Here is a 55,026-nt window from a genome sequence, read left to right as displayed (position 1 = left end):
CATCCCGATGCGCTACGAGCAGACGCTGCTCGACTCGCCGTTCCCCGGCGGCACCGGGGCGAAGATCTGGACCTTCGTCACTTATTCGCTGCTGCACGCCAATCTCAGCCACATCGTGTTCAACGTGCTGTGGTTGCTGCCGTTTGGTAGCGCGCTGGCGCGGCGGTTCGGCAGCCTGCGGTTCTTCGTTTTCATGGCGGTGACGGCGGCGGCCGGCGCGTTCGCGCATCTGCTCACCCATTCCCATGACGTCGCCCCGATGATCGGCGCGTCGGCCTCGGTGTCCGGCGCGATGGCGGCGGCGATCCGTTTCGCCTTCGTCCGCGGCAGCTTCCTGTCGCTGCGCCGCGGCGATGCCGATGCGGCGGCGAAGGTACCGGCGCAGCCGCTGCTGAGGGCGCTGCGCGATCCGCGGGTGCTGGCGTTCCTCGGGATCTGGTTCGGCATCAACATCATCTTCGGGATCGGCTCGATCGCGATCGGCAACGAGGGCGCCAGTGTCGCCTGGCAGGCGCATATCGGTGGCTTCTTCGCCGGGCTGCTGCTGTTCTCGTTGTTCGATCCGGTGCCGCGCGTCCCTGAGGCGCGCGCCTGACGCGCCGCAGCAGTTGTTCGCAGTTGCGAACTGTTAGCATCTACCGCTGAATCGCCGCATTGTTGCGGTGTCATCGCACCTGGTGCTGATTTGCGCAGGGCTGGGAATGGGAGTCGGCGCCGCGCTGTGCCCGCCGATTCTGTCGAGCGTCCATTCCACGCATCGCCGTGACTGATCCGCTGCAAGTGTCACAACAACAGCCGCCGGGCTCGGCAGGCGGCGTTATGGGAGGCGACCATGACCGTGCGTGCGATTCTGGAATCCAAGGGCCGTTACATCCACACCGTCGAAGCCGCGGCGCGGCTCGCGTCCGCGGTGAAGACACTTGCCGAACGCCGGATCGGCGCGGTGCTGGTGATGCACGGCACGCGGCTCGAAGGCATCCTGTCGGAACGCGACGTTGTTCGTGTGCTCGCCGACCGCGGACCGGCTGCGCTGGATGAGCCGATCGGCGCGGTGATGACGCGCGACGTGTTCACCTGCCGTCAGGACGACACCGTCGGTGAGATCATGGAGCGGATGACCGCGGGCAAATTTCGGCATCTGCCGGTGATGGAGCATGACCGCGTGGTCGGCCTGATCTCGATCGGCGACATCGTCAAATCGCGGCTGTCCGAATACGAGCACGAGCAGCAGGCGCTGCACGACTACATCAAGTCGGCCTGAGGTTGGCGGCCGAACCGACGATCAGGCGCCGGCGCCGCCCAGAAACAGCGCCCAGGCCTTGTCGAAATAGGCGTTCTGGGCGCGGGTCGACGCGTAGGTCGTCCCGCCCAGCATCGCCTCGATCATCGGTCCCATTGCGATGCTGTTGAGAAGCTGGCCCGCGAGAAAACGTGCGTCGCCACGGGTGAGGGCGCCGGCCTTCTGCGCCTCGCTGATCAGCGACAGCAGCCGGTCCATGATCGGATCGTCGGCACGGTTGGCAACGGCCTGACCGACCACGATCGCTTCGCTGAAGGCGATGCGCTTGAATGCGATCAGTGTGGGATCGACGTTGGTGGCGAGCAGCCAGCGCGCCGCCGCGCGAAGTTGCGTCAGCGCATCCCCGGTCTGGCTCGCCATCGTGGTCTGGAAGTGCGCGAGCGTCTGCGCCCGCGCGTGCTCGACGACGCCTTCGAACAACGCCAGCTTCGATGGGAACCGTCGATACACCGTGTCCTTGCCGACGCCGCATGCCGCTACGACCTGCTCGACCGAGGTCGCAGCGAAGCCCTGCTGCGCGAACAGGCGCGACGCCGTTTCGATGATGTGAAGCGACTTCGCCTCGACATCGCTTTTGCGCGGACGTCCGCCTTTGGAAGCGGTGGTCAGGGTCGGCATGCAGGTCCTTGATCGTCGCTTTGGCGACGCAGCTGTTTCGAGCAATTCCAATCCCAGATTTGCAATCGCTTGGCAATCTGTCTGGACAGGACGGTCCCGTCCCGTTTATTTCCCGCCCGCCTCGAGACGAGGTATCTGGGGGAAATCGGATGGGAAGCGAGAACAAGATTGTCGTCGGCGTCGCGATTGCGTTGTCGCTGAGTGGCGGCTCCGAAGCGCTGGCGCAGAGCGCGAGCGAAGCATCAGTGGCGCTGCCGCCGGTCACCGTGCAGTCCGCCGAGCGGCGAGCAGTGCGCCGTGCGCAGCCGGCCCCCGCAGCTCAACGCGCCGTGCCGGCGCGGACCCCGGCCCGCGAACAGGCGACGCCGGCCGCGCGTCCGGTCACACCCAGCAACACCTCGGATCGGTACGTCGCCCGTACGTCCGCAACGGCGACCAAGACCGATACCCCCGTGCTGGAAACGCCGCAGTCGATCTCGACTGTCACGCGGCGCCAGATGGACGATCAGAACGTTCAGACCGTTGCCAATGCGCTGCGCTACAGCGCCGGCGTGCTGTCGGATGCCGACACCAATTCGCGCTTTGACAGCGTCTTCATCCGCGGCTTCGGCGCGTTCGGCACCGCGACCAACTACGTCAGCTTCCTCGACGGCTTGAAGCTGCCGCGCGGCCAGGCCTTCGCCAACACCGCGATCGATCCGTTCCTGCTCGACCGCGTCGAAGTGCTGAAGGGACCCTCGGCGGTGCTGTATGGGCAGACCAGCCCGGGTGGCCTGGTCAACCAGATCAGCCGGATGCCGAGCGCAGTGCCTTACAATGAAGTCCGCGTCGAGGGTGGCAGCTATGGCCGCTTCCAGTCCGGCGTCACCAGCCAGGGCGCGCTCGATAAGGACGGCCATTGGCTCTACAGCCTGAGTGCGATCGGCCGCACCTCCGGCACGCGCTACGACAATGTCGACGAGCAGCGCTTCGCCGTCGCGCCGGCTTTGACCTGGGCGCCCGATGCGGACACGCGCTTCACCGTTCAGAGTTACTACCAGAAAGACCCGAAGGGCGGCTATTTCAACTCGCTGTATCCGACATCGCTGGCGCCGCTGCAGTACCGGCCGTACCTGAACTCCAAGCTCAATGTCGGAGATCCCGGCTTCGACTCGTTCGAGCGTGAGCAGTACGGCATCGGCTATCAGTTCGACAAACGGCTCAACGAGGTCGTCAGCGTCAAATCGAGCCTGCGCTATTCCCACGTCGACGTCGACTTCAAGTCGCTGCAGATGAACGCGCCGCTCACCGCCACCGGCACGATCCCGCGCTGGGCATTGCGCTCGATCGAAGATGTCGGCGGGCTGTCGACCGACAATCGCGTTCAGTTCGATTTCGGCACCGGCGCGCTGCAGCACAAGGTCATCACCGGCGTCGATTATCAGAACACGCTCAGCAACTGGACCTACCAGCTCGGTGCAGCGACCGCCATCAATGTCGTTAGTCCGGTGTATAATCAGCTGGTCGGCTCGCTCGCCTCGCTGATCGACAACGGCCAGAAGCTGTCGCAGACTGGCCTCTATGCGCAGGATCAGATCAGCCTGGGCGGATGGCGCGCGACGCTCGGCGTCCGCCACGATTGGGCCGAGCAGAGCACCGACAGCCGGCTCGCCGGATCGCGCTCCAATCAGTCGGACGACAAGACCACCTATCGGGCCGGCCTGCTGTATCTGTTCGACAGCGGCGTTGCGCCCTATGTCAGCTATTCGACGTCGTTCGAGCCCGTCACCGGCGTCGGTGTCGACGGCCAGCCGTTCATCCCGACCACGGCCGAGCAGTACGAGGGCGGCATCAAGTATCAGCCGACCTTCCTGCCGATGCTGTTCACCGCGTCGGTGTTCGACATCCGTCAGCAGAATGTGCTGAGCCCGTCATCGGTGCCGGGCTTCAACGTGCAGCAGGGCGAGGTCCGGTCCAAGGGCGTCGAATTGGAAGCCCGCGGCAACGTTACCGGCGGCCTCGAGCTGATCGGCGCGTTGACGTTCCTCGACACAAGGGTGGCGCGATCATCGAATGCCCTGATCGTCGGCAACCGGCCGCAGGCCGTTCCGGACTTCTTTGGCTCGATGTGGGCGAATTACACGTTCCAGTCCGGTCCGGTCACCGGTCTGACATTCGGTGGCGGCATCCGCCATGTCGGCGCCAGCTACGGCGACGATGCCAACACGCTGCGCGCGCCGGCCTACACGGTGGTCGATGCGGCCCTGAAATACGATCTCGCGAATGTGGCGCCGAGCCTGAAGGGCACGACGCTGACGCTCAACGTCAACAACCTGTTCGACAAGGAATACTATTCGAGCTGTTCGTCGGGGTTCTACTGTCAGTTCGGCAACCGCCGCACCGTGCTGGCCGGGATCAGGTACCGGTGGTGATGATCGACCTGAAAAGGGCACGCCGCCGATGACGCGGCGTGCCGTTCGACTGTGGGTGTGGGTGCATCGCTGGAGCAGCCTTGTCTGCACGGTGTTCGCACTGCTGCTTTGCCTCACCGGGCTGCCGCTGATCTTCAAGGAGGAGCTTGGTCCCGACCTGCAGCTCGCAGCGACGACTGCGCCGCCGGGCAGTGCATCGGTGGACTCGATGGTCGCGCGCGCCCTCGCGGCGCGGCCGGGCGAGGTGGTGCCATATCTGTTCTACGATCGGGAGCATCCGATTCTGAAGGTGCCGACGGCAGCCTCGATGACTGCCGATCCGGCTTCATTTCACTATCAGGTGTTCGACACCCGCACCGGGCAGCAGATCGAGATCCCGCAGCCGAACGAGGGATTCCTGTATGTGATGACGCGGCTGCATCTCGACCTATTCGGCGGCGTGCCGGGCACGCTGTTTCTTGGATTCATGGGGCTGCTGCTGGTCGTTGCGATCGTATCCGGCGTGGTGCTGTACGGTCCGTTCACGCGGCGCCTTGCGTTCGGCGTGGTGCGGACCGACGGCAGCCGCTGGCGTACCTGGCTCGACCTGCACAACCTGCTCGGCATCGTGACGCTGGCTTGGTTCGGTGTGGTCAGCTTCACCGGCGTCATCAACACGCTGGCAGCGCCGATCGAACTCGCTTGGCAGGCCAATCAGCTCGTCGAAATGGCGGCGCAGGCGAAGCCTGCCGAGATCGAGGGACAACGTGCGTCGACCGATGCCGTGCTGCGCGATGTCCGTGCCGCGGTGCCGGGGATGAACGTGATGACGGTGGCGTTTCCGGGGACGCCGTTCGCCACCCCGTCGCACGTCGCGATCTTTCTCACCGGCAATACGCCGATTACCAGCCGCATCCTCAAGCCGGCGCTCGCCGACGCGTCGACCGGGCAGGTGGTCTCGGTGCGCGACATGCCGTGGTACGCGACCGCGCTGTTCATGTCGCAGCCGCTGCATTTCGGTGACTATGGCGGGCTGCCGCTGAAAATCATCTGGGCGCTGCTCGACATCGCGACCATCGTCGTTCTGATCAGCGGCCTCTATCTGTGGTGGACGAAGCGCCCGCACCGCCGCGGTGCTGTGGAAGCCGAAGGCCTTGCATCATGAGCGCGCTGCGACGGCAATGGCTGTGGCCGATCGTGTTGGCGCTCTCGACCCTGTTCGGATTGTTGGCGGCGCTGATCGGTGAGGGCGGGATTTGGCGCGGCCTATGTTGGGTCGCGCTGGCCCTGCCGCTGGGCGCGATCGTGCTGCATCTGGCGCGCGTTCGTCGCGGGCCGCCCTCGGCGGAGACGTCCCGCGATCTCGACTGATGGTCGGACCCGCGCTTGCTCAGGTTTCGACCGGCACCGTCGCCTTGGGCTGCGGTGCGACCTCTTCGATCGCCTCGCGGATCGAATCGATGGCACGCTCGGCGGCGCGGGCGCCGTGGGCGATGATCTCGTCGGCGCGGTGGAAGTCGAACCAGCCGATCCGGCCCACCCGCGGCGAAATCAGCAGGTCGGGGGGATCGCCGGCGAGCCGCGCCCGGGTGATGCGGTCCTGCATGATGTTGAAGGCGTCGGTCATCACCTTGGAGATGCCGGGGCGCTCCGGGCTGCCGAACAGCTCCTGTTTGACGAAGCGCTCAGGGGAGAAGAATCGCGTGAAGCCGCGTCTCTGTGCCGGAGGTTCCTCGGTTTCGGGTTCCACAACCGCGGCGGCGGCGCTGCCGTGGGAGAAGATCGTGGTGCCATGGCCAAACACGTCGCTGGAGACGTTGGCGGCGATCACGATTTCGGCTCCGAGCGCCCGCGCGGCCGACACCGGCACCGGATTGACCAGCGCGCCGTCGACCAGCCAGCGATCGCCGATCAGCACCGGCGAGAAGATGCCGGGCAGGGCGTAGGAGGCGCGGACGGCGTCGACGATGCGTCCATGGGTCAGCCAGATCTCGTGACCGGTTGCCACCTCGGTGGCGACGCTGGCGAACTTCTGGGTGAGATCCTGGATCAGGATCGGCCCAAGCGTGGCGTCGAGCTGCGCGGCGAGCTTGCTGCCGCCGATCAGGCCGGAGCCATTGAGCCGAATATCCAGATAGCCGAAGATGTTGCGGGGCTGCAGTCGTCGCGCCCACTCTTCGAGGGTGTCGAGATGACCGGACACATAGGCGCCGCCCACCACCGCACCGATCGAGGTGCCGACCACGACATCGGGCGTGATGCCGTGCGACAGCAGCGTGCGCAGGATGCCGATATGGGCAAAGCCACGCGCCGCGCCGCCGCCCAGCGCCAGCCCGATGATCGGCCGGCGAATGGTGTCGAGGCCGACCTTGTCCGCTGCCGGCGGGTTTGCGTGCCCGCGTCCGATCAGATTCTCCAGCACGGTGGTCTCCTCAACTCGTCAGCCACAGCAGATGTGCCGGCCCGGTCTCGACTCGCGTTTTCGGATCGTGCCACATCGCTTCAAATGCATGATTAATGCCTTGGGCGGCCGGGACTAGGGGAAAATCGTGACGCAATCACGAACAACACGCCCATACCGTTGGGTTTTCGGCCGTTTTCGCCCGGTGTGGCACCGGCTTGAATTTGCCGCGTTTTCAGTGAAAACCATCGCGATGATTTTCAGGGGTAACATCGTCGGGAGCCGGCCGCGGGGGGCGGCTCGGTGGGCGCTGGTTGCGGTATGTGCGCTTGCGCTCACCCAGCCCGCTGCTGCGCAATTGTTCAGCGATCGGCCGCCGCCGGTGCCGCCGGCTTCGGTGCCGGAGCCGCCGGCCGGCGGAGCGATCAGTCTGGCGCCGCAGTCCGGTCCCGCAGCTGCCCCGAATCTGCCCGGCGCACTGACCCAGCCGCCCGTTGCCGCGGTGACGCCGCCGACGATGTCGCCATTGCCGCCGGCCGCTGCGCCGGCTCCGCCGCAGGGGATGCTGGCACTGGCCGCGCGCTACGGCAAAGACCAGCCGGTGATCAATAGCGGCCTGGTGTGGCGGGTGTACTCCGACAAGCCGGACGAAGGCGGCGCGATCAAACTGATCCGTGAGGACCACGGCGCGACGCCGAACATTCCGCTGCCGCCCGGCAACTACGTGGTGCATGTGGCGCTGGGTCTGGTCAGCGCAGTGCGGCCGGTGACCGTGAAGTCCGACGCCGAGCGCGAGAATTTCGTGTTGCCCGCCGGCGGCCTGCGGATCGAAGGCAAGGTCGGCAGTTCGCGTATTCCCTCCAACCAGATCTCGTTCACGATCTACAAGGGCAGTCAGTTCGACAACGCGCAGCGCGCGCCGCTGCTGCCGAGCGTTGCGGCCGGTGACGTCGCGCTGGTGCCGGAAGGCACCTATTACATCGTCTCAAATTACGGCGACGCCAACTCGGTGGTGCGCTCCGACATCCGCGTCCAGGCCGGAAAGCTTACCGATGTCACCATCACGCATCGCGCTGCGGTGATCACCTTGAAGCTGGTCAGCGAGAAGGGCGGCGAAGCGCTCGCCAATACCTCCTGGTCGGTCCTGACCCCGGGCGGCGACGTCATCAAGGAGTCGATCGGCGCCTTCCCCCGCGTTGTGCTGTCCGAAGGCGAGTACCGCGCCATCGCCAAGAACGAAGGCAAAGTGTTCGAGCGCGGCTTTAACGTCGTCAACGGCGTCGACGGCGAAGTCGAAGTTCTGGCGCGCTGATATCCCGCGCCGGATGCACGCGTAAAGTGATGGAGTTCGTCATTCGCGGCGGCCGTGTGCGGACTGTCACAATGGTGAACGCGAAATAACCATCGGGCGACTTAAAACCTTCATATTCAAGCCTTTGCGCCCTGTCGGCGGCTGCGTTTACATCGTCTTAATCGGGAATAGTTCGACTGCACCGCAGTTCTCATCCGCGGGGCGCTTCTCGTGTCGGCTGCCGTCACACAAGTTTCCGAAAATTCGACCAGTCAGCTTGCTGCCGACTTAACCGTCCTGCAGCGCAAGTGGTACGCGGCGATTCAGCCGGGACAGTCGCTGCCGAGCTACGAAGAGGTGATGTTGGGGAGCCTGGGGCGGCTTGCCGATCATCTGGTGCTGCTGGAGATCGACGGCGAAACGCCGGAGGTGTCGCGCACCGGCCGGTATGCGCAGCAATGGCTCGGCGACGAGCGCTGGGACATTCCGCTCGACGCGCTGTCGCCGGACTGCGGCACCGCGCTGGCGCAGGCTGCCTCGGGCGCACTGCAGAACAAGCGTCCGCATCTCGGCACCGCGCATTGCGTCCGCGACGGGATTGTCCAGCGTTACACGCTGCTGGCGCTGCCGACCGCCTCGCGCTGGGGCGGTACGCTGGTCGGCGTCTACGTCAATGAAGAGGCGCAGCGCTACAATCTGCTCGACGCGATCTTCTCCTCGACCGACGACGGCATTGTCGCGCTGACTGCGATCCGCGGCCCCGATCGCCGGCCGTTTGATTTCCAGATTGTCCACGTCAACCACGGCGCCTCGCAGCTGCTGCGGCACTCGGTGTCCGAGCTGCGCTGGAGCCGGCTGTCGGTCGGGCATCATTTGCTGTGCCGCGCCGAGGTCGCCAATCGCCTGATCGAGTTGGTCGACTCCGACGCCAGCATCACCTTCGCCGTCGACAGCGGCGACCGCAATCTCAGCCTCAGCGCCACCGCGTTCGGCGACGTCGTTTCCGTCACCATCTCCGACGTTACCTCGCTGAAGAAGCGCGAGGAGTCGTTCCGACTGCTGTTCGACGGCAATCCAATGCCGATGTGGGTGTTCGACGCCCAGACCTTCGAATTCCTCAGCGTCAACGACGCCGCGGTGGCGCATTACGGCTATCCGCGCGAGCGGTTCGTGCGGATGTCGCTGCGCGAGATCTGGCCGCGCGAAGAGTGGATCGCGCACGGCCAGACGCTGCTGGAGATGCGCGACAGCTATCAGTCCGAAGGCAATTGGCGTCACGTCAAAGCCGACGGCTCCGAGATCCACGTGCTGACCTTCGGCCGCCGGGTGGTGTTCGACGGCCGCGACGGCTTCCTGGTCGCGGTGGTCGACATCACCGAGCGCCGCAAGGCCGAGGCCAAGATCGCCCACATGGCGCACCACGACGGGCTGACCAATCTGCCGAACCGCGCGCTGTATCAGCAGCGGCTGGAGCAGGCGCTGGCGCAGGCCCGCGGCAGCGGCACCATGGTGGCGGTGATGTGCGTCGACCTCGACTTGTTCAAGAACGTCAACGACTCGTTCGGCCACCCGATGGGCGACCGGCTGCTGCAATGCGTCGCCGAACGGCTGCGGCAGCAGATCGGCGACGGCGATCTGGTGGCGCGGCTCGGCGGCGACGAATTCGCAATCGTGCTGACCTCGCTGGCGACTCCGAACGAGGCCAGCAGCTTCGCGGCGCGGCTGATCGAGATCCTGAGCGCGCCCTACGACATGGACGGGCTCGAAGTGGTGATCGGCGCCTCGATCGGCATCGCACTGGCGCCGTCCGACGGTGACGAATGCGAGGCGCTGTCGCGCAACGCCGACATGGCGCTGTACCGCGCCAAGGCTGCGGGTGGCGGCTGCCACCATTTCTTCGAGAAGGAGATGGACCGCCAGGCGCAGATCCGCCGCGACATGGAGCTCGACCTGCGGCAGGCGTTCGCGCGCGGCGAATTCGAGCTGCACTATCAGCCGCTGATCGATCTTGCCGAAGACCGCATCGGCGGCTTCGAAACGCTGCTACGCTGGCGCCATCCCGAGCGCGGGATGATCTCGCCGTCCGATTTCATTCCGGTTGCCGAAGACATCGGCCTGATCGTCGGCCTCGGCGAATGGGTGTTGCGGCAGGCGTGCCTCGAGGCTTCGTCCTGGCCGTCCGACGTCAAGGTCGCGGTCAATCTGTCGCCGGTGCAATTCCGCAGCCGCAACCTGGTGCAGGTGGTGATCTCGGCGCTGGCGCAGTCGAGCCTGGTGCCGCACCGGCTCGAACTCGAAATCACCGAGTCACTGTTTCTTGCCGACAGCGAAGCCAATCTCGCCACGCTGCATCAGCTCCGCAGCCTTGGGGTGCGGATCTCGATGGACGACTTCGGCACCGGTTACTCCTCGCTGAGCTATCTGCGCAGCTTCCCGTTCGACAAGATCAAGATCGACCGCTCGTTCGTGAAGGATTTGACGCAGCGACCGGACTGCCTCGCGATCGTGCGGGCGATCGCCGGGCTCGGCCGCAGTCTCGACATCACCACGCTGGCCGAAGGCGTCGAGAGCGTCGAGCAGCTCGATGTGCTCCGCGCCGAAGGTTGCCACGAGGTGCAGGGATTCCTGTTCAGCCCGGCGCGACCGGCCTCGGAGATTTGCGGGCTGTTGATGCGGTTCGGGCGCCAGGCCTCACAGGCCGCGTGACCAGGCGCGACCAAGGTCCGGGGCGCTGAGTTCCCGACTCGCGTGTTAGGCTGTTTGCAGGACAACTAACTGCCTCGGTCCTGGAGCACGCGCGATGTGCATTGCCTGCAATCCCGGTTTTCAATTCGCCGTCCGCTCGCTGTCGCTGCCGTCGCGACGCAAGGTCCTGAAGGGCGCTGTCGCGCTCAGCGCGGGCGTGCCGTTCGTGGCCGAGGGGGTGGTATCGAGGTCGGCAAAAGCCGACGGTGGTATCAATGCGCGGCTGGCGAGCGGGCTCGGTGGTGATCAGACGGCCGGCGCAGCGCAGCCGGTGACGATCTTCACCGCCAAGAAGTTCATCACGATGGAGCGCGGCGCGCCGGAAGCGACTGCGGTTGCCGTCGCCGGCAAGCGGATCGTCGCGGCCGGCTCGCTCGATCAGGTCAAGGCGGCGCTGGGTAGTCGGCCGTTCACCGTGGACGAGACCTTTGCGGGCAAGATCGTGATGCCGGGGCTGATCGATCAGCATCTGCATCCGGTGCTCGGCGCGCTGACGCTGGCGGTCGACGTGATCGCGCCGGAGGATTGGGTGCTTCCCGGCGGCACCCACAAAGCGGCCGGCAGCGCCGAGGCTTACCAGGCGCGGCTGAAGGCGGCCGACGCCAAGCTCGATAAGCCGGACGCGTGGCTGCTGACCTGGGGCTATCACGCGCTGTGGCACGGCAAGCTCGACCGCGCCGCGCTCGACGCGATCAATCCGACCCGGCCGATCGCGGTGTGGCATCGCTCCTGCCACGAATTCTATCTGAACACGCCGGCGCTGGCGGCGCTCGGCATCACCGAGGCGATGACGCAGAACCAGGGCAGGGCGAGCACCCAGGCCAACTGGCGCGACGGCCATTTCTGGGAAGACGGCCTGAATCTGATGATCACGCCGATGCTCAAGGTGCTGGCGACGCCGGAGCGGTTGGCCTTCGGGCTGAAGCAGATGGTGAGCTATCTGCATGCCAACGGCGTCACCGCCTATATGGAGCCGGGCGCGCTGTACACGCCGGACATGTGGAAGCTGTACGAGCAAATCCTCGGGGCGCCCGAGACGCCGATGTATTCGACCTTCATCGCCGACGGCCGCGGCATCGTCGACCGGGTCGGGCTCGACGGTGCGCTCGATGCGGTGGAGGAGCAGATCGCGGTGGCGCCGGAGGCACCGGGCCGCAAGCTGATGTTCTTCCCCGGCCAGATCAAGCTGTTCGCCGACGGCGCCATCATCTCGCAGCTGATGCAGATGAAGGACGGCTATCTCGACGGCCACCAGGGCGAATGGATCATTCCGCCGGACGAGCTGGAGCGCCGCGCCCGGCTGTTCTGGAATGCCGGCTATCAGATCCACACCCACGTCAACGGCGATCTGGGGCTTGAGAAGCTGCTCGACATTCTGGAGAGGCTCAACGCCGAGCATCCGCGTGCCGATCATCGCAGCGTGATCGTGCATTTCGCCAACTCGACCGAGGACCAGATCGCGCGGATCAAGCGGCTCGGTGCGCTCGTCAGCGCCAATCCGTACTACACGACCGGCTTTGCCGATAAATACAGCGCGGTTGGGTTGGGGCCGGAGCGGGCGGACGCGATGGTGCGGGCCAAGTCGGTGCTCGATCAGGGCGTGCCGCTGTCCTACCACTCTGACCTGCCGATGGCGCCGAGCGCGCCGCTGTATTTGGCGTGGTGCGGCGTTAACCGGCTGACGCCGTCCGGACGTGTCGCCGGTCCCGAGCAACGCGTGTCGGTCGATGCAGCGCTACGCGCGGTCACGATCGAGGCGGCGTATTCCTGGCGCCACGAGGACCGGCTCGGCAGCATCGCGCCGGGCAAGATCGCCAATTTCACCGTGCTCGAGCAGGACCCCTACGCCGTGCCGCCGGAGCAGCTCAAGGACGTGCCGATCTGGGGCACGGTGTTCGAAGGCCGGGTATTTCCAGTCGGCCGCGCTTAGCGCGCAGGCGGCTGCGGCGCGCTCAGCGGACCGCAGCCGGGGCATGCTTAGAACCGCGTCACGATCGCGTTCAGCTCCGGTCGCGGCCGGTCTTCGATCTCCTTCGGCCGGGTGCCGATATGGATGAAGCCGGCGAGCTTCTCGTCGCCGCGCAGGCCGAGGCCGCTCAGCACTTCGGGATCGAACGCGATCCAGCCGGTCAGCCAGTTGGCGCCGTAGCCGAGCGCGGTCGCGGCCGAGACGATGTTCATGCAGCTCGCGCCGGCCGACAATTCCTGCTCCCACACCGGCACCTTGGGGTGCGGCTTCGGTGACGACACCACCGCGATCACCAGCGGCGCTTCGGACAGCCGCGCCTTCTCGGCGGCGATCTGCTCGGCGGTCGCTTCGGGATGCTTGCGGGCGAACACCGCGCCGATCACCTCGCCGGCGCGGGCGCGCGCGTCGCCTTCGAACACGATGAACCGCCACGGCGCGATTTTGCCGTGGTCCGGCACCCGCGCGCCGATCGTCAGGATGGTTTCCAACTCGTCCGGCGTCGGGCCGGGCCCGGTCATCTCGCGCGGCTTCACCGAGCGGCGGGTCTTGAAGAATTCGATAGGGTCGGAAATGGCTGTTCTCCATCAGGTCCTGCGCCGCCCGCAGACGTGATCCGCAAGGCGCGCGCGTCGGCCGGCAATCTACCGCATGTCGGCGCGAGGTTCGATCAGAACCGTACCAAATGCATCAGCCGCGGAATCGACCTTCGGCATAGGAAAAGCTTGCCGGCATCGGCAATTATCGCCGTCTTTCCGGCCCGCGCGTTTCACGATCGCATTGATCGGCAAGGCTTCTTTGTGGCGCGAAGTTTGCAATCCCACCACTCGGACGGATTTGGAGTGGGGGCACATCATGAATATCACCGACCGCCAAGGCCTCGGGCTGACGCCGTATATGCACGTGACCAAGGCGGATTCGGAGAAGTCCACCGACAAGAACGGCCTCGCTTTCGAAGGCGACGTGTACAGCTTCGCGGACTTGATGAAAGCGCATCCCGAAGCGGTGCGCAAAGTGACGTCCCCCGAAGTCGACGAGATCGCGCGGGTCTGGCTGCAGCAGCAGGATGTCGCACCGACCGGCGCCTCCGACAACGAACCCAATGACGTCTATGCCACCGTCAAGGTCGGCAACGAGGTAGTGGCGACGCTCTACAACAGCGGCCTCGTGAAAATGAGTAATTCCACCGCGGCATCCGTGGATGGCATCGACGAGCCGTCGCTGACCGGGCCGGCGCTGGCGCAGTGGCGGGCGGAGACCTACGCCAAGCTGCTCGGCGGCAAGGTCGAGATCGCCGACACCGCCAAGTCGCAAAGCGAATGGACGCCGCGCGCCGGCAGCGAACGCCAGTACAGCCGCGCCGAACTCGACGCCGCGATCGCCGCCATGCAGAAGGGCACCACCCAATCCCCCGGCGTCGACCGCAGCGCGTAAGCGCGCGTACGCAAATCTTCGCAAGGTCAGCGACCGCGTAGTTGGGCGCGGGTTAGCATACTTGCTGGCCATGACCGGGTTGTCCTGACCATCTATGTCATTGTCGCACGGTCCACTAAAACGAGAATGCCCGGGACCAGCCCGGGCATCACGTGGAAGGATCGGTGTCGAGGTTTTTGAGCTGAACTCTGCAACAGAGTAGAGCTTAGCTTCTTCCATCAGCCCGCCGGCGAGTATCTGGCTTTTTAGGCACGACACTCGCCGTTGGCTGACGGTGGTTATGCCGCTCCCCGCATCCGCTTCACGTCCGGCGGGGTCGCCTCGTCCACCAGCGCGGCGATGGCTTCGTCGGTGGGCATCACCTTCTGGCCTTCGCTGCCGAGGCGGCGGACGGAAACCGAGTGGCTCTCGGCTTCCTTCTTGCCGACCACCAACAGGGCAGGGACCTTGGCGAGCGAATGCTCGCGCACCTTGAAGTTGATCTTCTCGTTGCGCAGATCGATGTCGGCACGCAGGCCGGCCTTGCGCAGCGCTGCCAGCACCTTCTTGGCGTAGTCGTCGCCTTCAGACGTAATCGTGGTGACGACGACCTGCACCGGCGCCAGCCACAGCGGGAAGTTGCCGGCGTAGTGCTCGATCAGGATGCCGGTGAAGCGCTCCATCGAGCCGCAGATCGCGCGATGCACCATCACCGGCGCCTTCTTGGCGCCGTCGGCGTCGATATAGAACGCGCCGAACCGCTCCGGCAGGTTGAAGTCGACCTGCGTGGTGCCGCACTGCCAGTCGCGGCCGATCGCGTCGCGCAGCACATATTCGAACTTCGGTCCGTAGAACGCGCCTTCGCCTGGGTTGATCTCGGTCTTGATGCGATTGCCGCCCTTGGCCTTGATCTCGGACAGCACCGTGGCCATCACGCGCTCGGCGTGATCCCACATCTCGTCGGTGCCGACGCGCTTCTCCGGCCGGGTCGACAGCTTCACCGTCAATTCGCCTTCGAAGCCGAAGTCGGAGTAGGTCGACAGGATCAGGTCGTTGATCTTGATGCATTCCTCGGCGAGCTGCGCCTCGGTGCAGAACACGTGGGCGTCGTCCTGGGTGAAGCCGCGCACCCGCATCAGGCCGTGCATGGCGCCCGACGGCTCGTAGCGATGCACCACGCCGAACTCGGCGAGCCGCAGCGGCAGATCGCGGTAGCTCTTCAAACCATGCTTGAAGATCTGCACATGGCCGGGGCAGTTCATCGGCTTCAGCGCAAACCAGCGCTTGTCCTCGGCGTCGTCGCCGGCCGACTGCGCCGCGAACATGTTCTCGCGGTACCACTCCCAGTGGCCCGAGGTCTCCCACAGCACCTTGTCGAGGATCTGCGGCGCGTTGACCTCGTCATAGTCGCCGGCGAGGCGGCGGCGCATATAGCCGACCAGCGACTGGAACAGGCTCCAGCCCTTGGCGTGCCAGAACACCACGCCCGGACCTTCTTCCTGGAAGTGGAACAGGTCGAGTTCACGGCCGAGCTTGCGGTGGTCGCGCTTCTCGGCTTCCTCGATCTGATGCAGGTAGGCGTCGAGGTCTTCCTGCTTGGCCCAGGCGGTGCCGTAGATGCGGGTCAGCATCGGGTTGTTGCTGTCGCCGCGCCAATACGCGCCGGCCACCTTCATCAGCTTGAAGGCGGTGCCGATCTTGCCGGTCGAGGTCATGTGCGGGCCGCGGCACAGATCGAACCACTCGCCCTGCTTGTAGATCTTGATCGTCTGGTCTTCCGGAATGGCGTCGACCAGCTCGACCTTGAACGCCTCGCCGTTGTCGGCGAACACCTTCTTGGCTTCGTCGCGGGTCCAGACTTCCTTGGTGAACGGTTTGTCGCGCGCGATGATCTCGCGCATCTTCTTCTCGATCGCAGCGAAGTCTTCCGGGGTGAACGGCTCGTTGCGGAAGAAGTCGTAGTAGAAGCCGTTCTCGATGGTCGGGCCGATGGTCACCTGGGTGCCCGGCCACAGGCTCTGCACCGCTTCGGCGAGCACGTGGGCGCAGTCGTGCCGGATCAACTCCAGCGCGCGCGCATCGTCACGGGCGACGAAGTCGATCTGGGCATTGTCTTCGATCGGATCGGCGAGATCGGTCAGCGTGCCGTTCAGCGCCATCACGACGGTGCGCTTGGCGAGCGAGGGCGAAATGCCCTTGGCGATGTCGAGCCCGGTGGTGCCGCGGGGATATTCGCGGGTCTTGCCGTCGGGGAAGGTGATGGTGATCTGGTCCATGGGGGCTACCGGCTTGAGGTTGGAGAGCGTGTATTGGAAGCCGGAGGTGGACGCGGAAGGCTTGTCGCCCGAAGTCTTTTCGGTCATCGGAAGGCTCCTCTGGCTCACTCCTGCGTACGAGCGCAGGTAAGCGGAAAGGGGCTGTATAGCAGCCGATTTTGGCGATGCAATATGCGTCCAATGCAAAGAGGATTTCTTATCCGCGGTCATTGAACAGGATATTTGTGTTCTCTATTTGTTCTGATATATTGAGCTGTCGCCTCTAATGTCTTTGCGAGTTCGAAATGCTGAGTACGATTGCGCGCCTCATTCTCACTGCAACAGCGATCGCTCCAGTGAGTTTTACGTACGCTTGGGTTGCTTACATGCAGGGCGAGAGACTTATTGCATTGATGGCTCTCGCCGTTGGTGCGGTGGCGGTGCTTGCTTGTCTATTCGTGCTTGGCTACTCGAGGAAGCAGCTTGAGGCATTGCCTTTCGAAGCAAAAGAAATTGAGCCCGCTGATGCCGAAAATATCGGTTTCATGTTGTTGTATCTTTTGCCGCTGTTCACCAACAAGATCGACACTTTGAGTTGGGATCTGTGGGTCCCCGTTATTGCGATATTCGGGGTAGTGGTGGCGACTGGCTATGGGTACCACTTCAATCCGTTGTTGGGGATTTTGCAGTGGCACTTCTATAAAATCACATCGCGAGATGGGGTGACGTACGTACTTATCACCAAAAAACACATTCGAACTGCAGCCAACCGTCTAACTGTCGGGCAGCTTACTGAGTACATTCTTCTTGATATCGGAGACGAGTCTTAATGGCCAATTTATTCGCGATTTGCCGTGTCGGCGATCAACTTGTGACAAAGCACATTATTCTCAGTCGGCCAGTTCAGCAAAAAGTCGTTGCTGTGTTCGAAGAGCAGTCCAGGGTTTTCCTGGATGGAATCGAAGAGGAGGTTGCATTCGGAAGTGACTGGAAGCCAGACGACGATCAAATACTGGTTATGGATGCTCCAGTTCAGGCGAATGCCGTCATCGATGCTATTGCGAATCCAATGGGTCTCGCAGCGCTTAGTGCTGGCGCTTTTACCGAGGAGAAGGTCGTTGCCTTAGCAGTGCCCGTTGAGGCGGCCGGAGGTGTTAGAGTTCTCTTTCAGCTCTTTACGCTTCAGCAGGTGTTATCGCGCAAGGCGCTCACGCTTATGCTTAGCGGAGACACGTTCAACGAATTGACGAATACTGCCTTCACTCTGGCTGGAAATCTGGTCGCGATAATTGAAGGCGGTAAGCTGAAGTTCAAGAGTTTCGCCGTTGTTCGTCGGATATTTCCACTTAACGAGTATTATGAGGCTGCTACGGACCAGCAGATTGAGGAATTTTGCTCGCATGAAAGTCTTGCGGTTGCTGATGTAGAGCTCTTTAAGCGGCTTGCTGACCAAACGGTTCGCAAGCTTGTTCATGCTCTTTCAAAGACAAATGTTCTAAGCCAATACCAAGTCGATGACATCGTAGCAAAAGCCGGTTCAATCGGGCTTCAGCTTGAAGTTGTCGACGGAAAGATCAGAGTTCCAGGTGATAAGAAGGCTACCAAGCAGCTGCTCCGCTTCCTGGACGACAGTATCTATGAGGCTCCATTGTCGGCCCTGCGATATGAATCGAATTCTAAGCGACGTCTCGGTTAGATTTTACGTTTGAGGAGGATTTTTGCTCCTCTATCTGTTTCAGGATCCGTCCTGGGTGAAGCCTTACTCTTTGCGCAGAATTCTCTTTGCGCAGAATTTTAATGCACTTGCATGAAAATCCTGCTAGCGTTCGGGAGTGTCCCGCTCGTTCGCCCCCACCGCCCTAATGCTCGGCAATTTCGTCACCGGAACCTCGGTTCTGGCGCCCGCCGGCATGTTGCCGGATCTGGCGGCCGGGCTCGGGGTGACGATCCGCGACGCCGGCCTGCTGATCACCTTCGGGGCGATCGTGCTGTGCATCGGCTCGCCGCTCACCGCCTGGTTGACCAGCCGGATTGATCGCCGGCTGCTGCTGACGACGACGCTGGCGGTGATGGCGCTCGGCAATCTCGCCTCCGCCTTTGCGCCGAACTATGCCGTGCTGCTGGTGCTGCGGCTGGCGATGCTGTCGGTCGGCGCGCTGTACACGCCGCAGGCCGCTGGCGCGGTGGCGCTGATCGTGCCGCCGGAAAGCCGCGGCGGCACCATGGCCTATGTGTTTCTCGGCTGGTCGCTGGCGGTGGCGCTCGGCGTCCCGCTGGTCACCTTCGCGGCCGATCATGCCGGCTGGCGCGGCGCCTATCTCACCGTCGGCGGCATCGGCCTGATCAGTTTCATCCTGCTCTGGCTGCGGCTGCCGGGCGGCCTGACTGCGGCGCCGGTGAGCCTGCGCACCTGGGCCGCGGTGGGGCGCAACCGCCGCATCCTGACGCTGCTCGGGGTGTCGTCACTGCAGACCTCCGGACAGTTCGTGGTGTTCACCTTTTTCGGGCCGCTGCTCACCGGCCTGACCGGCGCCGGGCCGCGCGAGATCGCGCTGGTGTTTGCGATCTACGGCGTCTGCGGCTTCGTCGGCAACGTCATCGCCAGTCGCATCGTGGACGGCTGGGGCGCATACCGCACTTCGGCGCTGTTCACCTCGCTGATGCTGGCCGGCATCCTCGGCTGGACCTTCGGGGCCGGGCATTTCGGCGTGATGGCCGCTGCGGTGGCGGTGTGGGGGCTCGGCTTTGCGGCCTCGAACTCGATGCAGCAGGTGCGCCTCGTGACGGCCGATCCGACGCTCGCCGGCGCGACGGTGTCGCTGAATACGTCGGTGCTATATGTCGGCCAGGCGATCGGCTCGGCGATCGGCGGCACGCTGTTCGCGGCCGGGCTGCTGCATGTCAACGGCTACGTCTCCACCGCGGTGCTGGGTCTGGCGCTGTGCATGGTGGTGGCCGCGACCCGCGACCGCAGCGCTTGAGCGCGCCGCAGCCGCATCGCGCTGCGCTGCGACGTCTCACATAGTTGATCACGCCCAGCAGCAGCCGCGTGCCGATCAGCAGCGGCGCGTGGGTCGGCGAGGCGTGCGGCGGGATCAGCACCGCGATGGCGGTGAAGGCGAGGCAGGTGTGCAGCGCCAGACGGCGGCGCAGCGACAGGGCGGGGGCAGGCGAGGCATCGATCGAACGGACGGCCATGGGAGTCTCCAGGCTGATCCGCGATCGGCGGCGTCATCAGAGCACGCCGACCGCGATGGATCGGGACGTGCGTTGATTGACGTTGAACGCTTACGGCCGGCGCTGCCGGCGGCAGACCGCGGGGCGCAGGCCCCGTCTGTAGTATCAGCCGAGCCGCATCGACAGCTCGACCTCGTCGGCGAACGGCACCGACAGATAGCCGTTCGCCGGATCGCGCACCCTGGCGAGATAGTCCGGGCAGTGATCGGCGTTGTCGGCGACGATCAGCGCGCCGGGCGAAAGCCGGCTTTCGAGCAGGTCGAGAATATCCGCATACAGCGCTTTGGCACCGTCGAGCAGCACGAGATCGATGCGGTCGGGCAGATCCTTGCTGAGAGTTTGCAGCGCATCGCCTTCGCGGAATTCGACCAGATCGGCGAGATCGCCGGCTTCGAGATTGGCCTCGGCGCGGACCAGCTTGGCGTGCTCGAACTCGGTGGTGATCAGCCGGCCGCCGCCATTGTCGCGCAGCGCTGCGGCCAGATGCAGCGTCGAAATGCCGAACGAGGTGCCGAACTCGACGATGCTCCGGGCTCGGCAGCCTCGCGCCAGCATGTAGAGCAGCACGCCGGTCTCAGGCGACACCGCGAGGGCGTAGTCTTTCAACCGGCCGTATAGCGTCGCGTAGTCGGTCTTGCTACGCATCAGCCGCATCGTGTCGGGTGCGAGCTGATCGAGCTGCGGCTGTGTGGCTTCGGCTTCGTCGAACAGCCGCGTCAGCAGCGGGGCCAGCGGTGAGGTGGTGAGGGTGGTCATGGCGAACTCCAAAAGGGAGTGATCAGCGCGATGTTGCGCGTCCTCAGAAATACGAATAAATATTCGCATTCGCTAATCGCATTCCCCGAGGCGCCGATGACCGAACTCCGAAGTGGCTCAATTTCCTCGCGAAAACAGCCGCAGCAGGCGCGCTCGACCGAGCTGGTCGCGGCCATTCTGGAGGCGGCTGTTCAGGTTTTGGCGAAAGAGGGCGCGCAGCGCTTCACCACCGCGCGGGTCGCCGACAAAGCCGGCGTCAGTGTCGGCTCGCTGTATCAGTACTTCCCCAACAAGGCTGCGATCCTGTTCCGGCTGCAGAGCGACGAGTGGCGGCAGACCTCGGAGATGCTGCGCGACATCCTCGAGGATCGGCGCGATCCGCCGCCGCAGCGGCTGCGGCGGCTGGTGCATGCCTTCATCCAATCGGAATGCGACGAAGCCGAAGTGCGCGGCGCGCTCGATGATGCTGCGCCTTTGTATCGCGACGCGCCTGAAGCCCGTGCGGCCCGCAAGGCAATGGACGGCACCATGGCGGCGTTTCTGCAGGAGGCGGCGCCGAACAGCTCCGAGGCCGCGCGCCTGCGGGCGGCGGAGCTGATCAGCCGCACGATCGCCGCGCTCGGCAAGGACTTCTCCAGCCGCCCGCGCACGGCGGCCGAGATCACCGCGTATGCGGACGCGGTCGGCGACATGCTATGCGCTTATCTGAAGACGCTGCGACGAGGTTGAGAGAAGATGCCGAAGCCGGTCCTGACACGGCTGCTGATAGCCTGCTTTGCTGCGGCGTCGCTCGGCGGTTGCGCGACGTTGCCGGCGCCGGCGTGTCTGCCGCCATCGCAGCCGATGCTGAGTGCCGAACTGGCATTCGGCCGCAATATCGGCGACCGGCTCGGCGTCAGCGATGCCGAGTTCAAGCGTTTCACCGCGGAAGAAATCACGCCGCGGTTTCCGGATGGGCTGACGGTGGTGGATAGCGTCGGGCAGTGGCGCGACAGCGAGCGCGGCCACATCGTTCGGGAAAAGGCCAAGCTGGTGACGCTGGTGTTCGCCGAGGATCCGGCCAAGCGCGCGGCGCTGAGCGCCATCGCCGACGCCTATAAGCAGCGTTTCAAGCAGCAGGCGGTGATGATCTCGGTGCGGCCGAGCTGCGTCAGCTTCTGAGCGCAGCGGCGGTGCCGCGCTCGGTGATCTGATAGTGCGTCGACCGGGGATCGACCGAGGAGCGCTTCAGCCAGCCGAGCTCGACGAGATTTTCGAACGGCTTCTGCTCGCGCGCGCCGAACACCTGGCGGCGGCCGCCGTTGGTCTGAATATCGCGGATCAGCTTGAAATCGTCGGCGGTCGCCATCGTCGTCTCCAGCCGGGACCGCGCAAGCAGCACTCCGCACGCGTCAGCTTACGGACGTCTTGCGCGCCCGCTTCTTCGGCGTGGCCGCCGATGGATCTGCCGAAGCCGCCGCAGCGGCCTGTTCGGCCTCGCGGGCGAGCCGCAGCGCGCGCAGCCGCTCCATGTTCTTGCGAAGCGCGACGCCTTCGCGTGCGACCTCCGCCATCCGCTGCGCGCCTTCCTGCTGTTCGAGCGCCTTGCGGCGAGCCCGTTCGATGCTGGTCGGGGAGGGAGTGGTGGTCTTCTTGTCAGTCATATCCGTCTCCTTCGGCACGCGCGGCAAAACCCGCTCGATCGCAGGGATCGAACGGGCCCATCTGCCGTTTCAGTACATCCGTGAAACGGAGACGCCGGATCAAGCCAGCGCGAGATTTTCCGCGCTGCTCTTGCCGCGCATTCTGTCAACCTTCACCTCGAACGAGACCTGCTGGCCTTCGGCGAGGCCGGACAGCCCGGCGCGCTCAACCGCGCTGATGTGCACGAACACGTCGTTGCCGCCGTCGTTCGGCGCGATGAAGCCAAAACCCTTTTGGCCGTTGAACCACTTTACGGTACCAGTCGTCATTTCCATTCTCCAAAGCACATCGTCCGCGCCAACGTGGCACGTGACGTTTCAACTAATCGATGACTTTGGGAAGGAGCCCGCGGGCGCATTCAGAAAGGCACAGCGGCTAATCGAATAACCAAACCGTATAGCATCTGCCCCTGTCATACAAGGACTATATTGTCGCGCGCTGCCTGCAGGGACTGCAACCGTACCGATAGAGACAATCGCAGCATCATCGCTTATCGATTAGTTCCGCTTCCTTCAGCTTGATGTTCCACTTCGCAATGCCAAGTTTCATGCTCTCCCACGATTCTGTTCTGACCTGGAGTATCGTCGCCCTCGCCACCGCAGGGGTTATCATTCGGCCGCTGCGCTGGCCCGAAGCGGTATGGGCGGTCGCGGGCGCGGTGGCGCTAGTCGTGCTCGGTTTGCTGTCGTGGCAGGACGCGCTCGCCGGCGTGCGCAACGGCATCGACGTATATCTGTTCCTGATCGGCATGATGCTGATCGCCGAACTGGCTCAGCGCGAGGGGCTGTTCGATTATCTCGCGGCGTTCGCGGTCCAACACGCGCACGGTTCGCCGCAGCGGCTGTTCCTTTTGGTGTATGTCGTCGGCGTGTTCGTGACGGCGCTGCTCTCGAACGACGCCACCGCGATCGTATTGACCCCGGCGGTGTATGCGGCGACGCGTGCGGCAGGCGCTGCGCCGCTGCCGTATCTGTTCGTCTGCGCCTTCATCGCCAATGCGGCGAGCTTCGTGCTGCCGATCGCCAACCCGGCCAACCTGGTGGTGTTCGGCGAGCACATGCCGCATCTCGGCGGCTGGCTGCAGCAATTCACGCTGCCGTCGCTGGCGGCGATCGTCGCGACCTATCTGGTGCTGCGTCTGGCGCTGCGCCGTTCGCTCGCCGCGCAGAGGATCGAGATGCGAGTCGAGACGCCGCATCTGTCGCGCGGCGGCAAGCTCGCCGCCGTCGGCATCGGCGCGATCGCGATCGTGCTGCTGACGGCTTCGGCGCTCGATGTCGCGCTCGGGCTGCCGACCTTCGTGTGCGGCCTCGTCACTACTGCGGTGGTGTTGGCGGTCGCTCGGCAGTCGCCGGTTCCCGTACTGAAGGGCGTATCGTGGAGCGTGGTGCCGCTGGTTGCTGGCCTGTTTGTGATGGTCGAGGCGCTGAGCCGCACCGGCGTGATCGGAGCGCTCGGCGGCCTGCTGCGCGAGGCGGTGGCGGATGCGCCGCGGCTCGGTTCGTGGGCGGCCGGCATCGTCACCGCGATCGCCTGCAACATCGGCAACAATCTGCCGGTCGGCCTCGTCGCCGGCTCGGTCGCAGCCGACAATCACCTGCCGCGTGAGACCATCGCGGCGCTGCTGATCGGCGTCGATTTGGGGCCGAACTTCTCGGTCACCGGCTCGCTCGCCACCATCCTGTGGCTGGTGGTGCTGCGCCGGAACCAGATCGAAGTCTCGGCCTGGCGGTTCCTTAAGCTCGGCCTCGTGGTGACGCCGCCGGCGCTGATCGCAGCGCTCGCAGCGGCAGTGTGGTGATCCTCTCGGCGCTGCTAACAACGCGCCGTTCCTGCACGTCCGCGTGATCGGTTCTGGCGAGCGCAGGGGTGCCGTCTATATTCTTCGGTGTCCTCCTTCGCATTGACCATCCCCACGTGAGACGTTTTGTGCTGATCCTGTTGTTGTTGCTGATCGTGCCGATCGCCGTGTCGGCCGGAAAATACTGGCTGGGCGATCGCAGCGTCGACTGGCAGAGCGCCGACCGTTCCAGCGCCGGGCTGTTGCCGCCAGCGGCGCAGAATCCCGATGCGGTGGTGCGGGTGTTTGCCGCGCGTACGGTGCGCTGGCGCGGCATCTTCGCCGTGCACAGCTGGATCGTGGTGAAGCAGGCGAACGCATCGCGCTACACCCGCTACGACTACACCGCGTGGGGCACACCGATCCGCGTCAACGGTTTCGTCGCCGACGGTCGCTGGTTTGGCGACGAGCCACAGCTGATCGCGGCCGCCGACGGCGAGGCCGCCGCGGCGATGATCCCGAAGATCGAGGCCGCGGTGAAAGGCTACAAGCTCGCCGCGTACGGCGACTATCGCGCCTGGCCGGGACCGAACTCCAATACCTTCGTGGCTGCGGTGATCGCGGCGGTCCCGGAACTGCGCACCACGCTGCCGCCGACCGCCATCGGCAAGGACTATCCATGGGACGGCGGCTGGGTTGCCGTGACGCCGTCCGGCACCGGTGTCCGCGCCACGCTCGGCGGTTATCTCGGCCTGACGCTCGGCTGGATCGAGGGTCTCGAACTCAACGTGCTCGGCGCCGTCATCGGCCTCGACCTGCGCCGGCCGGCGGTCAAACTGCCGGGTCTCGGCCGCATCGGTGTCAGTGCGGCGTAAGCTGCGAATGTGAGCCGCAGCCGCATGGCGCGGCAACATCCGGCGGCGGCGCGTTGACGCCGCGCCAGCGGGCGTAGCGCCACGGCAGATACCAATGTGCGCCGGGCGGCGGGACTTGCGGAACCAGATCGATCCCGGACGTGCCCCACGGCTGGCAGCGCAACAGTCGCGCCAGCGTCATCCAGCCGCCCGCCCACAGTCCGAATCTGCTGATCGCTTCGTCCCCGTACATCGAGCAGGTCGGATAGTGCCGGCAGTTGTAGCCAACCAGCGGCGAAAGCGTGTGACGATACAGCCATATCAGTCCACGCCCGATGTTCCGCGGCAGTCGCAGCACCGCTGCGATCCAATCAGTTCCGTGACTTGGTAGTTGCATGAGCAGATGCCGTTTCGATGAGCGGCGGTTTGCGCGGTTCCGTTGCGGGGAACCGCGAGGCGCCGACATTTGCGCAACACTTCACCCGAAACTCGCGCGCTGTTGAGCGCATCGCAGCAAAACGCGGTGGTGTTTGCGGTTGATCAAAGTTAGCTTTTTCACAACGGTTAAGTAACAGACACGTGACAGATTCGCGTTGGAACTTGTGACGCAGTTGCTGCCGGAGCGAAGGAAGCCAGGTTGGGACGCGCAGTTCTTTCTTGTCTGAACGGTGGGGCGCTGGGGCTGGTCGCAACGCTCGGCATCGTTCTACTCGGGTTCGCAGCCGACAGCAGCATTCCTGTCACGGCCGGCGCCGCCAGTCTCGAAGCGCGGCGGCAGCCGATGAAGTTCGGCTGGGTCGCCTGTGATCCGGATTGCGGCGGCTGGATCAGCGCCATCGGCATTGTCACCACCGACACCCCGAAGGATTTCGAGGACTTCGCCCGCGATCGCAAGCTCGGCGGCGCCACCGTTGTGCTGGATTCGAGCGGTGGCTCGGTCAACGACGCCATCACGCTCGGCCGGCGCTGGCGCAAGCTCGGGCTGGCCACCACGGTCGGCACCAGCGTGCCGTCGGCGTCGCCGCTCGGCAGCCGCGCCCGGATCGAGCCCGGCGCCTACTGCGAATCGATGTGCGTGTTCCTGCTGCTCGCCGGCAACTCCCGCTATGTGCCGGAAGGCGCCCATGTCCGGGTTCACCAGATCTGGATGGGCGACCGCGCCGAGGATGCCCGCGCCGCCAGCTACACCGCACAGGACATGTCGATCGTCGAGCGCGACATCGGCCGGTTGGCGAAGTTTACGTTCGAGATGGGCGGCACCGGCGATCTGCTGTCGCTCGCCCTCAGCGTGCCGCCGTGGGAAGACCTGCACGAGCTGTCACGGCAGGAGTTGCGTGACACCAACCTGATCACCACCCAGGCGATCGCCGATCTGTTGCCCGGCCTCGCCGGTGCATCGGCCAAGACCGTGGCATCGGCCGAGCCGAAGCCGGTCCAGGACCGCTTCACCCCGCAGCCGGCGGCCGCCACCAAGACCGCCGAAGCGCTCCCGACCGGCGGCACCGCCGCGGCGCAGCCGGGGCACTGAACCAAGCAACGTCATTCCGGGGCGCTCGCGACAGCGAGCGAACCCGGAATCCCGAGATTGCTGTGCGTTGTCTTTCACAAAGTCGAGATTCCGGGTTCACGCGCTCCGCGCGTGCCCCGGAATGACTCGTGGAGGGGTGCTTAGGCTGTCGCCTTGGCGCCGTCGTTTTGCGCTTCGATCTGTCCGATCGCGTCGACCACCGCGTCGAAGGTCAGCAGCGTCGAGGCGTGGCGGGCCTTGTAGTCGCGGACCGGCTCAAGCATCGCGATGTCGGCCCATTTGCCGTCGGGTGGGGCGCCGTTCTCTTTTAGCATCTTGCGCACGGTCTCGCGCAACGCTTTGAGTTCGCTGGCGGTCGAGCCGACCACGTGGCTCGCCATGATCGACGACGAGGCTTGGCCGAGCGCGCAGGCTTTGACGATGTGGGCGAAGTCGGTGACGGTGTCGCCGTCCATCTTGAGGTCGATCGTCACGGTCGAGCCGCACAGTTTGGAATGCGCGGTGGCGCTGGCGTCGGGATGCTCCAGTCGCCCGATCCGCGGAATATTGCCGGCCAGTTCGATGATGCGCTTGTTGTAGACGTCGTTGAGCATGCCGCGAATTCCGATGCCGGCGCTGGGCACGCCGGTCGCCCGGAGGCGGCGACCTTGGCGGTTCCGGCTTGCCGTCTTATATAGGAAGCGTGGCTTTCGAAATGAAGCCTCGCCGTGCGGCTGACTGTGCCGCGCGGAGGCCGCGAGCCGAAATCGGTCAAACACTTGGCCGGCCGGGCTCGCCGAAGGGATCAAGACGACCGGCTGTTGTCCGCCCGTCTGCCCGGTGACACATCCGGCCCAACAAGGCCGGTCGAACGGAGAGAAGATGGACGCCAAAATCAAGCCGATCCGCGGCACCAAGCCGGCCGAAGGCCGCCCCGAATTCCAGCCCGCCGAGCTCGATCCGTCCGAGTTCCTCGAAGTCGCGGTGCAGCCCGATCAGCCGCGCCCGTCGCGCGCCGAGGCGGAAGCCGCGGTGAAGACGCTGCTGTCCTATATCGGCGAGAACACCGAGCGCGAGGGCCTGCTCGACACCCCGCGCCGGGTGGTCGAAGCCTATGACGAACTGTTCCAGGGCTATCACCAGTGTCCGAAGGAAGTGCTGGAGCGCACCTTCGGCGAGACCGCCGGCTATGACGACTTCGTCCTGGTCCGCAACATCAGCTTCACCTCGCACTGCGAACACCACGTGATGCCGTTCTACGGCAAGGCGCACATCGCCTATACGCCGGTGGAGCGCGTGGTCGGGCTGTCGAAGCTGGCGCGACTGGTCGACATCTTCGCCCGCCGCCTGCAGACTCAGGAGCATCTAACCGCGCAGATCGCCGCCGCGATCGACGAGGTGCTGAAGCCGCGTGGCGTCGCGGTGCTGCTCGAAGCCGAGCACACCTGCATGTCGGTGCGCGGCATCGCCAAGAAGGGCGCCACCACCTTCACCAGCCGCTACACCGGCGTGTTCCGCGACAATCCGGCGGAGCAGGCGCGGTTCATGTCGATGGTCAGGGACCGCGGCTAACGCGCGAGTCCTGCAAGGCAATTCAATCGTGTCCAGCGAATCGCGTTCAAGTTCTTCACCCGTTGCGCCCGATGATGTCGAGGAAGGCGTTGTGCTGCGCCCGAAATTCGACGCGCACGGGCTCGTCACCTGCGTCGCCACCGATGCGCGGACCGGCGACGTGCTGATGGTCGCGTTTATGAACGACGAAGCGCTCGACCGCACCATCCAGACCGGCGAGGCCTGGTACTACAGCCGCTCGCGCAAGCGGCTGTGGAAGAAGGGCGAGACCTCCGGCCACATCCAGAAGGTGCTGGAGATGCGGGTCGACTGCGACCAGGACGCGGTGTGGATCAAGGTCGACCAGACCGGCGGCGCCGCCTGTCACACCGGCCGCCACTCCTGCTTCTACCGCCGCATCGACCGCGGCGGCGACGGCGCGCCGGTGCTGATCGAAACCGACTCCGAGCGCAAGTTCGACCCGGACAAGGTCTACGGCAAATAGCCCTGCGGATCAGGCCAGCCGGCTGGCGACCTCACGCTGCTGCTGCACCAAGTCCGGACCGGCCTTCGCGCCGGTCGGATCTGCAATGCTGTCGATGTAATCCAGCGCGGCCGATCGCAATTGGCCATCCTTCAGGCTGATCACACCCGACAGCGTCTGAATATTCATCGAGCGGGCGTTGTAGTTGCTCCAGGCGGTTTGCTGCTGCTTGCTGCCCGGGGCGCTGGAGCCCTTTTCCTTGTTGTAGAGCTCGAGCGCGGCGTTTGCCGCCTTCAGCGCGTTCAGCCCGGAGATTTCCTTCAGCTCCTTGGCGACGTCAGGATTGTCGGCGAAGTACTTCTCGATCTTCGCTTTCCAGGGCCCTTCGGCGGTGACGTTGCCGAATTTGTCGACCTGCAGCCTGACGGCGTCATCGAGATTGACGTTCAATTTCTTGAACGCGTCGGTGAGCTTGGCGGTCAAGGCATCGGTACGCTTCTGCAGGCTCTCGTCGAACGACAGCGCGAGCTGTTCGGTGGCCGCCTTGTCGGCTTTGGCCTTGTCGAGAATCGCTTTGGCGCGGTCGGACAGCGTGACGGTGTCGACCGCACCCGTGGCCGCGGTGGTGGCCGATTGCGATGTTGTCGATGCGGTGGCGGATGGAATCGCGCCGGCCTGCGCCTGGCTCGCCAAAAAGGCCGAGGTCCCAGCGGTGGTGGAGTTGGTGATCGCGGTCATGGCTTTCTCCCGATGACTCTGCGCCCCGGTCAAACTCCGAGCGGACTGGCATGAGGCTAGCCATCTTAGGTTAAGCGGGCGTCAAAACGCCCGCCTAGGCTGTATCGGGTTTCGGTCGTTAATACTGCGTTAACCATAATCCCGCAGGGTCGCCGTCACGGAAGGGCGCTCGCAGCGGAGAGCGGGCAGGGGCTATGACGGTCGAGATTTCAAATCCGGCGGTGATGATCGTCGATCCGGCGCGGACCAAGGTCGCCGGCGCGATCAAGCAGGCTGCCGGCGCCACCGGCACCAGCTTCCAGTATCTGCTCGCCACCGCCAAGATGGAGTCGGACTTCAACCCGACCGCTCAGGCCAGCACTTCATCGGCACAGGGCTTGTTCCAGTTCATCGAGCAGACCTGGCTCGGCACCGTGAAGGAAGCCGGCGCGCAGCTCGGCTACGGCCAATATGCCGATTCCATCACCCGCTCGGCTTCGGGCAGCTATTCGGTCAGCGACCCGTCGGCGCGCGCCGCGATCATGAATCTGCGCAACGATCCGGTGGTGTCCTCGGCGATGGCCGGGGTGCTGACGCAGTCGAACAGCTTCAAGCTCACCGGCGAGATTGGCCGCCGCCCGTCGGATGCCGAACTCTACATGGCGCACTTCATGGGCGTGGCCGGTGCCGCCAAGCTGATCAACGCCGCGAGCGACACCCCCAACGTCGCCGGTGCCGCACTGTTTCCCTCGGCGGCGGCGGCCAACCAGTCGATCTTCTACGACCGCTCCGGCAACGCCCGCAGCGTCTCCGAGGTGTATTCCAATCTCGCGACGCGCTACGAGGCGGCCGCCAATGCACCCGCAACGCAGAGCGCGATCGCCTCGGTCGCCGGCCTGCCGGTGACGCTGGCTTCGGCCGCACCGCAAGTGCCGGTCGACAACGCCGCGTATCTGGCGAGCTTCCCGGACGTACGCAACGTCACGCCCGCGCAAGGCAGCGACGCAACGCGCACCGCGACATCACAGCGCGGCAACGAGCCGATGTTCCGTTCGCTGTTCCTCGGCGGCGACCGCGCCGAACCTGTATCGCCCGCGGTGCAATCGCTGTGGACCTCTCCGTCGCAGACGGCCATGCCGTCACAGACGACGATTCCGTCACAGACCGCGCTACCGGATCTGCCGCGGACTCCCGAAGTCCGCACGCCGACTCCGCTCGATCTGTTCAGCGATCGCAACGGCACGTTCGCGAGCTGAGCTTAGTTCAGCCATTCCGCTTGCGGCGACTGCGCTGATTTTGCACCGAGTTCAGGAACGCCTTGTCGGCTTCGATCCGCTTTTCAAGAAACGTCGTGACCGCCTTGATCCGCGCGACGTGAAGCAGGTCTTCGTGGACCGACAGCCAGATGTCGCGCGTGGTGAACAGTTCGGGCATCACCGGAATTAGCTCGGTATTGCCGGACGCCACGTAGGATGGCAGCATTGCGATCCCTTGGCCGGCCGACACGGCGATCGACTGTGCCACCAGGCTGGTGCTGCGGAAGATCGTGTGCGGCGGCCGTAGCACGTCGGACAGCCAGCGGTTTTCCTTGCTGTAGATGTAGTCCTCGATGAAATCGATGAAGGCGTGGGTTTCCAGATCCTTCACCGTTGTCGGTGGGCTTCGGCCTCCGAAATACGCATCCGTCGCGTACAGCGAGATCCGGAATTCGCCGACCTTCTTGATCGACAGTCGCTTTCCGTGCGGCCGGAAGAAGCTGACGAAGATATCCGCTTCGCGCCGGCTGAGGTCGAGCAGCCGCGTGTCGGTGATCAGCTCGATCTGGATCGACGGGTAGATCCGGTTGAAGTCGGCGATGCAGCGCGTGAGATAAAAGCTGCCGATCCCCTCCATCGCGGCGATCCGCACCGCACCGCCGGCATCGGCGGTATCGGTCCCGATCGCCTCGACGATCGAGTTCGCCTGGCTTTCCATGCCCTCGGCATATTGCAGCAGCCGCATCCCGATCTCGGTCAGCGTGAAGCCCGACTTGCTGCGCTTGAACAGTGTCGAATTGAGGCTGCGCTCCAGCTCGCGGACGCGGCGGCTGACGGTGGTGTGGTCGACCTTGAGCTTGGCGGCGGCGCGGACCAGACTGCGCTGCCGCGCCACTTCGAGGAAATAGACGACGTCGTTCCAGTCGTACCTGATGGTGCGCTGAGTCTTCGCCACGCCCGCTGCGGTCTCCCCGGCACGGCCGGCGCCGATGCGCCGACCTTCCGTTTGTGTCCGGACAGCCACCGAACGGGACTACGCCGCGACGATGGGAGCGTACGTCTCCACCAGCCGGTTTGCAAACATGTCGACCTTCGGGATCATCATCTTCTGGCGGCAGACCGCCAGATCGATGTGCTTGGGCATCACCGCGCCGAGCTTCATGACGCGCGGCGCTGCGATGTTGATGTCCCACTGCGGGAAGCCAGTCGGCGGGATCACCACGCTGCCGCCGGGGTAGGGGCTGTCGACCCGGTTGGCGAGCACGATCGCGACCCGATTGTCCTCGGCACGCGGTACAGCGAGCAGTTCGCGTTCGAACGGCTCACGCAGCGCCGCCGGCCATAGGATGATGTCGGCCGCGCCGATCGCGAGGCAGCGCGAGGTTTCCGGAAACACCGCGTCATAGCCCGACATCACGCCGATGCGGCCGAACGGCGTGTCGAACACCGGATAGTCGAAGCCGGCGACGGCCCATTTGCGCTCCTCGGCGGTGAGATGCGTCTTGCGATAGCGGCCGATCTCCTTGCCGTCCGGGCCGATCAGCACGGTGGTGACATAGAGCCCCGCAGCGGCACGCTCGACGATCGGCGCGGCGATCAGGCAGCCGTAGCGCGCGCTGATCTTTGCCACTGCGGCAAGGTTGGCCGCGGCCTGATCGGCGGCCGCAGCCGCTTCCGCGGGCGTCAGGATGTACTGCGCACTGAACGCGTATTCGGGCAGGGTGATCACCTTGGCACCGAGCTTGGCGGTGTGGTCGACCATGTCGAGCACCTCCGCGACGCTGCACTCGGGCGTCACGTGCATCTGCACCGCCGCCACCTTGGTCACCGATTTCGACGGGATCAGCGGACGATCGGCGACGCCATAGACCGGGGTCTTCTCATAGGGCAGCGCCATGATGCCGTAGGTCTCGGGGCGGCGATCGGCGATCTTGTCGTTGGCGGTGTAGATCGACTTGTCGGCAGCGGCGTCGAGATCGATGGTAGCGATCGATAGGCCGTGGGTGTCGTACGGCACCTTGGAGAGCACGCGGCCGTTCGGATCGACGATCATGCTGCCGCCCGGATAGTAGATCGAACGCTCATAGCCGGCCTTGGTGGCGGCCACCAGCCAGACGCCGTTTTCGTAAGAGCGCGCCGGGCCCCACATGTCGGCCTGGTCCATCGCGAAGAAGTTCGCCATGTCGACGATCACCTCGGCGCCCTGCATCGTCATGGCGCGGAAGATCTCGGGGATGCGGCCGTCGAAGCAGATCAAGAGGCCGATCTTGCCGAGGTCGGTGTCGACCACCGGGCAGCCGCGCTCACCGAACGCGAACCAGTTCTGGTCGTGGGTGGCGAGGAACTGCTTGTGATAGTGGCAGGCGACCTCGCCCTTGCGATCGAACATGATGCCGGTGTTGAAGATCTTCTCTTTGGCCGGATCCCATTCGGTGATGCCGCTGGCGATATAGACGCCGTGCTTGCGGCTGAGCGCCGCCAGCGCTTTCACAAACGGACCGTCGGTCAGCGTCTCGGCCAGTTCGCGGCAATGCTCCGGCGAGTCGAACAGATAGCCGGTGTCCATGCATTCCGGGAACACGATCAGCTCGGCACCCTGCCGGACCGCGTCCTCGACGTAAGCCGTCGCGAGCGCAATGTTGAAATCGAAATCGCCCAACTTGGCGAGTGTCTGCACCGCAGCGGCGCGAAACCGGCGCTTCGTCATGTCAGTCTCCAGATTGTAGGGGTGGTTCGGATCTTTCAGGCCCGGCTCAGCCGGCGCCCGTCATTTCTTCACTTCCTGCCAGAAGCGATCGAGGCAGTGACGCTTGAGCGTCATGAACGCATCGCCGGTGGTGACGGCGCGGTCGCGCGGCCACGGCAGACCGATCTCGACGATTTCGGCGACCTTGGTGGGGCGCCGCGTCAGCAGCACCAGCTTGTCGGCCTGCTCGATCGCCTCGTCGAGGTCGTGCGACACCAGCAGCATCGTGGTCTTCGTCTTCATGAAGATCTTCTGCAGCTGCTCGCGCATCGACATCGTCATCTCGTAGTCGAGCGCCGAGAACGGCTCGTCGAGAAACAACACCTCCGGCTCGGTCACCAATGCGCGCAGGATCGACACCGTCTGCTGCTGCCCGCCCGACAGCGTGTAGGGATAGGCATTGAGATCGATGCGGATCTCGAACTCGGCCAGCAGCTTCTCGATCCGCCGCTTGCGCTCGGCGCGCGGCACGCCCATCACCTTGAGCGGGTAGTGGATGTTGTCGATCGCCTTCAGCCAGGGAAACAGCGCCTCGCGATAGTTCTGGAATACGTAGGAGATCCGCGTCTCGCTGATGCGCTGGCCGTCGTACAGCACCTCACCAGCGTCCATCGGCATCAAGCCCGAGATCATGTTGATCAGCGTGCTCTTGCCACAGCCGTTGGGACCGAACACCGAGATGAACTGGCCGAGCGGCAAGTCCAGATCGAAGCCGTCGTAGATGACGGCGTCGTTGAACGTCTTGCGCAGGCCGCGGATCGTCATCTTCGCCTGCCGACCGGGCTTCGCGGCGGGGGGCGTCGGTGCAGTTTCGGTCATCGGCTCCGGCCGCAATTGGAGGACGCTGCTCGGCCTCATTCGCCGAGATCCGCCTTGGTCAGCAGCTTCTCGCGAACGTTGATCGGCCCCGGCACCACGCCTTCGGCGATGAACACATCGACCAGCGCCTGATAAGATTTGACGTCCGTGTCGTTGAGATCCTTGAAGCCGCGCAAGTAAGGCTGCGCCACCAGATCGAGCTGATCGGCCTTGATCGGCGTGTAGGCCGGCAGCACCGCTTTGTATTTGTTGAAGTCGGCGTTGACGAGGTCGGTGGCCTGATCGATCACCGCAACGACGCGGCGGGCGACGTCGGGGCGCTCTGTCATGAACTTGGTCGTCATCACCGAGGCGCCGGAATAGAACGGATCGGCGATCACGCTGGCAACCGGATTGGTCATCGCGCGCTTGGCCTTGCCGGACGCGACCGCGATCGAGCCGACCGGCTCCAGCGACAGCGTGGCGTCGGCCGTGCCGCCGACGACCGCCGGCACCTGCATCGAGACCGCGAGATCGACCAGCTTGACGTCCTTATCCGGATCGAGGCCCGCCGCCTTCACCATATGACGGGAGATCGTTCGCCACTGGATGCCGGGCACGTGGCCGAGCGTCTTGCCCTTGAGATCGGCGAAGCTCTTGATGGTGCTGTCCGGCTTGACGATCAGCCCGTCGTTGATGCGGTCGACCTTGATGCCGCCGCCCTGCAGTCCGAAGACCTTCAGCTTGCCGGGAAATTTCGACTCCGCGATCATCGCGATGCCGGCGGCAGCGCCGGGCGGACCGAAATCGGCGCGGCCGGCGATCAGCGCGTCGATGATCTGGTTCGGCGATTCCATCTTGGCGGAGTCGATCTCGATGCAGGCCTTCTCGAACAGCTTCTGATCGAGCGCGACGTAGTACGCGGTGGTCTGCATGATCGGCAGCCAGGCCGCAGTGACCTTGTCCATCTTGTCGCAGGCCGCGTGCGCGCCGCCGACGGTCGAGAGCGCAGCCGTGAGCGTGGCGGCCAGCAGGAATGATTTGGACATCGTCGTCTCCTTGTGAACGAGGGCAGCGGTGCGGATCATTTGCCCGACCAGTGGATGATCGAGCGCTCGATAAACAGCAGGATCAGATTGAGGCCGTAGCCCATCGCGCCGGCGATCAGGATCGAGCCGTACATGTCGGTGAGCGAGTAGGAGATCTGCGCATCGATGATGCGGTGGCCCATGCCGTCGGTGGCGCCGATGAACATCTCGGCGACGATGATCACCACCAGCGCTAGCGACACCGCCGTGCGGAGCCCGATGAAGGTCTGCGGCAAGGTCTCGAAGAAGATGACGTCGCGGAAGATGCGCAGCGAGGACGCGCCCATCGAGCGCGCGGCGAGGATGCGGGTCTGCCGCGCATTCATCACGCCGTAGGCGACATTGAACACGATCACCAGCCACGCTGCGAATGCCGCCACAGCGATCTTGGCGAGATCGCCGAGCCCGAACAGCAGCAGGAACAGTGGAAACATCGCGGTCGCCGGCGTCGAGCGGAAGAAGTCGACGATGAATTCGACCGAGCGATACACCGCTGCCTTGGCACCGAGCACGATGCCGACCGGTACGCCCGCGACGATCGCAATCGCGATCGAGTAAGCGACGCGGACCATGGTGTGCCAGAAATCCTTGGTCATGCTGCCGGACCAGATCGCAGCAGCGGTGTCGCGAAGGGTGTCGACCGGGGAGGGCAGCAGATCCTTGTTGACCCAGCCGCCACGCGCGGCGAGCCACCAGACGCCGAACAGCAGCAGCGGACCGACAGCGAGTTCGGTCGCGCGTCGCAACCTTGCTGTGGTGGCTTTCGAGATGGCTGTTTGCACGGCGCTCTCCTGCTGATCAGGTCGAAGTCGTTAGTTAGTTCGCTCATCATCGCTGACGGCGGCGCGATGAAAATGACGAATTGTGCAACGCAATGTGCAAAACTGCATATTCAAATCGGCAGGATGAGCGATCAATCTGTAATCATACACTGTCGAGATTGTGGGCAGTCTGGCGCCTTCCGCGGCTTCGCAAGCTGCTGGTTGCCGAGCTCGGAGACGACGAGACATCGCGTGCGGAGCTATTCGTTCGCGGAGCGGCTTCAAGTTCGCGGTGGCACGCGGACGTCTGTGGTTGGGCAAGTTTCCGCCCCACGGTGGAGCCTTAACGAAACGTCAACGAACTCAGCCGGTTATGGTGAACCCTTTGTTAAGGGGCATGGTTTATTGATCGTTTATGAGAGGCGCCGAACAGGCGTGAGGTGAAGTTGCGTCGGCCGGAAGTGTCATGATTGTTCGGCAGTTCATCAGTTGGATCCGTCACGCACCGGCCGGCGAACGCGCCGAAGCCACCCGCGCTCTCGCCCGCGCCTGGTTGATTTCCGATCTCACGATCGACGACCGCATCGCCGCCGAAGGCGCACTGCTGCTGATGCTGGATGATCCCGCTGCCCAGGTGCGGCAGGCGATCGCCGAAGTGTTCGCATCCCATCCCGACGCCCCGCCGACGATCGTGCGCGCGCTCGCCTCCGATCAGGCCTCGGTGGCGCTGCCGGTGCTGGAGTTCTCGCCGCTCTTGCTCGACGCCGATCTGGTCGACATCGTCGCCACCGGCGACAACGCCGTCCAATGCGCGGTGGCGCGCCGTTTCCAACTGCCCGCCGCGGTGTGCGCGGCGATCGCCGAGGTCGGCTCACCCGCCGCGGCGCTGGAGCTGATCGAAAATCCGCACGCCGAACTGGCGCCGTTCTCCTGGGACCGCATCGTCGAGCGTCACGGCCATCTCGCCGCGATCCGCGAGTCGATGCTGGCGCTGCCCGACCTGCCGGCGGCGACGCGGCTCGCGCTTGTGGCGAAGCTGTCCGACACCTTGCAGCAATTCGTGGTGGCACGCGGCTGGCTCAGCGCCGACCGCGCCGCGCGCGCGACCGGCGAGGCGATGGATCGCTCCACCATCGCGATCGCGTCGCGCGCCCGCGGCGCCGACATGGCGGCGTTGATGCGGCACCTGTGCGAGACCCGCACGCTGACTGCGGGACTGATCCTGCGCGCGCTGCTATCCGGCAATCTCCTGCTGGTCGAACACGCGCTCGCCGAACTCTCCGGCACCGCGCCGGCGCGGGTTGCGGCGTTGCTCGCCGACGGCGGCCGCGCGTCGCTCAACGCGCTGCTCGGCCGCGCCGGGCTGCCGGAAACCGTCTTCCCGGCGTTCCGCGCCGCGCTTGCCGCCGAGCGCGAGATCGGCTTCGTCGCCAACGAATCCAGCGCCGCACGGCTGCGCCGCCGTATGGTCGAGCGGGTGCTGACCCAGTGCGAGACCGATCCGGATGCCGCGGGCCCGCTGTTGATCCTGCTGCGCCGCTTCGCCACCGAATTCGCCCGCGAAGAAGCCGCCGCGCTGCGCGACGAAGTGATCGCCGAAGAAGCCAGCTGGCGCTATACGCCGGTCGCGGCGTAGCACAGCCCTGCAAGCCAACGATGAGTCATTCCGGGGCGCTTGCGTAGCAAGCGAACCCGGAATCTCGCGCTGTTGAGAGCTCGGCGTCGTCACAGCCTCTGGATTCCGGTTTCGCCGCTACGCGGCGTCCCGGAATGACGAGCCATCGGCGACCTACTCGTCCGGTGCGATGCTCGGGGCGAGGATGGCTTCGAGGTGTTCGGGGCGATCGCGGTTGACGGCGGCGAGGTAGTCGTCGGCGACGCCGCGCAGCTTGCGGTTCAGCGCCCGCTGCACCTCGGACTTCTGGCCGCCGGCGCCTTCGCGGACGATCGCCTGGATCGCGGCGACATGGTTGGCGATCAGTTCGGCCGGGACTTTGGCGAGATCGGGCGCGTGCTCGATGATCCGGCACAGGCTGGCGGCGGTCGCGGCCGCGGCCGGAAAGCCGAAGGTGGCGGCGTCGCCCTTGATGTCGTGGGCGGCGCGAAACAGCGCGGCGCGGCTGTCCTTGGTGACGCCATCGCGCACCAGATCGGCATGAGCGGCGGCGAGCCGCTGGCATTCCTCGGCCATCCAGTCGCCGAACTCGCCGGACAGCGAGGCCAGCGCGGCTTCGGCGCGCGCCACCGGATCGTCGGCGGTCTCAACCGGGGCGTCCTCGGCCAGCCGCCGCATCGCGCGGCGCAGCGGGTTGGCCTGGGTGATCACCTGATGGGTCGGGAAGGTCGCGACCTGAATGTCGCCGGGGCGTGGCTTGCTCATGGCTCTCGAAACGCCTGCTAGGTGTTGACCCGGGCCTTATCGAGCAGCGAGGGCTGCTGGATGATGTCCGCTTCGCCGCCGTGGCGCCGCTCCGGGCCGATATAGCCGGCGGTGGTGTTGCGGCGGCGGTCGGGGCCGAAGTAATTGCGGGTGCGGATGAACGGGCGCGGGCTCGCCACCACGTTGAGGATGCGCTGATACAGGCCCTTCGACGAGATCGGCTTGGCGAGGAATTCGGTGACGCCGGCATCGCGCGCCAGCGTCACGCGGCGCTTTTCCGAATGCGCGGTCAGCATGATGATCGGCGCATACGGATTGCCCTTGGCTTCCGGCTGCCGGATCATCTGCGCCAGCTCCAGCCCGTCGAAGATTGGCATTTCCCAATCGGTGATCAGGATGTCGGGCGAATAGTGGCTGTACATTTCCAGCGCGGTGGCGCCGTCTTCGGCCTCATAGACCTCGCGGGTGCCGAACGAGTGCAGCAGCGTGCGCAGGATGCGCCGCATATGCGGATTGTCGTCGCAAATCAGGAAGCGCAGCTTGTTGAAGTCGATCCGATACATGGCCCGGCCCGGGAGCGCTGTGCGCCGATAAACGTTGCGTTAACGATAGCGGCGCGTCGTTAAGGAAGGGTTGAGGGCTCCGGTGGCCGGCAGGCAGGCGGCGAGGGGCGACTTTCGGCTGCGACCGGATATCGCACCTTTGGCGAATCCGGCGGCGCGAGATCGCAGTGGCGGTGGAACCCGAAATCGTGCCGACTAGGGAGTGTACTGATTCGGATGGCGCGCATGACCACGACCACCCCGCATTGCCCGACCTGCAACCTTCCGCTGGAGCTGATCGGCAATCGGCCGCTGGTGCAGGGCTATCAGGTGCGCGAATACAAATGCTCGACCTGCGAGACGGTGACCCACCGCGCGATGCCGTGGGACCATTCGCTGACCGAGCCGCACGGGCCATTCTATCACGAGTAGCTTCGATGCGATCACGCCCCGCACCGGCCGGACCGTCCGCGGCACGATCGCTCCCCGACATCCCGCTTGCTGATAGAGGTCGCCGCGGCGCACGTCGCTCGCGCCGCTTAGCAGTGCGTCACGCTTGCCGTGTGCGCCCTCGTTGCGCTGCACTGCACAACAGATCGCTTAATCAGCGATTATCCATTGCACACGACAGACGCATCGGAGCGGCGATCGGTTGTTCCCGGTCATTCATGATTATGACTCCGGCGCCTAGCATCATGTATCGTTCATGCAGCGACGCAGCCGGCTGTCCCAGCCGGCCTGCGCGCCACGCGGCCCGCCCGCCAGCGGCCGTGCTCATCAAGGAAAGGGACGACCATGGGTGACGACGTCGTAGCGTTCGCAGTGTTCACGCTGATCTGCAGCGCGTTCCTCGCCGGACTGATGTTCAACTACACCCGCCGCATCAACCGCCTGCGTAGCACCGTCTCCGCCCTGACCACCCTGACCGAGCTCGTCCCGCAACCTGTGCCGGTGCGCAGCAAGAAGGGCTGAGCGCCCGACCGGCGTTTTTCGCGCGGCGCGGACAACCTCTTCCCAAGTCATTCCGGGGCGCGCGCAAAGCGCGCGAACCCGGAATCTCACGTCGCGTACCGCATGGCCATGCGTCCCGTCGCATCGTAAAGCCCTACATCCTTCGTCTCTGATTGCTTTGTGATCGCGCCACCGCCGCGCCGCCGTTCGCTCGGCGCGCCGTTGCTGCTATCACGCGCGGGGCAGGCCGGTGCCGGCCCGCAGCAGCAGACGGAGGCAAGCATGGCAGTCGACAAAGTAGCCCTGATCACCGCGGGCGGTAGCGGCATGGGAGCTGCGGCGGCGCGCCGGCTGGCCGCGGACGGCTTCCGCGTCGGAGTGCTGTCGTCGTCGGGAAAGGGTGAAGCGCTGGCGCGCGAGCTCGGCGGCCTCGGCGTCACCGGATCGAACCAGTCGAACGACGATTTGAAGCGCCTGGTCGATCAGGCGATGGCGCAGTGGGGCCGCATCGACGTGCTGGTCAACAGCGCCGGCCACGGCCCGCGCGCGCCGATCCTCGAGATCACCGACGAGCAATGGCATCAGGGCCTCGACGTCTATTTCCTCAACGTCGTCCGCGCGACGCGGCTGGTGGCGCCGATCATGCAGCAGCAGAAGGCCGGCGCCATCATCAACATCTCGACCGCCTGGGCGTTCGAGCCGAGCGCGATGTTTCCGACCTCGGCGGTGGCGCGGGCCGGGCTCGCCGCCTACACCAAGATCTTCGCCGACCAATACGCCGCCGACAATGTCCGGATGAACAACGTGCTGCCCGGCTGGATCGACAGCCTGCCGGCCACCGAACAGCGCCGCGACACCGTGCCGATGAAGCGCTACGGCACCAGCGCCGAAATCGCCGCCACCATCGCTTTCTTGGCTTCCGACGGCGCCGCTTACATCACGGGGCAGAACATCCGGGTGGATGGGGGCCTGACGCGGGCGGTGTGACGGCGAGCCACCTGCGGACCGCAGGCCATTCAAGGGCGACAACACAAGCCACACCTCGCGGCCTCGCCCCACGTCATTCCGGGGCGCGAGCAAGGCTCGCGAACCCGGAATTTCGCAGCGACGGGAGGCATCTCGTCGGATGGCTTGATTGTGCGCGAAAAGCGATTCGCGTAAGGCTGGCAGCGGCTTGGGGAGGCCTACCCGCGAATGAACCAAATCTTGATTCAGAACTACCTCAACGAACTTTCCGACCTTCGCAGGGTCTCCGGCTCCAATCGGGAAAGTGTCGTCAGCGAAGCCTTCAAGGACTTGCTGAAGGGCTATGCCAAGTCGCACGATCTGATCTTCCTGCCGCAATACGAGCTCCCGAGACAGGAAGGAGCTCGGCGTATCGTCGACGGAGCGCTCGTCTACAATCTTCGGGTGCCGTTCGGCTATTGGGAGGCCAAGGACGAGGAAGACGACCTCGACCAGGAGATCGAGAAGAAATTCCGCCGCGGCTATCCGCGGGACAACATCATCTTTGAGGATTCCCGCACTGCCGTCCTGATTCAGCGTGGCAACGAAATCATGCGTTGCGCGGTGGACGACACCGAGAAACTGCTGCGCCTGCTCGAACTATTCTTCGATTACGAGCGCCCGGAAGTTGCAGACTTCCGCAAAGCGGTCTCTCAGTTTCAGGAAGACCTGCCGGCTGTGCTCGCGGCGCTGCGCGATATGATCGACACTGCGCAAAAGGACAACGCGCCGTTCCGAAAGGCCGCGACGAAGTTCCTTAAGCATGCGCAAGAGACTATCAATCCGATGGTGACGGCGGACGATGTCCGCGAAATGCTGATCCAGCACATCCTGACTGAGGAGATCTTCTCCAAGGTATTTGATGAAGATGATTTCCACCGACTGAACAACGTTGCGAAGGAACTATATGCGTTAGAGGGGCTTTTTTTCACCGGCGCAGTGAAGAAGAACACCATGAGGGCGCTAGACTCTTACTATAATGCAATTCGTAGAAATGCGCATGAAGTTCCAAATCACACTGAGAAACAGAGGTTTCTCAAGGTAATCTACGAAGGCTTCTATAAGGTCTACAACAAGAAGGCCGCCGACCGGCTCGGTGTGGTCTACACCCCGAACGAGATCGTGCGTTTCATGGTCGAGAGCGCGGACTGGCTGTGCCAGAAGCATTTCTCGAAATCGCTGATCGATCGCGATGTCCAGATTCTCGATCCGGCGACCGGCACCGGCACTTTCATCTGCGAACTGCTTGAGCATTTCCGCGGCCAGAAGGACAAGCTCGCCTACAAATACAAGGAAGAGCTGCACGCCAACGAGGTTGCGATCCTGCCTTACTACGTCGCCAACCTGAACATCGAGGCGACCTATGCGGCGATCACCGGGCAATATGCCGAGTTTCCCAATCTGTGCTTCGTCGACACGCTCGACAATGTCGGCGGTCTCGGCATCAAGGCGGGCCATCAGCACGATCTGTTCGGCGCGATGTCGGAGGAGAATGTCGCCCGCATCAAGCGGCAGAATTCACGCAAGATTTCCGTTGTGATCGGCAATCCGCCTTACAACGCCAACCAGCAGAACGAGAACGACAACAACAAGAACCGCACCTATCCGCGGATCGACGCACGGATCAAGGACACCTACATCAAGCTCAGCACGGCGCAGAAGACCAAGGCCTACGACATGTACACGCGGTTCTTCCGCTGGGCCTCGGATCGGCTGCACGACGACGGTATCCTGGCATTCATCACCAACCGAAATTTCGTCGACAGCCGCACCATGGACGGCTTCCGCAGGGCGGTCGCGGCGGAATATTCAGACATCTACGTGGTCGATCTCGGAGGCGACGTTCGCGCCAATCCGAAACTGTCCGGCACGCGCAATAATGTGTTTGGCATCCAGACCGGCATCGCCATCTCGTTTCTGGTCAAGCGCCGATTGAAGAAAGGCGAGAAGCATCTCTGCGCGGTTCACTATGTGCGGCGGCCGGAGATGGAGACAGCAGACGACAAACTCTCTTGGCTGGCGCACGCGCGGTTGTCCGGCCTGCCGCTCGAGACGCTGCATCCAGATGCGAAGGCGAACTGGATCAATCAGACCGACAATGATTTCGAGACGTTCATTCCGATTGCCGACAAGAAATCAAAGATGGCGCTGAACAAGAGCCATGAAAGATCGATCTTCAAACTCTATTCGCTAGGAATTTCCACAAACAGAGACGAATGGTTGTACGATGTCGAGCAGACGAGCCTCGTCAAGAAAGTTGAGTACTTGGTCGAGCAGTACGATCGCACGAAGCCGACTTCGAGCGAGTTTACTGAGACAATAAAATGGTCAGAGACTTTGAAGCGCCGAAAGCGTGCGGATCAAAGCGAAGCTTTTGATCAGAGTAGAATCCGTAGCGCGGCGTATCGTCCGTTCTATAATGTAGCTTTGTATCAATCGCTCCTTTTTATCGATCGACCGGGGCTTGCCGCAGATCTGTTTCCGCTCGGTTCGGAAAATCTAGCGATTTGCTTCAGCGATATCGGTTCGAGAACGAACTACTGTGTTCTAGCTGTAGATGGCTTGGCTGATTTGCACTTTGGCGCTGCCGTTGATGCCTATCAACAGGTGTCGCGCTTCCGTTTCATCGACGGAGAACCGTTTGACAACATAACGGACTGGTCTTTGAAGCAGTTCCGCTCGCATTATGCGTCCGGCAAAAACCCGAGGCGTCCGATTACAAAGGACGACATCTTTCAATATGTCTATGCCGTCCTTCACGATCCGATCTATCGCGAGAAATACGCCCAGAATCTGAAGCGCGAATTTCCACGGATTCCGTTCCACGACAACTTCACCAAGTGGGCGAACTGGGGCGAGGCGCTGCTCGGTCTGCACATCGGCTACGAGATGGCGAGTCCGTGGGAGCTGCAGCGGATCGACGTGCCCGACGCGAAGTCTCGTAGTGCCGGGCTTTCGCCGAAGCCACTGCTGAAGGCCGACAAGGACAACGGCATCATCATTCTGGATTCCGAAACCGAGCTCAGCGGAGTCCCGCCGCAAGCCTGGACCTATCGGCTCGGCAATCGGTCGGCGCTGGAATGGATTCTGGATCAGTACAAAGAGAAGACGCCGAAGGACCCGACCATCCGCGAGAAGTTCAATACCTATCGCTTTGCCCATCACAAGGAGAAGGTGATCGACCTGCTGACGAAGGTCACGCGGGTCAGCGTCGAGACGATGAAGATTGTGGAAGCGATGCGACAGGAAGAGAGATAGCTGGCGTAGCTCCACGCTAGGCGGGGCCATCACAAATCGTTCCATTGTTCAGCCGGCGCCTCCGCCCCGAGTCGTCCCCGCCTGCGCGGGGACGACAAGCTGATATGTCGTGCCTGCGGGATGACCATCCACGTCTTTGGTCTTGCATGGTGGTCAAGACGTGGATGCCCGCGACAAGCGCGGGCATGACGGGGTGAATGTTGAGGCGGTTAGTCCCACGTTCAAATCGCAGGTCGATCGCGAGGCGCGAAGAGAGGAGTGACGGTCGCTCTCCACAAAATCCCTCAATACCCAAACTGCTCGCTCAAGATCCGCTCTTCCAGGCTGTGCCCCGGATCGAACAGCATCCGCATCGCGATGGTCTTGTCGGAGATCACTTCGACGCGGCGGACGTCGCGGGCTTCGTCGTGGTCGGCGACGGCGGCGACCGGGCGCTTGTCGACTTCGAGCACGTCGATCACCACGTAGGCGGTGTCGGGCAAGAGCGCGCCGCGCCAGCGGCGCGGGCGGAATGGCGAGATCGGGGTCAGCGCCAAGAGCTGGGCGTTCATCGGCAGGATCGGGCCCTGCGCCGACAGATTGTAGGCGGTGGAGCCCGCCGGGGTTGCGACCATGATGCCGTCGGCGACCAGCTCACTCATCCGCTCGCGCTCGTCGATGCTGATGCGCAGCCGCGCCGCCTGGTGGCTCTGGCGAAACAGCGAGACCTCGTTGATGGCGTGATGGATGTGCACCTCGCCGTAAATGTCGGTGGCGCGCATCAAGAGCGGATGGATCACGGTCTCGCGCGCGGCGGCGAGGCGGGCGCGCAGATCCACCGTCGAATACTCGTTCATCAGGAAGCCGACGGTGCCGCGATGCATGCCGTAGATCGGTTTGCCGCTGCGCATCTGCTGATGCAGCGTCTGCAGCATCAAGCCGTCGCCGCCGAGCGCGACCACGACGTCGGCCTCGTGGGGCTCGGCGTTGCCATAGAGCTGCACCAACTGCGCCAGCGCGGCCTGCGCCTCGGCGCTGGTCGAGGCGACGAAGGCGATGCGGTCGGTCGCGATGCGCGGCGAAACGGGACGGGAAGAAGCGGTGCGGTCTTGCCGCGCGGACGTGCTCATCGAAGGCGGCCTCTGACGGCGGCGGACGGCTGCCAGGCCATCGTGGTGCCGGCCGCCTCTCACCGTCGCCGGTCTATACGACCTGCCCGGGGGTGTCGAGGCGAGCGGGCCGGGAGGCGAGGGCACGGCAATCCGTGCATGACCAACAATTCATGCTGATGAACGGAAGCCATCGGCGGCCGTCAGGTGCGGTTCAGTGCCGCGGCTCTAGGGTCGGCACCGTGATCGAGCACCCGGCCGCTCCGGCCCCGCGTTCGGATCAAGCGAATTTCGAACCGCCTCTTGAAGGAGACCCACCATGATCAAGACCCTGTCCGCCGCGCTCGTTGCCGTTTCGATGCTGGCCGCCCCGGCGCTCGCCGCCTCCGCCGACAAGACCCCGGCCGCGCCGGCTACCACCCAGACCGCGCCGGCCGGCAAGACCGCGCAGGCCGCTCCAGTGCAGAAGCAGGCCGGCAAGCATCACGCTCAGCGCCACGTCGGCAAGCACCACGCCTCCAAGCATCACGCCAAGCACCAGGCGATGAAGCAGCCGGTCGCCAAGCAGCATCTGTCCAAGGCGTCGATCCGCCACATCGCGCCGAAGCGCGGCTGATCTTCAGCCGCCCCAACGCCCGCCGTGCCGCGCTTCCCCTCGCGGCACGGCGGGCGATTGATTTCGCCGCCCGGCGCGCTATTGCATGAGGCATGCGCCGTCCCGCGATCCCATTGCCGACCTTCCTGCGCCCGCTGCGCGCTGCTTTGGCGCTGCCGCTCGCGGCGCTGCTCGGTGCTTGCGCGATCGGCGGCTCGATGTCGTTCGATACCGATCCGCCGCAGCCGTTTCCGGTGAACTATCGCAGCGAGATCCCGGCCTTCCTGCGGACCTATCTCAACAACCCCTCGGGCCTGCGCGATGCCGCGATGGCCGAGCCGGTGCAGCGGCCGGTCGACGGCCGGGTGCGCTGGGTGTCGTGCCTGCGCTTCACCCCGCGCGGCGGCACGCTGCAGGATATGGCGATCGTGCATGTCGACGGCCGGCTCGACCGCGTCGCGCCGCACGCCGGCGAGCTGTGCACCGGCGTCGTTTATGCGCCATTTCCCGAACTGGAAAAATTGTCGCGCTGATCCCGACCGGATCGCAATCTGCCGCGACTAATCTGACGCCGGCCTGGCAGGGACGGGTTCCCGAGTGTTGCGGCGTCGTCACAGTCCTGCTGAATGATTGCTACGCCGTCGCCACCGGGCAACCAAACGATTGCCATGCTGTTTTGAGCACATCGGAACGCATCGAAAGAGGGACGACGATGAAGACGATGAAGAACACTCTGCTCGGCGCAGCGGCGGTGATCGCGCTCTCCGCTCCCGCCTTTGCCGCCGACCTGCCGCCGCGGCCCTACACCAAGGCCGCGCCCGCCTATACGGCGCCCGAGGTGGTTTACAACTGGACCGGCTTCTATGTCGGCGGCCACGTCGGTGGCGCCTGGGCCGGCGATAACAACATCACCGGCAACTCCGGCCGCTTCTTCGGCGGTGTCCAGGGCGGCGCGGACTATCAGTTCGCCACCAACTGGGTGATCGGTATCGAAGCCCAGTATAGCTGGATGTCGTCAAACAACACCGGCGTGATCTTCCCGGGTGGCAGCACCGCGACCGAAGACACCCGCGGCCTCGGCTCGGTCACTGGCCGACTGGGTTACGCCTGGGGTCCGACGCTGGTTTATGCCAAGGGCGGTTACGCTTGGCGCGACAGCGATCTCAGCGTCGCCGCGCTCGGCGGCGTGCCGTCCGGCTACACCACCAGCGGCAGCCGCAACGACGGCTACACGGTCGGCGCCGGCCTGGAATACATGTTCGCGCCGAGCTGGTCGGCCAAGGTCGAGTACCAGTACTACAAGTTCGGCGACACCACCTTCACCGGTGGCCCGGCGGACGTGGTCGGCACCTCGTTCCGCAACGACGAGCACACCGTCAAGGCCGGTATCAATTACCGCTTCGGCTGGGGTGGTCCGGCGGTCGCCAAATACTGATCGGCGATCCGCTAAGTATCGATCCCGCCTCGCGAATCGCAGCTTCAAGGCCGGCCTCAGCGCCGGCCTTTTTGCGTCAGCCGGAAGGGGGGCGGGAGTCGGGAATCGAAGGTTAACGAGGGTTAAATCCGGCGAAAAATATCGCTTGGGACTCCAAGGCTAGAATCACCCGATGGTCCGGTCATGACATCGGGTTCCAACATGACGACGATCCTGAAAACCCGCATCGATAGCGCTCCGTTCGGCCTCACCCTGGCGTTGCTGGGGGCCTGCGCGGTCAATCTCACTGTTCTGGTGCGGTGGCTGTGAGCGCTGGAATGCCTGCCGCCGCCGCGGTTGACCGGCATCAAAGCCGGCCCGCGCCGTGCAGCAATAATCGCGCAAGAGTTGCGGCGCCGCGAATGCGACGCCGCCGATCGTAGCAGCCCTTTGGGCTACTACCCCGTCCTTGCGGAGGACTGATCCGATGAGCGAGACCGACCTACTGGTAGTGGCTGCGGCCGGCCTGTCGACCTTGGTGATCTGGCTCGGCGTCGTGATCCAGGGCCGTATCGCCGCGGCACTCGCCTCGCGGCACTGATCCCTGAGTAACGCCAGCCCGCGCTCTTGGGCTGGCTCTGAAACCGAACCGGCGCCACGCGGGCGCCGGGCGTGATCGGCTGGCTTGGATCGAGCTGCGGCGATGCGTGCCGTGTCAGGCGGCGCGTACCGTGCTGAGAAACTTCGCGACCTCGCTGCGCAGCCGCTCGCTGTCGCGCGACAGCCCTTGGGCGGCCGACAGCACTTGGCTCGACGCCGAGCCAGTCTCGGTGACGCCGTGCTGCACCTCGACGATGTTCGACGACACCTGCTGGGTACCTTGCGCAGCCTGCTGCACGTTGCGGGAGATTTCCTGCGTAGCAGCGCCTTGCTGTTCGACTGCCGCCGCAATCGTCGAGGAGATCTCCGACATCTTGGCGATGGTCTCGCCGATCTCTCGGATCGCCCGCACCGACTGATCGGTCGCGCTCTGGATGCCGCCGATCTGGGCGCTGATTTCGCCGGTCGCCTTGGCAGTCTGCTCGGCCAGCGCCTTCACTTCGCTCGCGACGACCGCGAAGCCGCGGCCGGCCTCGCCGGCGCGGGCCGCTTCGATCGTGGCGTTCAGCGCCAGCAGGTTGGTCTGGCCGGCGATGGTGTTGATCAGTTCGACGACGTCGCCGATCCGCGCCGCGGCCGCCGACAATTCGCCGACGCTGGAATTGGTGGTGCGGGCCTGCTCGACCGCCTCGGTGGCGATCCGGGCCGAGTCCTGCACCTGGCGGCTGATCTCGGAAATCGATGAGCTCATCTCCTCGGTCGCCGAAGCCACCGACTGCACATTGGTGGATGCCTGTTCGGAGGCCACCGCAACGCGGGTGGTGCGTTCCTGCGAACGTTCGGAGGTGCCCGCGAGCGTGCGCGCCGAGGCTTCCAGTTCGGTCGACGCCGACGACACCGTCTCGACGATCTCGCCGACCGCGGCTTCGAACGAGTTCGCCAGATTCATCATCACCGTCTTGCGCTCGGCTTCGGTCTTGCGGTCGGCGACGAGCTTGTCATCCGCCTCGCGCCGCGCCTTCTCGGCAAGCATCAGATGAATGTCGTTGACGGCATTGGCGATCTGGCCGATCTCGTCGCCGCGCTCGGTGCCGCTGACATCGACATCCTGACCGCGCGCCATCGCCTGCAGATCGCCGACCAGCCGTGCGATCGGGCGGGCGACACCGAACTGCACCAGCGCGAACGCCGCCGCCAGCACCGCCAGGAATGCGCCGCCGACGATCACCACCGTCGATGTCACGGCGTTCTTCACATCGGCTGCTGCTTCATGCGAGCGCTTTGCCAGCGAGTCGTCGAGGCGTGTGGTGATGGTGCGGACGTGGTCGCGCAGCGCGTCGGTCTGCGGGATCATCGCGCGGTTGAGGCGCGAGGCTTCCTCGTTGTTGTTGGCGAGCGCTTCCTTCTCGAGCTTCGGATAGCTCTTGGTCATGATCTCGTCGAACATCGCCGCCGCCTTGTCGAAATCGGCGGCGAATTGCGGCAGCGCTTTGCGGCCGATCGCAATCTGATCCTGGAAATCCTTGTAGTTGGCGCGGACCTCCTGGACGACCTCATTCATCATCACCGGGTCGGTCTCGGCGGTGAGCCGCCAGATCAGCCGGCCGAAATTGTAAACGCGGGAGTTGACGCGAAGATTTGCCTTCATCCCGGCGACGTCCTTGTCGATCATCTCCGAATAGATGCCGACCGCCTCGGTGGTCTTCGACGACGAGTGCCACAAACCGAACGCCGTCACCAAACCGAGCAGCAGGAAGCAGGCGAGGATCTTGTAGAGCAGTTTGATGTCCGAGAGTTTCATGGGACGGTCCGTTCGAAAATACGGGCGGGATCTTGAAAATCGGGGAAGATGCCGGGCGGACAGGCATCGCTGGCGCGATCGGCGAGGAGAGTGGCCGCCGGGCGGCCGTTCGGCCGGGCGGCGTGCCGAAGTGTGCCGGGCAGGGCACCGAAGCGCGGACTCATGCGAAGACGCTCCGTTGCGAAGCACGAGTGATTTCGCGGTCCGTTTTAACGGAGTGGAACTATTCGATGGTTAATTCGGGAGCTGGTACATCTACCAGTGATACGCGGCGGGGCTGATCTCCGCGGAGGAGGCGGCGCCAATGTCCACCATCCGCATCATCGTCCTAGCACCCGGTATGAATGAGCTCGCGGTGTGCGCGCGGTGGCGGGCTGAGACGTTCTCGGTACTCAACGCCAGCGCGGCAGACGAACTGGCTTCGCTCGAGGCGTTCGTGGCAGATCCATCTGATCAGGTCGGGCTGATGGCGATGCATGATGGCGAGCCGGCCGGGACCGCGCTGCTGGTTCGGTCCGAGATCGCCCCGGTGCACGATGTCACGCCCTGGCTCGCAGGGCTTTACGTGGCGCCGGCCCATCGTCGCCATGGCGTCGGCGCGACATTGGTCGGCGCGATCGAGGACCTGGCGCGGCAGCGCGGCCACCGCCGGCTATTTCTCTACACAACGGATGCGGCGGATTACTATCAGCGGCTGGGATGGGGCATCGTCGATCGCACACGCTGGAATGGCGCCGACACGGTACTGATGGCGATCGATCTCTAATTTTGAGGGGAGCGGTTCAGCTTGCGCCGCTGCCGCCACCTGCCGCCTCCAACTCGGCCGAGCCGATCACCGTCCAGGGCCTGCTGGCGTCCGGTCCGACCCCGAACAGGTCGATATGGCCGCACCGCCGGCATTCGTAGGTGCGATGCTCGCAGCCGTCGGCCGCGGGCGTGTTGCGCGTCAGGTTGGCCACGGCTCCGCACATCCGGCACGGATGGAAGAAGTAGTCGCGGTGTTGAAACGATCGCATGCCGGATGATTCCCTTCTGGGCGATGAAACTCAGCTTTGCAGCTCTGGCGGGAACGGTATTGCGTTACATCAAGCTTCGCGTAGTTCCAGCTGCGGAGCTTCCAGGGAGCCAAGGCTCGGTTCAGATGTCCGTGGTCTCAGCGCGCTGCGCGACGGCAGCTCCTTGCTCCGCAAACCGGTCACATGCGCATACGGAAAATTTGGCATTCCGCTGAAAAGCGGGCTGCGCCTCGTAGCGTCCCGAGGGTGGTCGGGCCGCTGATTTATGCGAATGATTTGCATGGTGCTGTGAGCTGCCGCGGGGAGGCTCACGATCCGAGCGACGCATGGACGCGGCGCACGAGCGGCCGACCCCATTCTTTCATCAACTGACAATGCCCGCGACGGCACGTCGAGGAAACAACGCATCATGTTCGCGAACCGGAGCAGCCCGGAGGTCGTCAGGCACGTTCCGCACCGCTGGCTGATCAGCCAGTGGACCCGGATGGGCGCGCTGCCTGATCCGACCATGGCGGCGTTCGGATTCGAGCCGGCGAGCATCGACCTGACCCGCTCTGTGATCACGCGCGTCGTTCCGATCGGCGAAGCGGCGCGTTTCCTGATCCTGCATTTCGGCGCGCAGTTGGCGGAAGCCGTCAGCGTCGATGACGCCCAGGGGCGGCATCTCGACGAGATCCTGTCGCTTTCGACCCGCGATCATATCCTCGCCCAGTATGAGCTGTGCCGCCGCAGCCGCAAGCCGGTGTATTCGATCGCCTGTACCACCGATGCCCACGACGTGCCGGTCGACTACGAAAAGCTGCTGTTGCCGTTCATCAACAGCCATGGCGAGGTGGTGTCGATCCTCGCCACCACCTTGCTGATCAGCACCGAGGGCCGGTTCGAGCGCGACGGCATTTTTGCCCACGGTGATTTCCCGCCGCCAAGCGCGGTGGTGGTGTACTCGATCGATGTGCCGCGTGAGGATCAGCCGCACGCCGCAGCCTCGGTCTGACCGAGCGAGCGGCCGAGATCCGATCCGCGCCTGTGGATTTGCGTTCGAACAAGTCCTTCACCCGGCGTCTCCGTATGATTTTGAACTGAGCGCACTGCGCGCCGACAGTATTCAAGATCAGGGATTCCCGCGGGGGAAAGGGGTTCGATGCAGGATGAGCTGTTTCGCGTTCTCTATGTCAGCCGAAACCGGATCGAAGGACCGCTCGATCGGCTGTCGTCGGAAATCGCCGGCATCCTGGCTACCTCCCGCATCAACAACGCCCGTGCCGGCATCACCGGGGCGCTGATCGTCAACAGCGGCTTCTTTGCCCAGGTTCTCGAAGGACCGCGCAGCGCGGTCGAGAAAGTGTTTGAGACCATCCAGCAGGACCACCGGCACAGCGACGTCCAGGTGCTGCTCGCCAGCCCGATCACCGTTCGCGCATTCCCGAACTGGGCGATGGCGTTCGTCGGGCAGTCGCCGCTCCACCAGCACGCGCTGGCCTGGCTGCAGACCGAAACCGGCTTCCAAACCGGCCATCTGATCGGCGAGCGGCTCTACACCATCGTGATGGAGATGGCCTATTCCCAAGAAGCGGGGGACGTCGCGTAGGGACGAAGCTTGCTTGCGGGGGGAGATGGTGCCGGCGGAGAGGATCGAACTCCCGACCTTCGGTTTACAAAACCGCTGCACTACCGCTGTGCTACGCCGGCATCGGCCAGACAGCTAGCAGCGCCGCCGCGGATCGACAAGACCGCCGCAGGTGGTTTCCAAACTGGCATGCGGCGTGCGGATCGAAAGAGCGCGTTAACGACGTTGCGGCGGAACGCAGCAGGCGGACCCGAAACCGCGCTCGCGCGTTAGGCTTACCGGTCGCGAGCGGCCGTGCCTTAACCCATCTGCCAGGCTTTTCCCTTACCGTTGGCGCATGTCTGATCCTTTCACCCTTCGGCGTCTGGCCCAGGCGCTCGCGCTGCTGACCGTGACCGCGGCTCCGGCTTTTGCCGAGAGCGGCGGGCGGGCCATCGTGATTCCCGGCCGGCCCGGCGTGCCGATCATCATCAACGGGCGCGACGCGTCCTATGCGACGATCGAAGGCGACTGGGGGCTTGAGAGCGGCAACCACGTGCAGCCGACGATCTATGGCAGCCGGCCGGTGGTGTATCCGGAGGTCGGCCACTATTACCCGGGCTCGAACCGGCTGCCCGGCTACGGCCGGCTGGAGGTCGAGCCGCCGGCGGACCGCAAGCTGCCGAAGCCGGCCGAGAGCTTCCATCAATCCTGGGAAGTGGAATCGCGGCCGCCGCAGCCGGCGCCGCCGACCCCGATGATCGAACCCCAGGTGCTGATCGCGCCGCCGTTTGACGAGCCGCGGCCCGGTCCGCGGCCGTACCGTTGATGGCCGCCCCCACGATCCCGACGACGACATCGAACAGGAGCGTAGTATGCGTACGATGATTTCCGGACTGGTCGCGGCGGTTGCCGTGGTGACCGCGAGCGCCGCACCGGCGCTGGCCTGCGGAGGAGGGCTGTTCGGCAATGGCTGCGGGCCGTGCGGCCCGGTGGTCAGCCCGTGCGGCAACGGCTACGCCACGTTCGAAACCGGCTACGGCTATGGCTACGGTACCGCGTCGTTTGAACGCCTGCCGGACCCGACCCGCTATTATTACGTCAACCAGGGCCCGGCTTATACCGGCCCCGGCCAGTTCGCGCCGCGCCCCTATTATGACGAGCGCGCCGTCTCGGTGTATCGCACCGGCACCGCCTACACCGGGGGCGCCTACGCGCACGCCATGACCCATCAGTTGATCGGCGAGCCGTCCTGGGGCCCGGCGGTGGTGCGCTATCACGGCCGCCATCACGCGCGCTCTTGGGCGCATCGCCACCATGCCGGCTGGCACCACGGCCACCGCAACCACGGCCCGGTGCATCACCCGCGCTATTGATTGATCGGCATTTCGCCGGCCTGAAAGCGCCCGTCCGCAGCCGATGCGGGCGGGCGTTCTGCGTTCAGAACTTTAGCGACGGCCCATCAGGCCGAGCCGGCTGGCGCCGATGTACAGCGCCAGTGCGGCCGCGTTGGAGACGTTGAGGCTCTTGATCTCGCCGGGCATGTCGAGCCGGGCGACGGTGTTGCAGGTCTGCCGCGTCAGCTGCCGCAGGCCCTTGCCCTCGGCGCCGAGCACCAGCGCCAGCGGCTGGCGCAGCTCGACCGCGGCAAGGTCGTCATCGCCCTCGCTGTCGAGACCCACCGTGAGGAAGCCGCGGTCGTTCAGCTCGGTCAGCGCCCGGGCGAGGTTCTGCACCAGCACCAGCGGCACCAGCTCCAGCGCGCCGGAGGCGGATTTGGCGAGCACACCGGTGGCTTCCGGGCTGTGCCGGGCGGTGGTGACGATCGCCTGCACGGCGAACGCGGCCGCCGAGCGCAGGATCGCGCCGACATTGTGCGGATCGGTGATCTGGTCGAGCACCAGCACGATGCCGTGCTGCGGCAGGGTGTCGATTCGCGGCACCTGCAGCGGATCGGCCTCGGCCAGCATGCCTTGATGCACCGCGTCCGGCCCGAGCTGGCGGTCGATCTCCGACGGCCGGACGATCTCCGGCGAGATTCTGGTGTCGATGTGCTCCTCGGCCAGCTTGCGGGCGGCGTTCTCGGTCAGCCACAGCTTGCGAATCTTGCGCCGCGGATTGGCCAGTGCGGCCGTAACAGTGTGCCAGCCGTACAGGATCACGGGCCCGTCGCCGTCGCGTTCGCGGGCTTCGCGGCGGAACCCGCCTTGGCGGGGCTTGCCGCGCGGCGGGCCGTCGCGGCGGGAAAAGCGGGGATTCGGCGGTCTGTCGCTCATGGCGGCGCTTGTCTCACGCTCTCTTGCACAAGGCAATTTCGCTTCCACCGTCCGATATGACGAAGGAGTGTCGAAATCGTCATGGGGTTGGTTGACTTTAGGGGGCCGCATCGCCCATAACCGCGCCGCGTTGCAGGCCCGCCCGCGGGCTCGCTGCGGCTTCCGGTCCCGGTTTTGCCTGCCACAGGCGTTCGGCCGGCGGCACGGGCGGGGGAGTGTCCCGAGTGGCAAAGGGAGCTGACTGTAAATCAGCCGCCTCATGGCTTCGCAGGTTCGAGTCCTGCCTCCCCCACCATCCAGCCGATCGGTTTGCCAACGGCCGATGGTGTTTCCGCAGAGCGAAGAGCGGCGGAACGACTTTCAAAGACGATGGGTTTCGATCCGGCCTCTCAATCCGGCTAACCGATCTTCCGCCCCTGCGGTCTGTCCCTCATTCGGAGAAGCTCTCGTGCGCCCAGTTCTCCTGACGGCCTTGATCCTGATTGCTACGGCTGAAGCCGCTGTTGCCGCTCCCCAATTCGGCGCTGCGATGAATCTGTCCGATGTAACAATCGCCGCACGTACGACGGTAAGTATGGATTTCGGCGCCGCCGTTCGCGATATCCTCAATGCCGAGCAGGTCATTCAGGCCGCGGTGCAAACCGGCAACGAACGGAAACTGGACGAGCAGTCCAGCCGGCTTCTTCAGCTGCAATCGACGCTCGTCAAGGAAACGGAGCAGGGTGACGCGCGTCGCGTATGCTCGCAGGCAGCTGGCGACCTGTCGGCCGTCGCATCCCTGATGCGGCGCGCGACGCGGGGCGATGAGCCGGCGAAGGCGATGCTGGCAGCCGAAAAGACCGGGCAGTCCTACCGCGACCATCTGGCAAGCTGCGACAAGGCGATTGCCGCCGCCAATCTCAGCCGCTGAGGCGGCAATCGGTCTGGAAAGACGTCGGAGCTGCGGCCGGCGCGCAG

General features: G+C 64.7%; 57 protein-coding genes and 2 tRNA genes (1 of these 59 cut by a window edge). 36 read left to right on the top strand and 23 right to left on the bottom strand.

Translation table 11 applies throughout. The annotated features are described in order from the left end of the window. Positions 1 to 595, top strand: partial view of a rhomboid family intramembrane serine protease gene (locus DY467_RS14470; RefSeq protein ID WP_164636975.1) — the 3' portion only. 176 nt of this gene lie to the left of the window's left edge; only the last 595 of its 771 coding nucleotides appear in the window; its start codon lies off the left edge, out of view; its stop codon occupies positions 593 to 595. 237 nt (positions 596 to 832) lie between these two features. Continuing rightward, on the top strand, positions 833 to 1,261 hold the full coding sequence (locus DY467_RS14465; protein WP_164636972.1) for a CBS domain-containing protein: 429 nt from the start codon (positions 833 to 835) through the stop codon (positions 1,259 to 1,261). 21 nt (positions 1,262 to 1,282) lie between these two features. On the opposite strand, the gene DY467_RS14460 is transcribed toward DY467_RS14465, so the two are convergent. Then, positions 1,283 to 1,918, bottom strand: coding sequence for a TetR/AcrR family transcriptional regulator (locus DY467_RS14460; protein WP_164636969.1), 636 nt, complete (start codon positions 1,916 to 1,918; stop codon positions 1,283 to 1,285). Between the two features lie 149 nt (positions 1,919 to 2,067). Between DY467_RS14460 and DY467_RS14455 the strand changes: the two genes are divergently transcribed. The 3 genes from DY467_RS14455 to DY467_RS14445 are packed head-to-tail and all read left to right on the top strand — an operon-like array spanning position 2,068 to position 5,679. Beyond that, entirely contained in the window at positions 2,068 to 4,329 is a 2,262-nt protein-coding gene (locus DY467_RS14455) for a TonB-dependent siderophore receptor (RefSeq protein ID WP_164636966.1), read from the top strand. Positions 4,330 to 4,357: 28 nt separating this feature from the next. Further along, positions 4,358 to 5,473, top strand: a complete 1,116-nt coding sequence (locus DY467_RS14450) for a PepSY-associated TM helix domain-containing protein (RefSeq protein WP_164636963.1) — start codon at positions 4,358 to 4,360, stop codon at positions 5,471 to 5,473. After that, positions 5,470 to 5,679 (top strand): hypothetical protein, encoded by a 210-nt coding sequence (locus tag DY467_RS14445; protein ID WP_164636960.1) that lies wholly within the window; start codon positions 5,470 to 5,472, stop codon positions 5,677 to 5,679. The genes DY467_RS14450 and DY467_RS14445 overlap by 4 nt, the downstream gene beginning before the upstream one ends. A gap of 19 nt (positions 5,680 to 5,698) precedes the next feature. Here the strand turns inward: DY467_RS14445 and DY467_RS14440 are convergent, their stop codons facing one another. After that, on the bottom strand, positions 5,699 to 6,730 hold the full coding sequence (locus DY467_RS14440) for a patatin-like phospholipase family protein (protein ID WP_107345203.1): 1,032 nt from the start codon (positions 6,728 to 6,730) through the stop codon (positions 5,699 to 5,701). Positions 6,731 to 6,962: 232 nt separating this feature from the next. Between DY467_RS14440 and DY467_RS14435 the strand changes: the two genes are divergently transcribed. From DY467_RS14435 to DY467_RS14425, 3 genes are all read left to right on the top strand, one after another. Further along, positions 6,963 to 8,021 carry an RgsD C-terminal domain-containing protein gene (locus DY467_RS14435; protein WP_164636957.1) on the top strand — a complete coding sequence of 353 codons (1,059 nt, stop codon included), beginning with the start codon at positions 6,963 to 6,965 and terminating at the stop codon, positions 8,019 to 8,021. A 210-nt stretch (positions 8,022 to 8,231) separates the two neighbouring features. Beyond that, the gene (locus DY467_RS14430; protein ID WP_164636955.1) at positions 8,232 to 10,706 is read left to right on the top strand and encodes a putative bifunctional diguanylate cyclase/phosphodiesterase; all 2,475 of its coding nucleotides are present in this window, start codon (positions 8,232 to 8,234) and stop codon (positions 10,704 to 10,706) included. Positions 10,707 to 10,800: 94 nt separating this feature from the next. Further along, positions 10,801 to 12,675 carry an amidohydrolase gene (locus tag DY467_RS14425; protein WP_164636953.1) on the top strand — a complete coding sequence of 625 codons (1,875 nt, stop codon included), beginning with the start codon at positions 10,801 to 10,803 and terminating at the stop codon, positions 12,673 to 12,675. Positions 12,676 to 12,722: 47 nt separating this feature from the next. On the opposite strand, the gene DY467_RS14420 is transcribed toward DY467_RS14425, so the two are convergent. Continuing rightward, positions 12,723 to 13,286, bottom strand: a complete 564-nt coding sequence (locus DY467_RS14420) for a nitroreductase family protein (protein ID WP_164636988.1) — start codon at positions 13,284 to 13,286, stop codon at positions 12,723 to 12,725. Between the two features lie 280 nt (positions 13,287 to 13,566). Here DY467_RS14420 and DY467_RS14415 point away from each other — a divergent pair, with 280 nt between their 5' ends. Beyond that, on the top strand, positions 13,567 to 14,145 hold the full coding sequence (locus tag DY467_RS14415) for a hypothetical protein (RefSeq protein ID WP_164636950.1): 579 nt from the start codon (positions 13,567 to 13,569) through the stop codon (positions 14,143 to 14,145). A 278-nt stretch (positions 14,146 to 14,423) separates the two neighbouring features. Here the strand turns inward: DY467_RS14415 and thrS are convergent, their stop codons facing one another. Next, a complete protein-coding gene (gene thrS, locus DY467_RS14410) occupies positions 14,424 to 16,487 on the bottom strand; it encodes a threonine--tRNA ligase (protein ID WP_164573362.1) in 2,064 nt (687 codons plus the stop codon). Between the two features lie 197 nt (positions 16,488 to 16,684). On the opposite strand from thrS, the gene DY467_RS14405 reads away from it, so the two are divergent. The 3 genes from DY467_RS14405 (at position 16,685) to DY467_RS14395 (ending at position 19,360) form a co-directional block, all read left to right on the top strand. Next, positions 16,685 to 17,209, top strand: coding sequence for a KwaA family protein (locus tag DY467_RS14405; RefSeq protein WP_164636947.1), 525 nt, complete (start codon positions 16,685 to 16,687; stop codon positions 17,207 to 17,209). Beyond that, complete coding sequence (locus DY467_RS14400) at positions 17,209 to 18,075, top strand: Kiwa anti-phage protein KwaB-like domain-containing protein (RefSeq protein WP_164636943.1); 867 nt, start codon at positions 17,209 to 17,211, stop codon at positions 18,073 to 18,075. Before DY467_RS14405 ends, DY467_RS14400 begins: the two co-directional genes overlap by 1 nt. A gap of 166 nt (positions 18,076 to 18,241) precedes the next feature. Further along, the gene (locus DY467_RS14395; protein ID WP_164636986.1) at positions 18,242 to 19,360 is read left to right on the top strand and encodes an MFS transporter; all 1,119 of its coding nucleotides are present in this window, start codon (positions 18,242 to 18,244) and stop codon (positions 19,358 to 19,360) included. Between the two features lie 361 nt (positions 19,361 to 19,721). Here DY467_RS14395 and DY467_RS14390 read toward each other — a convergent pair whose 3' ends face one another. Then, on the bottom strand, positions 19,722 to 20,372 hold the full coding sequence (locus DY467_RS14390; RefSeq protein ID WP_164636941.1) for an O-methyltransferase: 651 nt from the start codon (positions 20,370 to 20,372) through the stop codon (positions 19,722 to 19,724). 96 nt (positions 20,373 to 20,468) lie between these two features. On the opposite strand from DY467_RS14390, the gene DY467_RS14385 reads away from it, so the two are divergent. Together DY467_RS14385 and DY467_RS14380 are read left to right on the top strand one after the other, a co-directional pair. After that, on the top strand, positions 20,469 to 21,101 hold the full coding sequence (locus DY467_RS14385) for a TetR/AcrR family transcriptional regulator (protein ID WP_164636937.1): 633 nt from the start codon (positions 20,469 to 20,471) through the stop codon (positions 21,099 to 21,101). A 6-nt stretch (positions 21,102 to 21,107) separates the two neighbouring features. Beyond that, a complete protein-coding gene (locus DY467_RS14380) occupies positions 21,108 to 21,533 on the top strand; it encodes a DUF3574 domain-containing protein (protein WP_164636934.1) in 426 nt (141 codons plus the stop codon). Here the strand turns inward: DY467_RS14380 and DY467_RS14375 are convergent. The 3 genes from DY467_RS14375 to DY467_RS14365 all read right to left on the bottom strand — a co-directional run bounded on the left by DY467_RS14375 (position 21,523) and on the right by DY467_RS14365 (position 22,324). Next, a complete protein-coding gene (locus tag DY467_RS14375) occupies positions 21,523 to 21,720 on the bottom strand; it encodes a TenA/THI-4 family protein (RefSeq protein ID WP_107345193.1) in 198 nt (65 codons plus the stop codon). The genes DY467_RS14380 and DY467_RS14375 overlap by 11 nt on opposite strands. A gap of 43 nt (positions 21,721 to 21,763) precedes the next feature. Then, positions 21,764 to 22,015 (bottom strand): transcriptional regulator, encoded by a 252-nt coding sequence (locus DY467_RS14370; RefSeq protein WP_107346663.1) that lies wholly within the window; start codon positions 22,013 to 22,015, stop codon positions 21,764 to 21,766. A gap of 99 nt (positions 22,016 to 22,114) precedes the next feature. Further along, positions 22,115 to 22,324 carry a cold-shock protein gene (locus DY467_RS14365; protein WP_107346662.1) on the bottom strand — a complete coding sequence of 70 codons (210 nt, stop codon included), beginning with the start codon at positions 22,322 to 22,324 and terminating at the stop codon, positions 22,115 to 22,117. Between the two features lie 278 nt (positions 22,325 to 22,602). On the opposite strand from DY467_RS14365, the gene DY467_RS14360 reads away from it, so the two are divergent. Continuing rightward, positions 22,603 to 23,856, top strand: a complete 1,254-nt coding sequence (locus DY467_RS14360) for an arsenic transporter (protein ID WP_164636931.1) — start codon at positions 22,603 to 22,605, stop codon at positions 23,854 to 23,856. Positions 23,857 to 23,972: 116 nt separating this feature from the next. Further along, on the top strand, positions 23,973 to 24,710 hold the full coding sequence (locus DY467_RS14355) for a DUF3750 domain-containing protein (protein ID WP_164636928.1): 738 nt from the start codon (positions 23,973 to 23,975) through the stop codon (positions 24,708 to 24,710). On the opposite strand, the gene yidD is transcribed toward DY467_RS14355, so the two are convergent. Next, entirely contained in the window at positions 24,697 to 25,086 is a 390-nt protein-coding gene (gene yidD / locus DY467_RS14350; protein WP_164636925.1) for a membrane protein insertion efficiency factor YidD, read from the bottom strand. The genes DY467_RS14355 and yidD overlap by 14 nt on opposite strands. Positions 25,087 to 25,326: 240 nt before the next feature. Here yidD and DY467_RS14345 point away from each other — a divergent pair, with 240 nt between their 5' ends. Beyond that, positions 25,327 to 26,217 (top strand): COG3904 family protein, encoded by an 891-nt coding sequence (locus DY467_RS14345; protein ID WP_164636922.1) that lies wholly within the window; start codon positions 25,327 to 25,329, stop codon positions 26,215 to 26,217. Positions 26,218 to 26,357: 140 nt separating this feature from the next. On the opposite strand, the gene DY467_RS14340 is transcribed toward DY467_RS14345, so the two are convergent. Next, the gene (locus tag DY467_RS14340) at positions 26,358 to 26,810 is read right to left on the bottom strand and encodes an iron-sulfur cluster assembly scaffold protein (RefSeq protein ID WP_012496819.1); all 453 of its coding nucleotides are present in this window, start codon (positions 26,808 to 26,810) and stop codon (positions 26,358 to 26,360) included. Between the two features lie 268 nt (positions 26,811 to 27,078). Here DY467_RS14340 and folE point away from each other — a divergent pair, with 268 nt between their 5' ends. Together folE and hisI are read left to right on the top strand one after the other, a co-directional pair. Next, a complete protein-coding gene (gene folE, locus DY467_RS14335) occupies positions 27,079 to 27,768 on the top strand; it encodes a GTP cyclohydrolase I FolE (protein ID WP_107345188.1) in 690 nt (229 codons plus the stop codon). Positions 27,769 to 27,796: 28 nt separating this feature from the next. Beyond that, on the top strand, positions 27,797 to 28,252 hold the full coding sequence (gene hisI, locus DY467_RS14330; RefSeq protein ID WP_164573025.1) for a phosphoribosyl-AMP cyclohydrolase: 456 nt from the start codon (positions 27,797 to 27,799) through the stop codon (positions 28,250 to 28,252). Positions 28,253 to 28,261: 9 nt separating this feature from the next. On the opposite strand, the gene DY467_RS14325 is transcribed toward hisI, so the two are convergent. Then, the gene (locus DY467_RS14325; RefSeq protein ID WP_164636918.1) at positions 28,262 to 28,969 is read right to left on the bottom strand and encodes a hypothetical protein; all 708 of its coding nucleotides are present in this window, start codon (positions 28,967 to 28,969) and stop codon (positions 28,262 to 28,264) included. 194 nt (positions 28,970 to 29,163) lie between these two features. On the opposite strand from DY467_RS14325, the gene DY467_RS14320 reads away from it, so the two are divergent. After that, on the top strand, positions 29,164 to 30,204 hold the full coding sequence (locus DY467_RS14320) for a transglycosylase SLT domain-containing protein (protein WP_164636916.1): 1,041 nt from the start codon (positions 29,164 to 29,166) through the stop codon (positions 30,202 to 30,204). Between the two features lie 7 nt (positions 30,205 to 30,211). Here DY467_RS14320 and DY467_RS14315 read toward each other — a convergent pair whose 3' ends face one another. The 5 genes from DY467_RS14315 to DY467_RS14295 all read right to left on the bottom strand — a co-directional run bounded on the left by DY467_RS14315 (position 30,212) and on the right by DY467_RS14295 (position 35,618). After that, the gene (locus DY467_RS14315) at positions 30,212 to 31,159 is read right to left on the bottom strand and encodes a LysR family transcriptional regulator (protein WP_164636913.1); all 948 of its coding nucleotides are present in this window, start codon (positions 31,157 to 31,159) and stop codon (positions 30,212 to 30,214) included. Positions 31,160 to 31,237: 78 nt separating this feature from the next. Next, complete coding sequence (locus DY467_RS14310; RefSeq protein ID WP_164636911.1) at positions 31,238 to 32,911, bottom strand: carbon-nitrogen hydrolase family protein; 1,674 nt, start codon at positions 32,909 to 32,911, stop codon at positions 31,238 to 31,240. Positions 32,912 to 32,971: 60 nt separating this feature from the next. Beyond that, positions 32,972 to 33,769: an ABC transporter ATP-binding protein gene (locus DY467_RS14305; protein WP_234832200.1), complete on the bottom strand. Its 798-nt coding sequence runs from the start codon at positions 33,767 to 33,769 to the stop codon at positions 32,972 to 32,974. Positions 33,770 to 33,804: 35 nt separating this feature from the next. Next, positions 33,805 to 34,797, bottom strand: coding sequence for an ABC transporter substrate-binding protein (locus DY467_RS14300; protein ID WP_164636906.1), 993 nt, complete (start codon positions 34,795 to 34,797; stop codon positions 33,805 to 33,807). A 35-nt stretch (positions 34,798 to 34,832) separates the two neighbouring features. Continuing rightward, complete coding sequence (locus DY467_RS14295; RefSeq protein ID WP_119017966.1) at positions 34,833 to 35,618, bottom strand: ABC transporter permease; 786 nt, start codon at positions 35,616 to 35,618, stop codon at positions 34,833 to 34,835. A 445-nt stretch (positions 35,619 to 36,063) separates the two neighbouring features. Between DY467_RS14295 and DY467_RS14290 the strand changes: the two genes are divergently transcribed. Continuing rightward, complete coding sequence (locus tag DY467_RS14290) at positions 36,064 to 37,233, top strand: DUF2336 domain-containing protein (protein WP_164636904.1); 1,170 nt, start codon at positions 36,064 to 36,066, stop codon at positions 37,231 to 37,233. 153 nt (positions 37,234 to 37,386) lie between these two features. Here DY467_RS14290 and DY467_RS14285 read toward each other — a convergent pair whose 3' ends face one another. Both DY467_RS14285 and DY467_RS14280 read right to left on the bottom strand, forming a co-directional pair. Continuing rightward, positions 37,387 to 37,977, bottom strand: coding sequence for an Hpt domain-containing protein (locus DY467_RS14285; RefSeq protein WP_164636902.1), 591 nt, complete (start codon positions 37,975 to 37,977; stop codon positions 37,387 to 37,389). A gap of 17 nt (positions 37,978 to 37,994) precedes the next feature. After that, complete coding sequence (locus DY467_RS14280; protein ID WP_011158922.1) at positions 37,995 to 38,540, bottom strand: response regulator; 546 nt, start codon at positions 38,538 to 38,540, stop codon at positions 37,995 to 37,997. Positions 38,541 to 38,765: 225 nt separating this feature from the next. Between DY467_RS14280 and DY467_RS14275 the strand changes: the two genes are divergently transcribed. From DY467_RS14275 to DY467_RS14265, 4 genes are all read left to right on the top strand, one after another. Beyond that, positions 38,766 to 38,951, top strand: a complete 186-nt coding sequence (locus DY467_RS14275; protein WP_234822247.1) for a hypothetical protein — start codon at positions 38,766 to 38,768, stop codon at positions 38,949 to 38,951. Positions 38,952 to 39,314: 363 nt separating this feature from the next. Next, positions 39,315 to 39,491, top strand: coding sequence for a hypothetical protein (locus DY467_RS26220; protein ID WP_011158920.1), 177 nt, complete (start codon positions 39,315 to 39,317; stop codon positions 39,489 to 39,491). Positions 39,492 to 39,752: 261 nt separating this feature from the next. After that, entirely contained in the window at positions 39,753 to 40,457 is a 705-nt protein-coding gene (locus tag DY467_RS14270) for an SDR family oxidoreductase (RefSeq protein WP_164636900.1), read from the top strand. 207 nt (positions 40,458 to 40,664) lie between these two features. Next, positions 40,665 to 43,733, top strand: coding sequence for a type ISP restriction/modification enzyme (locus tag DY467_RS14265; RefSeq protein ID WP_164636899.1), 3,069 nt, complete (start codon positions 40,665 to 40,667; stop codon positions 43,731 to 43,733). Positions 43,734 to 44,017: 284 nt separating this feature from the next. On the opposite strand, the gene DY467_RS14260 is transcribed toward DY467_RS14265, so the two are convergent. Next, positions 44,018 to 44,842: an NAD kinase gene (locus DY467_RS14260; protein WP_205502361.1), complete on the bottom strand. Its 825-nt coding sequence runs from the start codon at positions 44,840 to 44,842 to the stop codon at positions 44,018 to 44,020. Positions 44,843 to 45,140: 298 nt separating this feature from the next. Between DY467_RS14260 and DY467_RS14255 the strand changes: the two genes are divergently transcribed. The 4 genes from DY467_RS14255 (at position 45,141) to DY467_RS14240 (ending at position 47,431) form a co-directional block, all read left to right on the top strand. Beyond that, positions 45,141 to 45,437: a His-rich protein BRANT gene (locus DY467_RS14255; RefSeq protein WP_107345173.1), complete on the top strand. Its 297-nt coding sequence runs from the start codon at positions 45,141 to 45,143 to the stop codon at positions 45,435 to 45,437. Positions 45,438 to 45,529: 92 nt separating this feature from the next. Then, positions 45,530 to 45,949, top strand: a complete 420-nt coding sequence (locus DY467_RS14250) for a hypothetical protein (RefSeq protein ID WP_107345172.1) — start codon at positions 45,530 to 45,532, stop codon at positions 45,947 to 45,949. Between the two features lie 188 nt (positions 45,950 to 46,137). After that, positions 46,138 to 46,851 (top strand): outer membrane protein, encoded by a 714-nt coding sequence (locus tag DY467_RS14245; RefSeq protein WP_199851837.1) that lies wholly within the window; start codon positions 46,138 to 46,140, stop codon positions 46,849 to 46,851. Positions 46,852 to 47,317: 466 nt separating this feature from the next. Then, positions 47,318 to 47,431 carry a hypothetical protein gene (locus tag DY467_RS14240; protein ID WP_012496801.1) on the top strand — a complete coding sequence of 38 codons (114 nt, stop codon included), beginning with the start codon at positions 47,318 to 47,320 and terminating at the stop codon, positions 47,429 to 47,431. A gap of 114 nt (positions 47,432 to 47,545) precedes the next feature. On the opposite strand, the gene DY467_RS14235 is transcribed toward DY467_RS14240, so the two are convergent. Continuing rightward, complete coding sequence (locus DY467_RS14235) at positions 47,546 to 49,231, bottom strand: methyl-accepting chemotaxis protein (protein WP_164636897.1); 1,686 nt, start codon at positions 49,229 to 49,231, stop codon at positions 47,546 to 47,548. Between the two features lie 304 nt (positions 49,232 to 49,535). Here DY467_RS14235 and DY467_RS14230 point away from each other — a divergent pair, with 304 nt between their 5' ends. Then, positions 49,536 to 49,997: a GNAT family N-acetyltransferase gene (locus tag DY467_RS14230; protein WP_164636895.1), complete on the top strand. Its 462-nt coding sequence runs from the start codon at positions 49,536 to 49,538 to the stop codon at positions 49,995 to 49,997. 16 nt (positions 49,998 to 50,013) lie between these two features. Here DY467_RS14230 and DY467_RS14225 read toward each other — a convergent pair whose 3' ends face one another. Then, positions 50,014 to 50,247 (bottom strand): hypothetical protein, encoded by a 234-nt coding sequence (locus tag DY467_RS14225; RefSeq protein WP_107345168.1) that lies wholly within the window; start codon positions 50,245 to 50,247, stop codon positions 50,014 to 50,016. 409 nt (positions 50,248 to 50,656) lie between these two features. Here DY467_RS14225 and DY467_RS14220 point away from each other — a divergent pair, with 409 nt between their 5' ends. Together DY467_RS14220 and DY467_RS14215 are read left to right on the top strand one after the other, a co-directional pair. Further along, positions 50,657 to 51,241: a hypothetical protein gene (locus tag DY467_RS14220; protein WP_164636892.1), complete on the top strand. Its 585-nt coding sequence runs from the start codon at positions 50,657 to 50,659 to the stop codon at positions 51,239 to 51,241. Positions 51,242 to 51,388: 147 nt separating this feature from the next. Beyond that, positions 51,389 to 51,835 carry a BLUF domain-containing protein gene (locus tag DY467_RS14215; RefSeq protein WP_164636890.1) on the top strand — a complete coding sequence of 149 codons (447 nt, stop codon included), beginning with the start codon at positions 51,389 to 51,391 and terminating at the stop codon, positions 51,833 to 51,835. 26 nt (positions 51,836 to 51,861) lie between these two features. On the opposite strand, the gene DY467_RS14210 is transcribed toward DY467_RS14215, so the two are convergent. Continuing rightward, positions 51,862 to 51,936: transfer RNA gene (locus DY467_RS14210), tRNA-Thr, on the bottom strand. Between the two features lie 215 nt (positions 51,937 to 52,151). Between DY467_RS14210 and DY467_RS14205 the strand changes: the two genes are divergently transcribed. Then, positions 52,152 to 52,622, top strand: a complete 471-nt coding sequence (locus tag DY467_RS14205; RefSeq protein ID WP_107345164.1) for a hypothetical protein — start codon at positions 52,152 to 52,154, stop codon at positions 52,620 to 52,622. A gap of 46 nt (positions 52,623 to 52,668) precedes the next feature. Then, complete coding sequence (locus DY467_RS14200; protein ID WP_164636888.1) at positions 52,669 to 53,169, top strand: hypothetical protein; 501 nt, start codon at positions 52,669 to 52,671, stop codon at positions 53,167 to 53,169. 72 nt (positions 53,170 to 53,241) lie between these two features. On the opposite strand, the gene rlmB is transcribed toward DY467_RS14200, so the two are convergent. After that, positions 53,242 to 54,069: a 23S rRNA (guanosine(2251)-2'-O)-methyltransferase RlmB gene (gene rlmB / locus DY467_RS14195; RefSeq protein ID WP_164636885.1), complete on the bottom strand. Its 828-nt coding sequence runs from the start codon at positions 54,067 to 54,069 to the stop codon at positions 53,242 to 53,244. 209 nt (positions 54,070 to 54,278) lie between these two features. Between rlmB and DY467_RS14190 the strand changes: the two genes are divergently transcribed. After that, positions 54,279 to 54,364, top strand: a tRNA-Tyr gene (locus DY467_RS14190). 153 nt (positions 54,365 to 54,517) lie between these two features. Beyond that, positions 54,518 to 54,979: a hypothetical protein gene (locus DY467_RS14185; RefSeq protein ID WP_164636883.1), complete on the top strand. Its 462-nt coding sequence runs from the start codon at positions 54,518 to 54,520 to the stop codon at positions 54,977 to 54,979. Positions 54,980 to 55,026: the final 47 nt, after the last annotated feature.

This window comes from Rhodopseudomonas sp. BR0G17 (assembly GCF_010907025.1).
GTDB lineage: Bacteria > Pseudomonadota > Alphaproteobacteria > Rhizobiales > Xanthobacteraceae > Rhodopseudomonas > Rhodopseudomonas palustris_H.
Note: the sequence above shows the minus strand (reverse complement) of the source record. Positions and strands in the feature narration are given on the sequence as shown.

Bases quoted from the DNA above. Each gene is read 5' to 3' on its own strand.
- DY467_RS14465 (WP_164636972.1), top strand. From the start codon at position 833: ATGACCGTGCGTGCGATTCTGGAATCCAAGGGCCGTTACATCCACACC.
- DY467_RS14460 (WP_164636969.1), bottom strand. From the start codon at position 1,918: ATGCCGACCCTGACCACCGCTTCCAAAGGCGGACGTCCGCGCAAAAGC.
- DY467_RS14455 (WP_164636966.1), top strand. From the start codon at position 2,068: ATGGGAAGCGAGAACAAGATTGTCGTCGGCGTCGCGATTGCGTTGTCG.
- DY467_RS14450 (WP_164636963.1), top strand. From the start codon at position 4,358: ATGACGCGGCGTGCCGTTCGACTGTGGGTGTGGGTGCATCGCTGGAGC.
- DY467_RS14445 (WP_164636960.1), top strand. From the start codon at position 5,470: ATGAGCGCGCTGCGACGGCAATGGCTGTGGCCGATCGTGTTGGCGCTC.
- DY467_RS14435 (WP_164636957.1), top strand. From the start codon at position 6,963: ATGATTTTCAGGGGTAACATCGTCGGGAGCCGGCCGCGGGGGGCGGCT.
- DY467_RS14425 (WP_164636953.1), top strand. From the start codon at position 10,801: ATGTGCATTGCCTGCAATCCCGGTTTTCAATTCGCCGTCCGCTCGCTG.
- DY467_RS14415 (WP_164636950.1), top strand. From the start codon at position 13,567: ATGAATATCACCGACCGCCAAGGCCTCGGGCTGACGCCGTATATGCAC.
- thrS (WP_164573362.1), bottom strand. From the start codon at position 16,487: ATGACCGAAAAGACTTCGGGCGACAAGCCTTCCGCGTCCACCTCCGGC.
- DY467_RS14405 (WP_164636947.1), top strand. From the start codon at position 16,685: ATGCTGAGTACGATTGCGCGCCTCATTCTCACTGCAACAGCGATCGCT.
- DY467_RS14400 (WP_164636943.1), top strand. From the start codon at position 17,209: ATGGCCAATTTATTCGCGATTTGCCGTGTCGGCGATCAACTTGTGACA.
- DY467_RS14395 (WP_164636986.1), top strand. From the start codon at position 18,242: ATGCTCGGCAATTTCGTCACCGGAACCTCGGTTCTGGCGCCCGCCGGC.
- DY467_RS14390 (WP_164636941.1), bottom strand. From the start codon at position 20,372: ATGACCACCCTCACCACCTCACCGCTGGCCCCGCTGCTGACGCGGCTG.
- DY467_RS14385 (WP_164636937.1), top strand. From the start codon at position 20,469: ATGACCGAACTCCGAAGTGGCTCAATTTCCTCGCGAAAACAGCCGCAG.
- DY467_RS14380 (WP_164636934.1), top strand. From the start codon at position 21,108: ATGCCGAAGCCGGTCCTGACACGGCTGCTGATAGCCTGCTTTGCTGCG.
- DY467_RS14375 (WP_107345193.1), bottom strand. From the start codon at position 21,720: ATGGCGACCGCCGACGATTTCAAGCTGATCCGCGATATTCAGACCAAC.
- DY467_RS14370 (WP_107346663.1), bottom strand. From the start codon at position 22,015: ATGACTGACAAGAAGACCACCACTCCCTCCCCGACCAGCATCGAACGG.
- DY467_RS14365 (WP_107346662.1), bottom strand. From the start codon at position 22,324: ATGACGACTGGTACCGTAAAGTGGTTCAACGGCCAAAAGGGTTTTGGC.
- DY467_RS14360 (WP_164636931.1), top strand. From the start codon at position 22,603: ATGCTCTCCCACGATTCTGTTCTGACCTGGAGTATCGTCGCCCTCGCC.
- yidD (WP_164636925.1), bottom strand. From the start codon at position 25,086: ATGCAACTACCAAGTCACGGAACTGATTGGATCGCAGCGGTGCTGCGA.
- DY467_RS14340 (WP_012496819.1), bottom strand. From the start codon at position 26,810: ATGCTCAACGACGTCTACAACAAGCGCATCATCGAACTGGCCGGCAAT.
- folE (WP_107345188.1), top strand. From the start codon at position 27,079: ATGGACGCCAAAATCAAGCCGATCCGCGGCACCAAGCCGGCCGAAGGC.
- DY467_RS14325 (WP_164636918.1), bottom strand. From the start codon at position 28,969: ATGACCGCGATCACCAACTCCACCACCGCTGGGACCTCGGCCTTTTTG.
- DY467_RS14320 (WP_164636916.1), top strand. From the start codon at position 29,164: ATGACGGTCGAGATTTCAAATCCGGCGGTGATGATCGTCGATCCGGCG.
- DY467_RS14310 (WP_164636911.1), bottom strand. From the start codon at position 32,911: ATGACGAAGCGCCGGTTTCGCGCCGCTGCGGTGCAGACACTCGCCAAG.
- DY467_RS14305 (WP_234832200.1), bottom strand. From the start codon at position 33,769: ATGACCGAAACTGCACCGACGCCCCCCGCCGCGAAGCCCGGTCGGCAG.
- DY467_RS14300 (WP_164636906.1), bottom strand. From the start codon at position 34,797: ATGTCCAAATCATTCCTGCTGGCCGCCACGCTCACGGCTGCGCTCTCG.
- DY467_RS14290 (WP_164636904.1), top strand. From the start codon at position 36,064: ATGATTGTTCGGCAGTTCATCAGTTGGATCCGTCACGCACCGGCCGGC.
- DY467_RS14285 (WP_164636902.1), bottom strand. From the start codon at position 37,977: ATGAGCAAGCCACGCCCCGGCGACATTCAGGTCGCGACCTTCCCGACC.
- DY467_RS14280 (WP_011158922.1), bottom strand. From the start codon at position 38,540: ATGTATCGGATCGACTTCAACAAGCTGCGCTTCCTGATTTGCGACGAC.
- DY467_RS14275 (WP_234822247.1), top strand. From the start codon at position 38,766: ATGACCACGACCACCCCGCATTGCCCGACCTGCAACCTTCCGCTGGAG.
- DY467_RS26220 (WP_011158920.1), top strand. From the start codon at position 39,315: ATGGGTGACGACGTCGTAGCGTTCGCAGTGTTCACGCTGATCTGCAGC.
- DY467_RS14270 (WP_164636900.1), top strand. From the start codon at position 39,753: ATGGCAGTCGACAAAGTAGCCCTGATCACCGCGGGCGGTAGCGGCATG.
- DY467_RS14265 (WP_164636899.1), top strand. From the start codon at position 40,665: ATGAACCAAATCTTGATTCAGAACTACCTCAACGAACTTTCCGACCTT.
- DY467_RS14260 (WP_205502361.1), bottom strand. From the start codon at position 44,842: ATGAGCACGTCCGCGCGGCAAGACCGCACCGCTTCTTCCCGTCCCGTT.
- DY467_RS14255 (WP_107345173.1), top strand. From the start codon at position 45,141: ATGATCAAGACCCTGTCCGCCGCGCTCGTTGCCGTTTCGATGCTGGCC.
- DY467_RS14250 (WP_107345172.1), top strand. From the start codon at position 45,530: ATGCGCCGTCCCGCGATCCCATTGCCGACCTTCCTGCGCCCGCTGCGC.
- DY467_RS14245 (WP_199851837.1), top strand. From the start codon at position 46,138: ATGAAGAACACTCTGCTCGGCGCAGCGGCGGTGATCGCGCTCTCCGCT.
- DY467_RS14240 (WP_012496801.1), top strand. From the start codon at position 47,318: ATGAGCGAGACCGACCTACTGGTAGTGGCTGCGGCCGGCCTGTCGACC.
- DY467_RS14235 (WP_164636897.1), bottom strand. From the start codon at position 49,231: ATGAAACTCTCGGACATCAAACTGCTCTACAAGATCCTCGCCTGCTTC.
- DY467_RS14230 (WP_164636895.1), top strand. From the start codon at position 49,536: ATGTCCACCATCCGCATCATCGTCCTAGCACCCGGTATGAATGAGCTC.
- DY467_RS14225 (WP_107345168.1), bottom strand. From the start codon at position 50,247: ATGCGATCGTTTCAACACCGCGACTACTTCTTCCATCCGTGCCGGATG.
- DY467_RS14220 (WP_164636892.1), top strand. From the start codon at position 50,657: ATGTTCGCGAACCGGAGCAGCCCGGAGGTCGTCAGGCACGTTCCGCAC.
- DY467_RS14215 (WP_164636890.1), top strand. From the start codon at position 51,389: ATGCAGGATGAGCTGTTTCGCGTTCTCTATGTCAGCCGAAACCGGATC.
- DY467_RS14205 (WP_107345164.1), top strand. From the start codon at position 52,152: ATGTCTGATCCTTTCACCCTTCGGCGTCTGGCCCAGGCGCTCGCGCTG.
- DY467_RS14200 (WP_164636888.1), top strand. From the start codon at position 52,669: ATGCGTACGATGATTTCCGGACTGGTCGCGGCGGTTGCCGTGGTGACC.
- rlmB (WP_164636885.1), bottom strand. From the start codon at position 54,069: ATGAGCGACAGACCGCCGAATCCCCGCTTTTCCCGCCGCGACGGCCCG.